We start from the raw sequence: 52,968 nt of genomic DNA, 5'->3' as shown, positions 1-52,968 counted from the left end.
CGCTTTGCGACGATGGTCATAGCGGTTGGAATAAGCGCGCCGCCCATGAACCCTTGACCGGTGCGACCGATGATCATCGTCGTCAGATCGGTGGCAATGCCGCACAACACCGAAAAGGCCGTGAAGGCAGAAACCGCGACGATGAGCAGCGTGCGAAGGCCGAGCAGTCTTTCCAGCCACGCGCTCAGAGGGATGATGATGATCTCGGCAACAAGGAAGGCTGTCGCGATCCAGGTGCCTTCGGTTCCGGTCGCGCCGATTTCCCCCTGGATCGTCGGCAGCGCCGAATTGACGATCGAGATGTCAAGCGTTGCCAGCATCGCCCCCAGCGCACCGGCGGCTACGGCGATCCAGGCCGTAGCATCGGCCTTTTCGACCGGCGGCGAAACCGCTGCAGCGGCGCCTGCCATCGGTCAGTCTCCGGCCGCGTTGCGGATCGAATCGAGTTGGTCTCTAGCGGCGCGCGTATCGACACTCGCGACAACAGACATGCCCGGCACCAGCAGACGCAGGATCTCGGGCGAAGCCTGAATGGATATGCGCACCGGGACGCGCTGAACGATCTTGGTGAAATTACCCGTCGCGTTTTGCGGAGGTAGGATCGAGAATTCTGCCCCGGTACCCGGCGCGATGCTCTGCACTCTTCCTGATAGCTCGAGGTCCGGCAGCGCGTCGATTTCCAAGGTGACGGGTTGCCCCGGGCGGACAAGTCCGAGCTGCGTTTCCTTGAAATTTGCTGTCACGTAGAGGCGGTCGGTCGGTACGAGGCTCATAAGGCGTTGGCCAGGCTGGACAAATTGTCCAGGTCGGACCGTGAGGTCACCCACCCGCCCGGAAATACTGGCCTGGAGCGTGGTCGATGACAGGTTCAGACGGGCGGCCTCGAGTTGCGCACGAGCGGCGTTGGCTTGCGAATTGGCCTGGTCTATCTGCTCGCTAAGCGTGTTCTGTCGGCGCTGTGCCGCCGTGAGCGCGGCGCGCGCTGCCGCGACTTGAGCCTGCGCTTCTCTGGCCTGGGCCTCCAGCTGATCGAGCCTCTCGCGCGGCTCCGCTCCCGAAGCGGCAAGGGGGCGGTACCGGACAACCTGCTCAGCAGCGAGACCAGCCTGTGCAGATGCTGCTGCGAGCTGTGCACGGGCCTGGGCAATTGCCGCGTCCTGCTCTTGTTGCTGGGCGCGTACCGTATCTGCTCCGGCGAGCGACGCGGCGATCTGGGCTTCGACCTGGTTCGTTTGGGCACGATAATCTCGCACGTCCAGCTGGACAAGCGCATCGCCCGACGCGACCGTTTGATTCTCCGTCACTAATACGCGCTCGACGTAGCCCGCAATTTTGGGGGAGATGATGACGCTGTCGGCGGCAATATAAGCGTTGTCGGTGGACTGCTGGAATCTGCCGTACGTCTGATGATTGTAATACCAGTAGCTCCCGGCGAGCAGGACCAGAATGCCGGCGATCAGCAGACCCAGCCGGACCCGCGGACTGGACAACCCCGTCGGACGTGCGCCTTCATCGCTAGCCCCTGCTGTCTCGTCCGCCATGATTATTTCGCTCCTCGCCATCGTTTGAGCCGCTGCGCGAGCGATATAGCGGCCAAAACAAAATGCGAAAGTCCTTTACTATTTTTCTCCGATCGATAGGAATGTCTCATGCCAGAAGATGAGGGCACTCTCGCACTCGACAATGTCATCACCCACGATGATCGAGCGATCTTCATGATGGACCAGATCAGCCGCGCCGCGCGCAAGGCATTCGATGACCGAGCACAGCCGCTGAGCCTCAATCGTACGCAGTGGCGTGTGTTGGCGCAGTTGATCAGAGCTCCTGCCCTGAACCAGACGGACATCGCCAGGAGACTTGAAATCACATCCTCCAGCAGCGGCCTGGAAGACATGACGCCTTCGCGCTTGAGTGACCGGACGCGGCTTGCGCAAGTCATAGCAATATTCGGTCGCCACGGGCGGGGCGGCATCACGCCCGTGTTGGGACTAGGCCGATCTCAAAACCAAAACACATTCGACGCGCCCGGATGCCCCGCTCGTGGCGATTGCGCCAGGGGACGAACCTCGGTCATGTTCTATAGCGGACAACCGAATGGAGCATGCGGGACGCGAACTTTCATTGCACCGGCCCTCTGCCGGACGAACAAACCGCTGGCGGCGTGCTAGATGGAAACTAACGCAAACTTCTCCCTAGTGGCGTGGATCGTTGGCATTCTGATGCTTACGACCATCGCTTTCGCGATGTGGCTAATCGATCCCAGACCAAATCAGGAAACATATCAGATCAAGTTTGATCGCTCCGTGGAAGGCCTTCAGTCGGGATCGACTGTAACACTATCGGGAGTCCCTGTGGGACAGGTAACATCGGTCCGTCTGGCGGAAAATGAACCGGAAAACGTGGTCGTTGTTCTGACTCTCGATCCTTCTGCGGCGAAAGTCCACGGCCTTGAAGCGACAATCAGCACGGATCTGATAACTGGAGAGGCTGCGCTCGTGCTCGAGGGCCGACGGGGTCGTCAGGGCATTTACACCGACAAGTCAGGAAAAAAGATCATTCCCGCCGCGGACGAAACCGGACTATTGGGGAGGGATGCGACCGCCACTGTAGAGACCGTGGCAAATAGCATTCGCGCTCTGAACGAAGGACTGGAGCCAGAAAAGCAACGGGTGATCACCTCCGATCTTGTCCGGCTTCGAGTCACGACGGCCGCACTCGCATCGGACGCCGAAGGTTGGGACGAACGATTGGCCTCAACAAAAGGAAGATTGTTAGACTTAGGGCACAGGGTTGGTGGATGGGGAAATAATCTTCGAGATGCAGATCGGCGGATCTCAGGGCGGAGCGCTTCTGCTATCGCGCAACGACGCCTTCGCCAATTCAGGGAGGGCGTGCAGAACGCTGAAAACAAACTTTCCCAGATAAGGAGTGGCATTCCGGCGGTCGAAGATTCTTTGGTTGAAGGTGAAACGGACCTTCGCGAGCTTAGTCGCGAACTTGCTCCTCTCAGTGAAAAAATCGAAGATATTCAGGTTGAGGGAATTACATCAAATCCTCCCCTCCCAGACTATCGGCCAAAAAGAAGAGAAGCTGGAACGAATATCGATGATTTAAAGTAAACCGAACGGATGACTGCTTCCGGGCAGAGCGCGCAGCCCGTAGAATAGCGGAGATTGGAGCGCAAAGCGGATAACGACCTACTCCGCGGTCAAGTTTGAAATTGAAATTCCGAGTCCTAAAAAAGGCATCGAACCAATACATTAGAGGGATTTTGCGGGCCTTTTGCGGGCTTTTCAGCTTGACCGAAATATCTAAACATCAGAAATTAAACGGAAAAGAAGTTCGAATGTGATGCCTCTTCTGGCACCACTGATTTTCCTTATGACAACCCCGCCCCGCCCCGCCCCGCCCCGCGCCATCGCCCTGTAAAGGCTCCACTGACGCGCCTCTCGCACACTCCAATACCGCACCCTTGTCGTTCTCATCCTTGCGCGACAAGATGGATGGGTTGCGAATCGATACTGGCGCGGCGGGGAGAGAGACATGGCTACGGCCCATAAGGACGGCACGATCGACAAGGAGGCGCTGCGGCGCCGGTATGCGGCGGAGCGCGACAAGCGGCTGCGCACCGACGGGGCCGCGCAGTACAAGCGGCTCGAGAGCGAGTTCACCGATCTTGCCGTCGATCCCTACACTCCGCGCGAGGAACGCGATCCGGTCAGCGATCATGTCACCTTTGCCTTTATCGGGGGCGGGTTTGCCGGGCTGGTCGTCGGCGCGCGGCTGAAGGAAGCGGGGATCACCGATTATCGCATCGTCGAGAAGGGCGGCGACTTCGGCGGGACCTGGTACTGGAACCGCTATCCCGGCGCACAATGCGACACCGCGAGCATGATCTACATGCCGCTGCTCGAGGAAACCGGGCACATGCCGAGCGAGAAATACGCGCATGCCCCCGAGATCCGCGACCATTGCAGCGCCATCGGCCGGCAATACGGTCTCTACGACAACGCGCTGTTCCACACGCAGGTGACCGATCTCGCATGGGACGAGACTCGCCGATTGTGGATCGTGCGCACCGATCGCGGCGATGAATTCACGGCCAAATATGTCGGCATGGGCACCGGTCCGCTGCATGTCGCCAAGCTGCCCGGCCTGCCCGGGATCGAGCTGTTCGAAGGCAAGAGCTTCCACACCAGCCGGTGGGACTACGGCTATACCGGCGGCACGCCCGAAGGCGAGCCGATGACCGGGCTGGCGGACAAGCGCGTGGCGGTGATCGGCACGGGTGCGACCGCGGTCCAGGTGGTGCCCAATGTCGCGCGCGATGCGAAGGAACTGCTGGTGTTCCAGCGCACGCCGTCGAGCGTGGACGAGCGCAACAACCGCCCGCTGACCCGCGATTGGTTCGACGAGGTTGCAGAGCCCGGCTGGCAGAAGAAATGGCAGGAGAACTTCGTCGCCAATCTCGGCATCGGCTTCCCTGCCGAGGACCTCGTCGACGATGGCTGGACCGATCTCGGCAAGCGCATCCGGGCGCAGGTGATCGACATGCCGCCCGAGCAGCGCACGCCCGAAGGCATCATGGCTGCTTTCGAGGATGCCGATAACCAGAAGATGAGCGAAATCCGTGCGCGCGCCGAGGACATCGTCGGCGGCGAGGCGGGCAAGAAGCTGCAGGCCTGGTATCGCCAGCTGTGCAAGCGTCCGTGCTTCCACGACGAATATCTCCAGGCCTTCACGCGTGAGAACACCCAGCTGGTCGACACCGACGGCCAGGGCGTCGAGCGGATCACCGCGAAGGGCGTGGTCGCCAATGGGCAGGAGTACGAGGTCGATTGCATCGTCTATGCCTCGGGATTCGAGGTCGGCACCGATTTCACCGAACGCGCGGGCTATGACGTGACCGGACGCGGCGGGCGGCTGCTGTCGGACTATTGGGCGGGCGGCATGCGCAGCTTTCACGGCCTGCATGTCCACGGCTTCCCCAACCTGTTCTTCGTCCAGCAGAACCAGGCGGCGGCCTTCATTGCCAATTACCCGCACAACCTCGTCGACCATGCCGAGACGGTGGCGGCGGTGGTCGCCCATGCCGAGGCGCAGGGGCATGCCAGCGTCGAACCCAGCGCGGAGGCCGAACAGCAATGGCTCGACTTCCTGCTGACGGGTCCCGCCGCGCGGCTGGGCAGCACCGAATGCACGCCCGGCTATTACAACAACGAAGGGCAGGGTTACGGCGAGCAGGAACGTTTCGCGCTGGGCCATCCGGCGGGCGCGCTGGGATTCTTCAACCATATCGACCAATGGCGGCGTTCGGGCGCGTTCGAAGGGCTCGAGTTTGCCTGAACACCGTTCGCGGGTCTGGGAAAACGCTTTGTCGAAGGGGCTTTGCGGCAATTGCCCGCACGGCTAGCGTCGCGCTACGATCTCAGGGGAGACTGCACATCATGACTACCACTTTCGCGCGCCTCGCATCGGCGCTCGCCATTGCCTGCGCCACCGTGTCCGCACCCGCCGTGCTGGCGCATTCGCACCAGGCCGAAGCGCATGCGGCGGAAGCCGCCAAGCTCGCCGCCCTGTTCGAACGCAGCGAAGCGGACATGCTCGACCGCAATCCGATCGCCGCATTCTTCCGCGGCGACTTTTCCGATGCCGACCAGCTGGGCGATTATTCGCCCGCCAGCTATGCCGCGGACCGCGCGGCGGCGCAGGCCAATCTGGCCGAATTGGCGACGATCGACCGCACCGCGCTGGGGGAGACCGACCGCATCGCCTACGATGTGTTCGAATACACGCAGCAGCGCACGCTGGCGCAGACCGCGCCCGATGTGCTGCCCACCGTGCTCGCTTTGCCGATCGACCATTTCCGCGGGCTGCATGTCTTCTACCCGCGCTTTTCCGCGCCCGGCGCGCTGATGCCCTATGATACGGTGGAGGATTACGAGAACAATTTCAGTCGCCACCGCGCGATGGCGGAGATCGTCGACCAGGCGATCGCGCGTTTCCGCACCGGTGCGGCGCAGGGCATCACGCTGCCGCGCATGTCGGTCGAACTGATGATCGAACAGCTCGATCTGCAGATTGGCGCACCGATCGAGCAGAGCCCCTATTGGGCGCCGGTCGCTAGTTTCCCCGACAGCTTCTCCGCCTCCGAGCGCGAGCGCCTGATCGGCGAGCATCGCGCGGTGCTGACCGGCACGCTGATGCCCGCGCTCGCCAAGCTGCGCAGCTTCCTCGCGGAGGAATATCTCGAGCAGGCACGGCCTAGCATCGCCGCGACCGACAATCCCGGCGGCGAGGCCTATTATGCCTACCGGATCGAAGAGAACACCACGCTGCCGCTGACTGCGCAGCAGGTCCATGAAACCGGGCTGGCCGAGGTTGCGCGGATCAATGCCGCGATCGACGCCGCCGAAGCGGAAGCCGGTGGCCGCACCGGCGCCACCTACACCAGCAAGGCCGACCTCCAGGCCGCGTGGTACGAAGTGGCCGAGCAGGTCGATCCGCTGATGGACGAGGTGTTCCTGCGCCAGCCCGAAACCGAACTGCGGATCGAGCCCTACGAACCCTATCGCGAGAAATTCAGCCTCGCCGCCAGCTACATGGCGGGCAAGGCCGACGGGTCGCGTCCGGGCACCTTCTACTTCAGCGGCTACAACGTCGCCGAACGCGAGCTGGGCACCTCGGTCTCGCTCTACATGCACGAAGGCAATCCGGGGCATCACTTCCAGTCGATGTTCGCGATCGAGAACGAGGACCTGCCCGAATTCATGCGCTACGGCGGGTTCACTGCCTTCAGCGAAGGCTGGGGTCTTTATGCCGAGAGCCTCGGCTACGAACTCGGCCTCTATGACGATCCGGTCGAACGGCTGAAAGCGCTCGAGGGCGGGGAAATGCTGCGCGCGGTGCGGCTGGTGGTCGACACCGGCATGCATGCGCTCGGCTGGTCCAGAGAGCAGGCGATCGAATATATGGTCGCCAATGGCGCGGCGCGCGACTTCGCGGAAAGCGAGAGCGCGCGGTATATCGTGATGCCCGCGCAGGCGCTGGCCTACAAGACCGGCGAATTGAAGATCAAGCAGCTGCGCGCGCGCGCCGAGGCCGCACTGGGCGAGGATTTCGATGTCCGCGCCTTCCACGAACAGGTGCTCAACACGGGCGATATCCCGCTGCCGGTGCTCGAAGCCAAGATCGACGCCTGGGTCGCGGGCGGGGGGCAGTAAGGGCATGGCCATGAAACACAGGGTCCTGCAGGTCGCCTCGGCGCTGGCGATGGCCGGCGCCGCGCTGGCGGCCCCCGCGGCGCAAGCCTGCGACCGGGTCGCGGCCGCGCAGAGCGACAGCCAGCGTCTGCGCACGCTGATGGCCGACAGCGATGCCGCCTTCCTCGACCGCAACCCGCGCGCGGCGTTCTATCGCGGCGACTTTTCCGATGCGGGGAGCCTCGGCGATTTCTCGCCCGCGGTCTATGAGACCGAACGCGCGGCGGCGATGTGCGATATTGCTGCGCTCGCGACGATCGACCGCGCGGCGCTCACCGCGAGCGAGCGGATCGCCTATGACACCTTCCGCTATTCGCAGGAACGCACGCTGGCCGCGACCGAGCCCGACGTGCTCAAGACCATCCTCGCGCTGCCGATCGACCATTTCCAGGGTATCCAGGGCTCCTATCCGGGCCTGTCGGCACCCGATGGCGTGATGCCGTTCGCGGCGGTTGAAGACTATGCCGACAATGTCGCACGGCATGCCGCCTATGCGCAGATGGTCGACGATGTCATAGCGCGCTTTGACACGGGGCTGGAGCAGGGCATCACCCTGCCGCGGCTGACGGTGGAGCTGATGATCGACCAGCTCGACACGCAGCTGGGCGCGCCGGAGGGTAGCAATCCCTATTACGCACCGCTGCGCCAGCTGCCCGAAAGCTTCACCGAAGCGCAGAAAGGGCAGGCGCGCGCCGCGCTGATATCGGCGGTCGAAGGCACGCTCTACCCGGCAATGCGCAAGCTGCGCGCCTATCTGGCGGACAGCTACCTGCCGCAGGCACGCACCAGCATCGGCGCCACCGCAACACCCGGCGGCGATGCCTATTACGCCTACCGGATCGCCGAGATGACCACGCTGCCGCTGACCGCGGAAGAGGTGCACCGGCTGGGCCTGTCCGAAGTCGCGCGGATCAACGAGGCGCGCCAGCAGGCGATCGCCGAGCGCGGCGACCGCCGCCCGCCGGTCTACAAGAACAAGGGATCGTTGCAGGAAGCATGGTACGAAGTCGGCCGGAAGGTCGATGCGAAGATCGGCCCGCTGTTCCTGCGCCAGCCCGAAACCGAGCTGCGGATCGAGCCCTACGAGCCCTATCGCGAGCAGTTCTTCCTCGCCGCGTCCTACCAGCCGGGCAAGGCCGATGGCTCGCGCCCCGGCACCTTCTATTTCAGCGGCTGGAACGCGGCCGAGCGCGAACTGAGCCCGTCCGTCCGGCTCTACATGCACGAAGGCAATCCCGGCCATCACTTCCAGGTGATGTTCGCGGTCGAGGACGAGAGCCTGCCCGATCTGCTGCGGCACGGTTGGTTCACTGCCTATGGCGAGGGCTGGGCGCTCTATGCCGAAAGCCTCGGTTACGAGCTCGGCCTGTATGACGATCCGGTCGACCGGTTGCAGGCGCTCGAGGATGGCGAATTGAAGCGCGCGGTGCGGCTGGTGGTCGATACCGGCATGCACGCGCTCGGCTGGACCCGCGAACAGGCGGTCGAATACATGGTCGAGAACGGCAATCCGCGCGATTATTCGGAAAACGAGGTCGCGCGCTACATCGCCATGCCGGGGCAGGCGCTGGGCTACAAGATCGGCGAATTGAAGATCAAGGAACTGCGCGCGCGCGCCGAAACCGCGCTGGGCGAGGATTTCGACATCCGCCACTTCCACGAACAGGTGCTCGACAGCGGCAATATCCCGCTCACCGTGCTCGAAGCCAAGATCGACGACTGGATCGCCGCCGGCGGCAAATAGTCCGGCGCAAAAAAAAGAGGGGCCGCGCGGTGGAATGCCGCGCGGCCCCTTTTTCATGCCCGCTCGGGGCGATCAGTCGTCGCTGGAAGCCCCGGTGGTGCCTGCCGGAAGCACAGGGCGCTCGGCCGGTAGCGGCGCATCGCGGTCACCCGTCTTCAGATAGGTGTCGAACCAGCGCATCATGCGCAAATTGTAGTCGTAGCGCGCGGCGGCCTTCTGGTTGCCGTGGCCTTCGCCGGGATAGAACACCAGACGCACCGGGACATCGGGCTTGCGGATCTTCATCGCCCGGTACAGCTCGAGGCTCTGGCCCGGATCGACGCGCGTGTCTTCCTCGCCATGCATGATCAGCAGCGGCGTGCTGGCCTTGTCGACATGGAAGATCGGCGAGACTTCGAGCATCGCCATCCAGTCGTCCCACGGCCACTTGCCGCTGTGCACATTGTACATCTCGTAAGGGATGTCGCCCGTGCCGAACTTGCTGACCTGGTTCGAAATGCCGACGAACATCACGCCCGCGGCGAATTCCTCGCTCCAGCGGGTGGAGGACCATGCCGTGGCATAGCCGCCATAGGAACCGCCGGTCACGCCGGTGCGGTCGGCATCGGCGATCCCGGCTGCGACCAGCGCGCGCTTGGCATCGACCAGATCGGTAAACTCGGGATCGGTGTAATTGCCCGTGTGCTGCTTGGAAAACGCGGTGCCATAGCCGGTCGAACCGCGATAGTTGGGCAGGAACACGGCATAGCCCTGGCCTGCGGCCACCTGGCCGGGCTTGGAATAGGCGGTCTGCCAGCCATTGCTGTCATGCGCTTCGGGGCCGCCGTGGACGTTGAGGATCAGCGGAGCGCCGCCGCGCGGTGCGCCGCCGACAGGTTCGATCAGCACGCCTTCGACTTCCTGCCCGTCGCGCGCGGTGTAGGTGAAGGCGCGCTGCTCGCCGAAGTCGATTTCGGACAGCCAGGCATTGTGCTGCGTCCAGCGCTGGAAGGCGCCGTCGTTCCAGACGAAAAGCTCGCCCGGGTGGCGCGGGCTGTTGGCCTCGACCGCCAGCGTGCCGCCCCCCGCCTCGACGCTGGTGAGGATCAGCGCGCCGCCGTCATGCTCTTCGGCCACCGAGCCATCACCATTGTAGATCCGCAGCGCGCTCTGCGCGCCCTTGTGGATCACCGCGGCGAGGCGTCCGTCGGCAAGCCATTCGGCATCGACCGCTGCCTCGGGCGCACCTGCATTGAGCGCGCGATAGGCACCGGTCGCGACATCGACCAGATGCAGCGTCGTCGCCGCCGGGTCGTTCATATCGACCCCTGCGATCATCGACAGCTGCGCACCATCGGGCGAGATCTCGATATCGCCCAGCTTGCCCGGCGTTTCGACAATGCGCACCACCTTGCCATTGGTCAGGTCGAGCACATGCGCGCGCTTGGCGGTATAGGCATCGTCGATCTGCGGGGTGGGCGCGCTGTCGACCACCGCGTGGCGGCCATCGGGCGCGACCTTGAAGGCGCTGACATAGCCGGGAATCGCGACCGGCTTGGGCTCGGCGTCGATCTCGGCACCGACCCGCGCGGAGAACAGCCGCGTCAGCTTTGCCTCTTCCTCGTAGACCACCGAATTGAACCCGGCCTTGGCCTGCTTCGTGCGCGCCTTGTCTTCCTCGGCCCCGGCCAGCATCCAGATCGTGCTGCCGTCGGGCGACCAGGCGTAGGAGCGCACCGCCGCGCCCTCGACCGCGGCCAGCTTGCGCTGCGCCCCGCCATCGACGGGGATGCCCCAGACCGCGGTCTTCTCGTCCTCGTCGGCCCAGGTGAAGCTAACCATGCGGCCATCGGGCGAGAAGGTGACGCCGGAGACACTGATGTCGTCGGGCAGGAAGTCGCGGGCGTTGCTCGGGCCATAGGCCAGCTTGAGCTGCTGCTGCGTGGTGCCGTTTTCCTCGCCGTCGGTCACGTCGGGCAGGCTGGCGGTGGTGTAGGCGATCCGGCTGCCATCGGGCGAAACCGCGATGGTGCCCACGCTTTCGAGCTGGGCGACGTCTTCCGGCGTCATCGGACGGGCCTGCGCCTGTGCGGCGAGCGAGGCGGTGGCGAGCAGGGCGGCGGCGGTAAGCGGCGCGCGAAGGGTCATGGTTGGCAATCCTCTCCTGGAAATGGTGAGGGCCGCTATACCGATGCTGCGCTAAGGGGCAAATCCGCGTGTGGGGGCGAGCGCCCCGCGCTGCCCCGCCTGGCGCGAACGCAGGATCGCCCCGCCCACCATGGCGAGCGTTACCAGCCAGAATATCGCGGCGAAGGGCGCCCCATTGCCAAGGGTCAGCCGGGCCAGCAGCGTGGCGAGGATCGCAACCGGCACACCGATCGTCACGCCCCACCAGCCCGCGCGGATCACGGGACGCGGGCGGCCCTTGCGCGCCTGCTTGTTGAGCCAGATGAAGGTCCCCGTCGTCACCACTACGCTGAGCGCGATGCCGAAGACGATATAGGCGATCTTCACCGGCAGGCCGCCGTAATTGCCGAAATGCAGCTTGTAGATCGACGCGGCGAATTGCTGGCCGGTTTCGCCGTCGGCAAGCCCGGCAGTGCCTTTGAAGCTGCCATCCGCCGCGAAGGCGTAATATTCGCCGAAGATCAGCCGCCGCTCGTGCTCGCCGACCACCTGGACATGCTGGCCGCGCGTCCCGGGATCGTGGAGGATCAGATAGGACACGCGCACCCCGGGATATTCGCGGTTCATATAGTCCAGCACGGGTGCGACACGGGGGAACGGGGCGGGGGCAGCGTCCCCCTCGGGTTCGGCACCGAACACCGGCGCCAGCGCTGCATCGCCGTCGCCGTCATAAGCGGTTTCGGCGAGGCTGGCGCCCGAGACATAGAACAGGCCGATCATCGCTCCGGTCAGCGCGATCACCAGCGCGAAGGGTAGCGTCCACACCGCCAGCCGGTTGTGCCAGTCGAGCGTGGCGACATCGTCCTTGCGGCGGGCGCGCAGGCGGAAGGCGTCGCGGAAGATCCGCGGATGCGCGACAATGCCCGACACGGCGAGCGCGACGATCATCGCGCCGAACATGCCGACCAGCGTCATCCCCAGCACCGGGGGCAGGTTGAGCGTGTAATGCAGCCCGAGCAGGAATTCGGCCCAGGCGTTTTCCTCGGGCGCGGCGATGGCGCCTTGCGCATCGACATGCACCGCCTGCGTATCGGTGGTGACCGTCGTGCGCGGCAGCGCCTCGGTGGGCATATGGACGTAGAGATGCGTGGTCGGCGTCTGTCCGGCTTCGGTGGCCGCCACATTGGCAATGGCGCGCTCGACCGCCTGCGGCGCGATGCTCTCCATCTCGGGCGCGCTTGGCTGTTCGAGCCGCTGCCATTCCTCGTACAGCACGATCGCCGTGCCGCTGACGCAGATGAGATAAAGCAGCGCGCAGCAGACCAGCCCGATCGCCGAATGCGCCGCGATCCCCCGGCGGACGGTATCTTTCGAAAACAGCGCGGTCATGGCCGGCTCCCCATGGCAAGCAGTGGCAGCGATGCAGCGATCAGTGGCACGACCAGCATCGCGATTTGCGGGCGGCGGCTTTCGGCCATCAGCATGGCAAAGGCGAGCAGCGGCCAGAACAGCGGGACCAGCGCCAGCACCATGACATTGGCATCCGCTTCCGCCACCGGCCAGTCGAGCGCGGCGGCACGTATTCCCAGCGCGAGCACGACCGCCACCGCCAGCGCGAGCGGTCCGGTCAGCGCAAAGGTGATCACACCCCGGTGCCAGTCGCCCGGCGCAGATGCGGCGGCCGCGCTTTCGGGTTCGGCGGCGCGGCGCGGCATGCGCGGCCGCTCGAATGCCGCATGGGTCAGCAACAGGCAGGCCACCGCGGTGGCGACCAGCGCGGCAATGGCCACACCCCAGGCGCCGCTCGCCATGCCCGCACCCACGCAGCCCGCGGCAAGCGCCGTCCAGCCGAGCGCGCTAAGCACGGGCGATTTGCCCTTGCGCCCCCAGGACAGGCGCAATCCGGCCACGCCCGCCGCAGCAAGCACGCAGCCGAGCCAGAGTGCGCCGTCCCCTCCCATCAGAAACTACCCCGCAGCGTCAGCGTGTAATTGCGCGGCGCGGCGTAATAGGCCTGCTCCCAATAGAGGCTGGTGAGGTATTTCTCGTCCGCGACATTGGCGATATTCGCCTGCAGCTCGAGATTGTCGGTCAGCTGGTAGCCGGCCTGCAATTGCAGCGTGGCATAGGCGTCCTGTTCGATCCGGCCCAGCGCGGTGTCGAGATAGACATCATCCTGCCAGCCCAGCACCGCGCCCAGCGACAGCCGCGTGGTCGGCTGCCAGCGCAGCGCGATATCGGCGGTGGTGCGCGGGACATAGGTGCGCACCTTGCCGTCATTGCCATCCTCGAGCGACAGATGCGTCAGGCCCGCCTGCAGCAGCAGCCCTTCGGCCAGACGTCCGGTGATTTCGAACTCGACGCCTTCGCTGACCACGTCGATGCCATTGTAGAGCGTCTGGCCGGTGGCCGGATCGAGCCCGGCGGATTCGGCGAGGTTCGACTGCTCTGCACGGAACAGCGCCACCGTGCCGAGCAGCGCCCCGTCGGCGGTCTGCGCCTTGAGGCCGATTTCCATGCTTTCGCCCTTGGCCGCGCCCAGCGGGGCATAGTCGGTCCCGGTTTCGTGCTGGGGCAGGAAGATGTCCGAATAGCTGGCGTAGAGATTGACCCCGTCGATCGCCTCGAACGTCACGCCCGCGAACGGGCTCAGCGCGCTTTCGCTGCGGCCGAAGTCAACTCCGTAACTGATGCCCTCGGATTCGACATCGATGTAATTGGCGCCGCCGACCACGCTCAGCCGGTCGGTGAGTTCGAGCCGCGTCGCGGCAAAGGCGCGCCACATGCGGTAATCGAAATCGGCATCGACCTGCGCCGCGCCATAGGCGGGACGGCCGACTTCCTCGCCGGTCCAGTCGGGCAGCGCGGGAAGCGGGCCCCAGGCGGGATCGGTGAAGGGGGCCTGGCGGCCGAGGTAGCCGAAGCTGGTGTCGCTATATTGCACGCCCACGGCCAAATCGTGTTCGCGCCCGAAGGCACCAAAGCGGCCGCTCAGCTCGGTATCCGAAACCCAGCCGCCGGTGTCGTACTGGTAGGCGCCGGGATAGCCGAGCAGCCCCAGCCCGGTGTCGCGATCGGGGGTGCCATAGACATAGAACAGTTCCGAATCGCTCGAGGTGTCCTGCCGTGTCAGCACCGTCCTGAGCGTCCAGTCCTGCGCGAGGTTCCACGCCACTTCGGCGAAGCCGCGAGTGTTGGTGGTGTCCCAATAGGTCCAGTCCTGCGTGGTCGAGGTGCCGACGGGATAGTCGGTCGGCGTGCCATCGGTGAACAGCAGCGGCAGCGCGCCCCACAGCACGTTGTCGGCATTGTTCTGCTGGTGCGAATAGCCCATCGCGAGCGACAGCGTCGGGGTAATCTCGCCCGCCAGGACCAGCTGCCCGGCATAGCGGTCGGAGGTGTAGTCGCGCAGGTGCGAATCGCCCGTTGTGATCGCCCCGGTGGCGCGCAGGCCCCAGCTGCCGGTTTCGTCCAGCGCGATGTCGAGATCGGCCTCGCCGCGGATCGTGTCCCACGACCCATAGCTGAGCGCGGCCGACCCGCCCGTTTCGCCGGTCGGGCGGCGGCGGACGAAATTGATCGTGCCCGCCGGATTGCCGATCCCCGACAGCAGCGCATTGGCGCCGCGCACCACTTCGACCCGCTGGTAGAACACCGTGTCGAGCGCGCCGCTGGTGGGGCCGTAGACATTGGGCGTGGCCAGCCCGTCGACCATCAGCCAGCTGATGTCGAAGCCGCGCGCGGTGTAATAGGTGCGGTCGGTTTCGACCTGCTCGACATTGATCCCCGGGACCACCGCCAGCGCATCGTTGATCTCGTCGAAGCCGAAGTCCTCGATCAGGTCCTGCCCGATGACCGAGACCGATTGCGGCGTGTCGATCACTTCCAGCGGCAGCTTGGTCGCGCTGCGCGGCGGGTCGTCATCGCGTTCGCCCAGCACCACGATGCCGGGTGCGGCAGCGGCGCTGTCCATGGCCTCGTCGGCGAGCGCGGGCGCGGCGGCGAACAGGCAGGGAGCAAGCGCGGTGCAGGCGAGCAGACGCGCGGCGGGGGAAGCGGTGGACATGAATGATTTCCTCATCTGAACTTTCCGCGCCGCTATTGCGAATTAGTCGCAGGAGTCAAGGCTAGTGATAATCATTTGCAAATAAAGTGTCGAATGCGGTGTTTTTCCCTCGCTGGACGCGGCGCGCGAACACGCCTACAACAGCGCCATCCCCGGGGAGCCTGCTCAGGCTGAGAGGGGCGCGTAGCACCGCCCGACCCGTCGAACCTGAACCGATTAGCATCGGCGGAGGGAGTGGGCGGTACCCGTGCAGGGCCCTGCTCTCCATCCGTCGCGAGGAGAGATTTCGCATGGCCGACGGTATCGATATTCCCGCGTGGATCGCCCTGTTCATCGGGCTCTATTCCGCCAGCGCCGCGATCGGCGAACTGCGCCATCCGGGCGGCTGGGTAGGGATGGTCGCGCATTTCGAACGCGATTTGGGCCTGCGCTTTCTCACCGGCATCGTCTGTCTCGGCCTCGGCGCCGCGATCTACCTCGTCTCGCCCTGGCGACCGGGCGATTGGCTCGCGGTGCTGGTCACCGTCATCGGCGGCGGGATGGTCGTCGAGGGCGCGCTGATCCTCGCCTTTGGCGACAATTTCCTCGCTTTCGCGCGGCGCCTGATGGGCGCTGCCAACCGGCTCTGGGCCGGTCTCTCGCTCCTGCTCGGCGCGGCGCTCATCGTCGTCGCGCTGCTGCGTCTCTAACACTTCCCGCTCTTTTCCAAGGAAGGTCCATTTCATGGCCGACATCAACAGCAAATTCGACATCGGCGTCACCACCGGCCCGATCCGCGGCAGCCGCAAGGTCCAGATCGGCGCGAAAAGCGGCAGCGGCGTGCGCGTCGCCATGCGCGAGATCGACCTCGAGGGCGGCGAGCCCAGCGTGCGCGTCTACGACACCTCCGGCCCCTATACCGACCCTGATGCCACGATCGACATCCGCGCCGGCCTCGAACAGAAACGCCGCGAATGGATCATGGCGCGCGGCGATGTCGAGGAATACACCGCGCGCGAGGTAAAGCCCGAGGATAACGGCCAGCTCGGCCCCGACCGTTCGGGCGGCGTCCCCGCCTTCCCCAATGTCGCCAAGAAAGTGCTGCGCGCCAAGCCCGGCATGAACGTCAGCCAGATGCATTACGCGAGGCAGGGCATCATCACGCCCGAGATGGAATATGTCGCCGAGCGCGAGAACCTGGGCCGCGAACAGGTGCGCCGCGAATTCGACGGCAATTCATGGGGCGCCGAGATCCCCGAATATGTCACGCCCGAATTCGTCCGCGACGAGATCGCCCGCGGCCGCGCGATCATCCCCAACAACATCAACCACCCCGAAACCGAACCCATGGCGATCGGGCGCAACTTCCTCGTCAAGATCAACGCCAATATCGGCAATTCCGCCGTCGCATCGGATGTCGCGGCGGAAGTCGACAAGATGGTCTGGTCGATCCGCTGGGGCGCCGACACCGTTATGGACCTCTCGACGGGGCGCAACATCCACGACACGCGCGAATGGATCATCCGCAACAGCCCCGTCCCCATCGGCACCGTGCCGATCTACCAGGCGCTCGAAAAGGTCGGCGGCATTGCCGAGGACCTCACCTGGGAAGTGTTCCGCGACACGCTGATCGAACAGGCCGAACAGGGCGTCGACTATTTCACCATCCACGCGGGCGTGCGCCTGCCCTATGTCCCGATGACCGCCAAGCGCGTCACCGGCATCGTGTCGCGCGGCGGCTCGATCATGGCGAAATGGTGCCTCGCGCATCACAAGGAGAGCTTCCTCTACGAGCGCTTCGACGAGATCACCGAGATCATGAAGGCCTACGACATCGCCTACAGCCTCGGCGACGGCCTGCGCCCCGGCTCGATCGCCGACGCGAACGACGAAGCCCAGTTTGCCGAGCTCTACACGCTGGGCGAACTCACCAAGCGCGCCTGGGAACAGGACGTGCAGGTGATGATCGAGGGCCCCGGCCATGTGCCGATGCACAAGATCAAGGAGAACATGGACAAGCAGCTCGAGGCCTGCGGCGAAGCGCCCTTCTACACATTGGGCCCGCTCGTTACCGATATCGCGCCCGGCTACGACCACATCACCAGCGGCATCGGCGCCGCGCAGATCGGCTGGTACGGCACCGCCATGCTCTGCTACGTCACGCCCAAGGAACACCTCGGCCTGCCCGACCGCGACGATGTGAAGGTCGGCGTGGTGACCTACAAGCTCGCCGCGCACGCCGCCGACCTTGCCAAGGGCCACCCCGCCGCCAAGGTCCGCGACGACGCGCTCTCCAAGGCGCGCTTCGACTTCCGCTGGCGCGACCAGTTCAACCTCAGCCTCGATCCCGACACGGCCGAGCAATACCACGACCAGACGCTCCCCGCAGAAGGCGCCAAGACCGCGCATTTCTGCTCGATGTGCGGTCCCAAGTTCTGCAGCATGAAGATCACGCAGGAAGTGCGCGAATTCGCAGCGAAGCAGAACTCGGACAGCTACCTTGCGAGCGAGAACATCAAGCGCGAGACAAGCGCTGAAGAGGCCGAGGAAGCGCGCGCGGGGATGGAGAAGATGAGCGAGGTTTACCGCGAGAAGGGGGAGAGGTTGTATCTGCCTAGCGAAAGCCCTTGAAGGCCGCGTTACGCTCCCCACATTGGCTGTCCACCAGCGAGAGCTGGAATCTGGAGGGTTGGCAGAGCGGCTTATTGCGCTGACCTGAAAAGTCGGTGGAGATCTTAGGGTCTCCCGTGGGTTCGAATCCCACACCCTATTTGAGGCCTACCCTTTCGCTCTAGGGTAGGCCTTTTCTTTTTGGTGAAGTCAGATGTACGCATTTGTAGATGAAACTGGTAATACTGGCGGCAATCTTTTTGATGAAGATCAGCCGCTTTTTTTAACAGCGGCACTCATCACGCGAAGTGACTTCGACAGGTCAAAGGCGCGCCAGTTTGATAAGATTCTAGCGGATGCAAACCTTTCTGGCATCCATGCAACAGAATTAGGGGTTGGTGGCATTGAGCCAATCGCCGGGCCGGTGCTGAAGCTTCTAAAGGCAGCGGATGCGCGATTTTTCATTTCACGGGTTGAAAAGCGGTACCTCCTAGCCACGAAATTTTTCGATACTTTCTTCGATAGCGGTGAGAATCCAGCGGTACCTTGGCACGCGTACAATGTGCGACCGTTGCGGCTCATTCTCGCATTCAAGGTTGCCTCTCTAGTCGATGAAACTGTCGCTCAGCTGTTTTGGAAAATGCTGATGGAAAGATCAGAGGCTCGCGCACGAGCGCTGATCCCGGAAATCTGTGCCGCTGTACTTGCTCGCATTGATCGCCTCCCCGATGCTCGTTCACGAGAAATTGTCACTGACGCTCTTCAATGGACGAGAGACCACCCGGAAGGCCTTGATTTCTACCAGACTGGTAGAGAGGCGAAGAATGGGCACATGCCAAACAGCGTGGCATTCACAAATTTGCTGGAGGGTTTGGAAGCTCTTTCCAAGAAATGGGATCGGCCTGTTCGACTGATCCGCCACGACCGACAATCGCAGTTCGAAAGAACCTTGGCCCATTGGCATCAGCTATTCTCGAACGCCCTTCCCGACCCTATTCATTTACCAGGTGAAACTCGCGTACTGCGCCAAGTTCCGGGTTCAGATTTTGAGATTTCTGCGTCTGAACACAGCCCCGGTATTCAAGTCGCAGACCTGATCCTCTGGCTGTTCAAGAGATTCTTAGAGGGCAAGGATATCCCGTATGAGTCTGGCAGACTTTTGTCGTTTGCCATGAAGAGAGGAATGCAGAACGATTTTTCATTCGATGGCGTTGAAAACGCTATGCTCGAGCAATTCGGCGATGCTTTGAATTCGGACCCCTCGCCTGAGCATCTTGAGAAAGCTCGCGAGATACAGGCTCACTACGAGCAACTGCGCCTCGATAATATTGCCGCATATGATCGCGACGGTCTGATGCCTTTTGAAAGGCAGGCGACGTCCTCTCGTCTAGCGAGTGATTAACCTGCCGGTACCAACCGGTCCACCAACGCCCTGAGTTCGCTCGGCGTCGTGTGCCCCGCGACCACCTCGTGATAGCCGATGCCTGCCTTGCGCAGCGCTTCCTTCTTCACCGCGTCGCGCGCGGCGGCGCTGGCGCCGGTGTGGTGGCCCGAGCCTTGGTATTCGAGCGCGTGGACCACCCGGCAGTGCTCGTCCATTAGCGCGAAATCGACGCGTTTGGAATTGACCGCGAAGAAGGCGTCCTTGTCGGGGCTGGCGAGGAATTCGCCGAGGCTCACCTGTGCCATCACCTGCCATTTCGGATTGCGCGCAATCACCGCCTTGTCGAGCGCCTCGAACACCTTGGCCTCCGATTTGTTGAGCAGCGAGCGCGAGGTGAACTTGGCCCGGCTGACGATCTTCAACTGGTCCGCCGCCATATCGGACCGGATCGCCTGTCCCCGCTCCGCCGCCTCGATCTTGCGCAGCCCTGCGCTCTTTTTACCGAACCGCTGCGCATTGCGCCCCTGCCAATACGCCTTGCGCTTTGCCGTATCGGCGCTGGCGACTGCCCGCTCGAAAGCGACGCCGATCAGCGCGCCGACAAGCAGCACGATCAGTAACGCAACGGGGCGATCCAGCAGGAAATTGACGGTTTCCATGACGCATATGACTAGCAGCTTTTGGTTGCGACATGGCTAACGGCGCATTGTAGCGCCCGTATGAACACACCGCGCAATATCCTGCGGGCGCTGGCGAAGTGGCCCATATCCGTCATCCAGCGAAAGCTGGGATCGCCGTCGTTTCGCGCGACCGAGCCAGATCCCAGCTTTCGCTGGGATGACGGGATGATCGACCTCCCCGGGGCCGAACTCGCCCACTGGTTCCGCCGGCACCTCACCTGAGGGCTTTCCTACTCCGCGCAAACCTGTCTTGCTGCGGGCCATGTACGCGCTCCGTCCCCTCGCGAACCACTTCCGCCAAGCCCCCGCGCGCACGCCCGGACTTTTTTCGCAATGGACTGTGGTCCATGCGGTCCATGTGATGGGAGTGGCAGGGGGCAAATCCTCCACATGTCCTACACGCCGCCTGGCCGCGCGCGCGCTTCACCGGCACGCGGGCCAGCGCCTGCAGCAGTTCCGCAATTGCGGGGTCGGTACACTTGGTCTCACGCCCCCTAGCCACCGGTCCCCAACACGCCCATATGCGCGGGCATGGCCGATCTCTATCTCAAGAACCTCGAATCCGAACGCCGCCAGCTGTGGGCGACCTGCCGTCTCAAGGGGCTGGCCAAGGGCACGCCTGAGCGGCAGCGGATCGTCGCGATCGACGAGGCGATTGCCGCGCATAAGGCGAAGAAGGCCTAGCGCGCGCCGCTTTGCGGCAGCGCCGCGGCGGACCGGCGGGGGGCAGGCTGCACCCGCCGCCCGCTCGCATCCGCTAGCTGTTCTTCATGTTCTCCAGGCCCCTGATCGCGCCGGGCTTTTGCGACGGCTGCGAGGCGTTGGTCTTGACCTTTTCCTTCTTGGGCTTGCGGGCTTCGCGGTTCGATTTCTGTCCCTTGGACATGCGTGGTTCCAATCGGGGCGGAATGCCCCGGCCATGGCCCTACGCCTGCGCGCCGGACAAAGCGCGTTTATTCGCGCGGGCAGCCGCCGCGCGCTAGCGGCGCAGTTCGACCATCACCCGGTCGAGCGCCTGGAGGAAGTTGGAGCGGTCGGACTTGCTGAAGGGCGGGGGGCCGCCGTGGGCACCGTCCATCCCGGCGCGCAGGTCTTCCATGATCGCGCGGGTGGCCACGGCGCTGCCGATGCTCGCGGCGTCGAAGGCGCGCCCGTCGTGCTTGAGCACGCGTGCGCCCGCTTTCAGGCAGCGTTCGGCGAGCAAGATGTCGGCGGTGATGACCACGCTGCGGGCGTCCGCATGCTCCGCGATCCAGTCGTCGGCGGCATCGAACCCGTCGCTTACCACCACGCGCTTGACCCGCGCGCTCACCGGCACGCGGAAGGGGCTGTTGCTGACCACGCGCACCTCGGCGCCGAAGCGTTCGGCGACGCGGTAGATCTCCTCCTTCACCGGGCAGGCGTCGGCATCGACCAGGATCGTGACGGGGGCGGCTGTGGGGCTGGGGCTGGACATCGCGCCTGCCTAGCCATCGGCGCGCGCGCGAACCAGCCCCGCGATCGGCGGGCGGATCAATAGGCCCAGCGCTCGGTGAGCATTTCGGCCTTGCCATCCGCGAGCTTCACCTCGGCGGCGGGTTCGCCCGGCTGGCCTTCGCGGAACAGCTCGTAGATCACCGCGCCGTCTTCCTGCACGCTTTCGATCACGCGGACGGGAGTGAACATGTCGGGCGCGGCTTCGGCCACGGCGCGCGCGGGCGCGGGGACATCGGCCCAGGCGAGATCGCGCTGGATCTCGACCACGCGGAACACGCCGTCCTCGACCAGCATGTCGAGTTCGACCTCGCTGCCATCGGCGCGCGTGCCCTCGACGTCGTAGAACACCATGCCGTCGCGCTCCTTGCGCTCGGCCCCGGCGAAGCTCATGCCCGGCACTGCCTCGAGCGCGGCGGCGCGTGCGCCCTCGGGGATATCGTCGGCACCAAGCTCGGTAACCACCGCTTCGGGCCCATCGGCGAGGATCGCGCTGTCGCTGGCCGCGGCCTCATCCGCCTCATCGGCGGGCGCGGGCGAACAGGCGGCGATGCCGACAGCGAATACCAGCGCGGCGGAAGTCTGACACCAAAGAGCGATACGCATGATCCTGTCCCCAAACAGCGCCCCAAGCGGGCTATGACACCGGTGTACCGTTTGCAGGGCGGATTGGCAATTGCGGGCCTGGCGGCGGCGCGCGCGGGCAGGGTGATCGCTTTGGGGGCCGGGTCCTCCAATCGCAGCACCGCGTTCCGCCCGTTCCATCAAACCGCTGGAAACACGCGCACGAATCCCCATCTCGAGGTTAGGCAAGACAACAATGAGAGGAGCCTTCCACTATGCAGGTCCAGTTCAATTCCGACTCTTCGGTCATGGGTACCGAGAACGTCGCCGAACGCATCGAGGCGAGCGTGCGCGAGAAGCTGGCGCGGTTCGAGGAACGGCTCACGCGGATCGAGATCCACGTGCGCGACGAAAACGGCGCGAAGGGCGGGGCGGACGACAAGGCCTGCACGATCGAGGCGCGCCCGCGCGGCGGCAAGGCAATCGGCGTGACCGAACACGCGGGCAAGGTCGACGATGCCGCGCGCAAGGCGGCGGCGACGCTCAGCCAGCGGCTCGAACGGCACTTCGGCAAGGAATCCAAGCACAGCCACGACCCGCGGCCCGATAAGGTGTTGTAAGCGGTAGCGCGGGCGCGCTCCGCCCGGGCTGCGCGTGTCAGCCGGGGACGGAGCGTTCCTCCGCCCCGTGGCGGTGCAGCATGACATCGAGCAGCGCGGGGCGGTCCTTTTGCTCCCACGCGCGTTCGTGGAAGAAGAACACCACCGCGTTGACCAGCGGTTCGACCAGCGCGATCCCGCCCGCAAGCATCACCGACCCGGTGAACAGGTAGGCGACCGTGAACCCGACCAGCAGGTGGAGGACGAGGAAGGTCAGCGTCTTGGACAGGTTGCGTTTCATTCATCGCAGATAGGAGTGCCGTTTGATCGATTGAAGCGATGAATGACGCACAGAGTAATCGATTTTCGCTTCCATCAAGGGCGCGCCAAGACGCATTCGTCGCGCTTCGACCCTCCATTGCTCGCGCAACCCAGCCGCTTTGCCTTATTTTTGCCCAAGTTCGAAACATCCGGACCGGTGCAGCGTTCGTATCTTGAAGCAGCGGCCGGAAACCGTCGGCTGTGACAATGCTCACGACTACCGAATAAAGGGAATGGATATGAACAAGCTTACCATCGCGCTCGCCTCGGCCGCATCGCTGGCTATCGCCGCCTGCGCCGAAGAACCGGCCGAAACCGCTGCCTATGAAGACACCGCCACCGCCGATCAGATGGCCAATGCAGAAGCCGAAGCCGGCACTGTGGTCGAAGTCGCACAGGACGACGAGACTTTCTCGACGCTCGTCAGCGCGGTGACCGCCGCCGGCCTGGGCGAAACGCTGTCGGGTGACGGCCCGTTCACCGTCTTCGCGCCGACCAACGATGCCTTCGCCAAGATCCCCGAGGCGACGCTGACCGAGCTCACCACCAATGACACCGAAACGCTCGGCAACATCCTCACCTACCACGTGGTCGAAGGCAATGTGGATGCCGCAACGCTGACGCAGGCGATCACCGATGCAGGCGATGCGGGCTACACCATCACCACCGTCAACGGCGGCACGCTGACCGCGACCGTGGTCGACGGCAATGTCGTGCTGACCGATGCCGCCGGCGGCACCGCCACCGTCACCGCAACCGACGTCGCCGCCTCGAACGGTGTGATCCACGTCATCGATACCGTGCTGATGCCGCAGTAAGGCGATCGCACTGTTACTCGCGAAAGGCGGCTCCTTTACGGGGCCGCCTTTTTCGTAGGCGCTTTTCTACAGCGCCGCCCACGCGCCATGCCAAGCGGCATATCGGCATATGCCTGCTTCGAAGCTTGCACCTGCGGCGCGGCGCGCTAGCGTCTTGCGCGGGCGAGAGGAGAACACCGATGGGCGTAGCCGCCGAGAAGCCGGTTTACAGCGTACCCTTTGTCGAGCGCACCGGGATGCGCCGGATCGAGGAGCGGCGTGGGTATTCGAAACTGCTGATGCCGCTCGATGGCAATGCCAACCATGTCGACGTGATGTATCTCGGCGCCTTCTGTGTGCTCGCCGAAGCGATCGCGGCAGGGCCGGGGATCTCGATCCTCGACACCGCGCGCCATTTCCCAATCATCAAGGACATCGCGGTGGACTTTCACCGCATGGCGGCCAGCGATGTCACCGGCGAATACGAACTCACCGAGAGCCATATTGCCGCGCTGGAGGCCGATCTCGAGCGCAAGGGCAGCGCGGGCTACACCGCCGAAGTCCCGATGCACGATGCCGATGGCGCGCTGGTCGCCACGGGCCGCGTCACGGTCAAGCTGCTGAGCCACGACTGGTCCGGTCGGGCCTGAAGGAAGATTGATATGACCAGTATTCGCGCCCGCCTCGTCAAACTCGCGCTGCCGCTGCTCGGCATCAAGCGGTTCTTCTCGCAGCCCGACAAGTTCGACGAACGGATCGCCAAGCTGCGTGCGGCCAAGCCGGTTCGCCCGCGTGCGAAATGGCACAAGCGCTTCGATATTCGCGAGTATGGCAGTCGCGGGTTTCCGGTGGTCACGCTCGAACCCAAGGGCGGGGCCCAGCCCGGCGCGCCGCATCTGCTGTATCTGCATGGCGGCGGCTATGTGATGGATATCGCCGCGGTGCATTGGGACGCGGTGGCGGATCTGTGCGAGCGGCTGGGCGCCTCGGCGACCGTACCGCTCTACCCGCTGGCGCCCGAACACAAGGCTGACGAGACGCTCGAGGCGATGCGCTCGCTCTATCTCGAACTGGCCGAGCGTTATGGCGCGGATCATGTCACCGTGATGGGCGACAGCGCGGGCGGCGGCATGACGTTGGCGCTGGCGCAGATGCTCAAGGCCGCGGATCAGCCGCTGCCCGGCAGCCTGGTGCTTTATTCGCCCTGGCTCGATGCGACGGCCACTGCCGAAGGGCAGCGCGAAATCGAACCGCGCGACGGGATGCTGGCGGTCAGCGGGCTCAAGGCCTGCGGCGACATGTATCGCGGCGATTTGGCAATCGACGATCCGCGCGTCAGCCCGTTATTCGGACCGCTGGAGGGATTGCCCCCGATGGCAATCTTCTCGGGCACCGCCGACATCCTGCTGGTCGACGGGCGCCGCCTTGCCGGCAAGCTCGCGCAAGTGGGCATGCCCGACCACATTTATCGCGAGTATGAGGATATGTTTCACGTCTGGATGCTGCTGCCTGTCCCCGAAGGCAAGCGCGCACGCGCCGAAACCGCGAATTTCATCCGCCAGCACGGGAAGACCACATGACCACCCGCATCCTGTTCGCCGCCTTGCCAGCATTGCTCCTGGCTGCCTGCAACACCGGCTCGGGCGATGTGCCCGAGGGCCTCGACACCGGCACTTTCGCGGGCATCGGTGCAGGCGAAGTGGTTCATTACATCGGCACCGAACCCTTCTGGAACGGCGCGGCGGGCGGCGGCCTCGCGCTCTATGCTACCCCCGAGAACCCGGACGGCAGCGAGTTCGCGGTCGAGCGGTTCGCGGGCAATAACGGGCTGGGTATCAGCGGGCGGCTCGACGGGGCGGCGTTCGACCTGATGATCACGCCGGGCGAATGTTCGGACGGGATGAGCGACCGGACTTATCCCTATACTGCGACCTTGCTTGTGGGCGACGAACAGCGCCAGGGATGCGCCTGGACCGACAGCCAGCCCTTTGGCGAACCGGAACTGCCCTGATGGACACTGTCCCTGCCTTGCCGCGCTGGCTAGGCCGCGCCGGGCTGCTGCCGCAACTGGCCTGCGTCGGGGTGCTTTATGCGGGTCCGGCGGAATGGCGCGAACCCGCGCAGGCGCTGGCCTTTGCATATGCCGCGCTGATCCTGTCGTTCCTCGGCGGGATGTGGTGGGGGATCGCGGCGGCGGCCCCCGCGGCGCAGCGGCGCAACACGCTTGGCTGGGTGTGGGTGGCGGCGGTGCTGCCAAGCCTCGTGGCGCTCGCCGGTTTCGTGCCATGGGCGCTAGGTTGGCAGTGGCCCGAACCTTCGCTGGCCATGCTCAGCGGGGCGCTGCTCGTCAGCCTGGGTGTCGATGCCAGACTGGGGCCGCTCGCCCCGCGCTGGTGGATGCCGCTGCGGGTGCCGCTGTCCTTCGGCCTCGGGCTGATGACCATGGCAGCAGCGGTCGCCTAGCGCTTGGTGACGCCTGCGTTCTCGAGTTCGGGGCCGAGCCTGCCGGTCAGCCACATCCACCACATGCGGAAATCGGCGCGCAGGCTCCACAGCGGATAGGAGAAGGTCGCCGGGCGGTTCTTCTCATGCCCGAAATGCGCGATCCAGGCGAAGAAGTACCCGGCCAGCGGCATGCCGAGCAATAGCAGCCACTTGCCCGTCGCCAGCGCTGCCACGCCCAGCGCGACGACCAGCGAGGTGCCGATGTAATGCAGTGCGCGGGTTCCGGGGCGCGCATGTTCGCGCAGGTAGAACGGCCAGAAGGCAGCGAAGGTGGTGTAGTGCCGCTCGGTCATTGCAGGCCCGGGATTTCGATCTGCGCGGGCGAGGGCGCCTGCGGCATGACCAGTTCGCGCTTGGCGGGCAATGCCCGGCTTTCGGCGAGACCTTCCGCCGCCGCGCCGATCGCGGTGCAACTGCGTCCGGCGAGGAAATCGAGCGCGGTGGCGATCGAGGCTTCGCCCGGGTCGCCCAACGGGGTGAGGATATCGTCGTTCGCGCGGCAGGTTTGCGGCATCACGCTGGCGAGGCCCGAATAGTAATCGCCCCCGTCATCGGCATTGACCGAGCGGAAGGCGACCACGCGCAGCCGGTCGTCGCAGGCCGACCGGTCGCGGGCGATCTGCCCAACCGGCTTGCCATAGGTATCGGTGCCGATCAGCGCGATGTTGTTGCCCAGGATGGGGATGAAGGCATTGGCCACCAACTCGCTGGCAGACGCGGTCCCCCCGGTGCCGATCACCGCGATCCTGGTTGCTGCAATAGCCTGAGGTGCGGCGGCGAAGCGGGCGATTTCGTTGAAGTCGCTTTTGGAATCGCGAAAGGTCGTCTTGCTGAAAACCTGTCCGGTCCGGTCCGCCGCGAGCAGGTCGCCAAGCAGTTCCGCGACCGATACCAGCCCGCCGCCATTGTAGCGGAAGTCGAGGATGATCTGCGTCACGCCTTCGGCACGGAAGACGGCGAAGGCATCGCGCAATTGGGCCTTGGCATCATCGATGATGAAGGTGCGCAGATTGATATAGCCGACCTTGGTCCCGCCATTGTCGAGGATCTTCGCACCATAGCGATCCGAGATCGGGTCGAGTGCATATTCGGTCTTGGTCACGCCGACCGTAACCTCGCCGCCAGCGGGCTGGCGGATACGCAATTGGCGGGTCACCCCCGGATCGCTTGGGCCGAGCGCATTGACCACCGCCTGCGCACCGCCGTCGGCCATGAGCGCGGCGACACTCTGTCCGCCGATGGCGATGATTTCGCTGCCGCGGTCGATGCCTTGCGCGAAGGCGGGGGCATTTTCGAAAGCCTCGACCACGAACACCCGGCGGGCGGCGGTATCATAGCCCAGGCGCACCCCGAAACCGGCGTTGGATCCGCTGCTGATCAGCGCGTTCTCTTCGGCGATCGAGGTGATGTAGGTGAAGTAGCGGTCGCGGTCCTGCGCCCGGGCAGGCGCGACCAGCGCATCGATATAACCCTGGACCGAACTGAAATTTCCCGCGTTCACGGTCCGGTCGAGCAGGTCGGGGAACAGATACCATTCCTCCATCTGCCCCAGCGTCCAGTCCTGCCGGCTGGCGAGCGTGCAATTGTCGGAGGAACCGCCACCACCGCCACCACCGCCGCCGACCGCGCCGCCTCCGGAGCCGCTGCCGCCTCCGCTCGAGCTTCCTCCACCGCCGCATGCGGCGAGCGAGAATGCCAGTGTTGCAGTGAAAATGGTGCGACCCAGACCCATGCGCTTCCTCTCCTGATCCCGTCCCTCGGTCCCCCCGAAGGCATCGGTCACGATCAATGACGGCTAAATCGGGGGCGGGCAAGGGCGCGAATGGTCTCTGGCAAGCCCCGGTTTCCCTCAAAAACGGTGCAAATTTCGGATCGCGGGATGGTTTGTCGCCCGCAGCTATGCCTTAAAGGTCGACCGGAATACGCCGCAGTGGCGCAAATACAGGAGTTTTCATGGCTAGCGGCGTTGCGCCCTGGGTTCAGAATGCGGTTGGCGGAGGTGCCATCGGGCATACGCTCACGCTGGAGAAGGTTGCCGACGAGCGCGTGCTCGGTCGGGGCGGCTTTACCCTGACCAGTGCAGCATTCCGTCACGAGGGCGAACTCGATCCTTCCTTTACTGCGGTCGAGGAAGATGCCGTCGCGCCGCCGCTCGAATGGACCGCGCCGCCGCCGGGCGCGCACGAGCTGGTGCTGGTCGTCGAGGATGCCGACAAGGGGCACATCCACTGGACCGTCTGGGGCCTGCCGCCGCAGAAGGGCAAGCTGATGGAAGGCGAAACCCCGCCGCGCACCGGCAAGAATTCCCACGGCAATTCGGAATGGCTGCTGCCCGATCCGCCGCTGGGCGAAGAGCATCGCTATATCTTTCAGCTTTTTGCAGTCGACCTCCCGCTCACGCTGATGCCGGGGGCGACGCTCGAAGAACTCGTCCGTAATCTTGACGGGCATGTAACCGCCGCCGCGGTCCTGACAGCCCGGTTCGAAGGCCATGAGGTCGAGGAACTGGATGTCGAGGATCTTGGCGACGTCGATTGAAGCATAGCCAAGGAAAGGAACTGTCATGGCTGGCAAGAACAACGCACTGCAGAAGCCGGTGAATCTTTCGCCGGAACTGGAAACCGTGGTTGGCAAGGGTCCGATGACCCGCGCCCAGGTCACCTCCAAGGTGTGGGATCACATCAAGGCGAACGACCTGCAGGATTCCAAGGATCGGCGCATGATCAACCCCGACGACAAGCTCGGCGCGGTGATCGGCAAGGAACAGATCTCCATGTTCAAGATGACGGGCGCCGTCTCGAAGCACATGAGCTAAGGTGTTACCGGCGGCGCAGCGGCCAGTCCGTTACGCCGCCGGTCCACAACGCCAGCCACACGACCAGCGGCTGCGCGATCATTCTCGGCCCATGATAGCCGAGCCCGAGCCCCCCACCCGGGCGCGCCAGATCGAGCGCGAAGTGATGGATGTTCGCAGGAAACACGCACACTGCGTAAAGCGCGAGGCCGATGGCGCCCGCGCGGCGTAGCGGCAGGCTGGCCCATTGCGCCAGCGCCGCCGCCCCGAGCAATTCGGCGATCCCGGTCCATAACACCACCGCCTCGGGCGCCGGCACCCATGTCGGCATGATCGACAGGAACGGGGCCGGGTTGGCGAGGTGCACATATCCGGCGAAGGCATAGAAGGCCGCGAGCAGCCAGCGCAGAGTGTGCCGGATCACGCGCGCGGACCTCCGGCAATCGCCCGAGGGATGGTCACAGGTCCATCACCTCGACGCCCTTCCAGAAGGCGATCCGGTCCCTGATCGCGGCGGCGGCTTCCAGCGGTTCGGGATAGTAGAAGGCCGCGTCGGTATTGATCGCGTCGCCCGCATTGATCGAATAATAGTTCGCCGTGCCCTTCCATCCGCAATGGCTGGTGGTCTCGCTCGGCACGAGCACGCCGCGCATGACATCGCCCGCGGGGAAATAGTGATTGCCTTCGACGACGAGCGTGTCGTCGCTGCGGGCCAGCGTTTCGCCGTTCCAGCGGGCGGTGATGGTCATGATTGGGGCCTTTCCTTGCCGCGCCTCTTTGCTAGGACGGGGCATACTACATCAAGGGGTTCCTGTTCATGCGCCATTTCCTGCTCGCTTCCGCCGCCGCCGCTCTCTCCTTCGGAACCCCGGCGCTGGCGCAGGACAAGGCCGAACGCACCGCCGCTGCCGCGCTCGAAGCGGCACCGGTCTGGGACGGGCACAACGACGTACCCATCCAGCTGCGTTCGCGGCTGGGCAACGTGATCAATAGCTTCGATTTCCGCGATACGCTCGATACCGCGCGTGATGGGCGCGAGGCGATGCATTCGGACCTCGCGCGGCTGCGCGTGGGCGAGGTCGGGGCGCAGTGGTGGTCGGTCTATGTCAGCGCCAACCTGCCCGAAGCCGAAGCGGTGCAGGCCACCGTCGAGCAGATCGACGTGACCAAGCGGCTGATTGCGCGTTATCCCGATGCGCTGCAACTCGCGCTGACCGCCGATGATGTCGAGGAAGCGATGGCGGCGGGGCGGATTGCCTCGCTGCTCGGCATGGAAGGCGGCCATTCGATCGGTTCGAGCCTCGCGGTCCTGCGCCAGATGTACGACATGGGCGCGCGCTACATGACGCTGACGCATGGCAAGACGCTGGGCTGGGCCGACAGCGCGACCGATGCGCCGCAACATGATGGGCTCAACGCCTTCGGCATGGATGTGGTGCGCGAAATGAACCGCATCGGCATGCTGGTCGATCTGAGCCATGTGAGCGATGCGGCAATGACCGATGCGCTCGACGCTGCGCAGGCCCCGGTGATTTTCAGCCATTCGGGTGCGCGCGCGATCAACGGTCACGCGCGCAATGTGCCCGACGGGGTGCTTGCCCGCCTACCCGAGAATGGCGGGATCGTGATGGTGGTGGCGCTGCCGTGGTATCTGACCGAGGAACTGCGCACCCATGCGGCCGATCGCGCTGGTGAAGAAGCGCGGCTGAAGGCGCTTTATCCTGGCCTGCCCGACACGGTCGAAGCGCAGCTGGCCAAATGGGACGCGCAGAACCGCGCGCCGGTTTCGACCATTTCGGACATGGCCGACCATATCGACCATATCCGCGCGGTGGCGGGGATCGACCATATCGGCATCGGCGGGGACTATGATGGCATGCCCACCGGCCCGATCGGGATGGAAGATGTTACCGGTTATCCGGCGCTGTTCGTCGAACTCGCGCGGCGCGGCTATACGCAGGACGAACTCGAAAAGATCGCCTCGCGCAATATGATGCGCGTCATGCGCGCGGCGGAAGCCTATGCGGCGAGTGCGGCGGACCTGCCGCCGTATGAATATCCGGCGGGCGAGCCGCGCGACGGGGCAGAATAGGCCCCCGCCAGCGCGCGGTTTACAATTTCTCCAGCGTCAGTGGATCGCGCTCGCCGCCGAAGAACTGGTCGAGCGCGTGCGCAAAGACCTGCCTATCCTCGTCGTCGCAGGCCGCTTCGAACAGCGTCATCGAACTGCGGAACTTCATCGCATCGACTGCGCCGAGGATATCCCTGGCGTCCATCGTGCCGGCCCAGTCGAGCATTGCTTCGGTCGCTTCGAACAGCCGCGGACCCAGCTCCTCGTGGCGGCAATAGGCGCGTGCTGCGTGGCGGTCGGCAAGCGCGAACTTGTGCGCGGCGGCGCTTTTGCCGAGCCCGGCAATCTGCGGGAAGACGAACCACATCCAGTGGCTGGTCTTCGCCCCGGCACGGATTTCATCGAGCGCCCGCTCGTAAACCCCGCCGTCCTGCGCGGTCAGGAAATGCGCAAAGCCCGCAGGCTCAATCGTCGTCGTCGTCGACATGCTCGGGCAGGCCGTCGAGATCGGTCGAGGCGTAATCCTCCAGTTCCTCTTCGGTCATGGAATCGTACATGTCCTTCGATGCGCCCCTGAGGTCGCCGACCTTGGTGTCACCGCGCTTGGCGGAAAGCGCGGCTCCGGCGGCACGTTGTTGGGCTTTAGATTGTGCAGGCATCAGTCTTGCTCCGACAGCTCGGAACCGCGTTTCAGCACTTCGTCGCCGTCTTCCTGTTTGATGAGATAGGCGGGGTTGTCCCCGTCGCCGTCCTTCGTGACTTCGGTCCCCTGCAGGGTGCGGGTGACCTCGCGTTCGAAACGCTCCTTCACCTGGCCCTTACCCTTGCCGTTACCCCAGTTCCATTCGACATATTGGTCGGTCCGGAAGCTGTTCGGATTGCTCATGCGACCTCTCTTTCGCCGGCGCTCAATTCTCGACGATTTCGAGGCCGTCTTCGGTGGTGGCCTGGTCATCGGGTGTGGCGATCTGGTCGTCGCCCAGATCGGTGATGATGCTGTCGGTGGTGTCGCCGTCATCTTCCGTGGAGGAAATCTGGCCGCTGACCGTGCCTTCCTCCTCGACATCGCCCGTGCTCAGCGCAGGCACGATCCAGGTGATCGAGAGCAACAGGATCGCCAGCAGCAGGCCGCCAGCCAGCACCCAGCGCACGACGCCTTCCTTGGAACCACCGCTTGCCTCGGTGTCGGTGACGTGGATTTCTTCGCCTTGCTTGTGCATGAAACTGTACTCCCTCGATGGACGCGATCCCGCGTGTGTCAGGGAGATTTACGTTTCTGCGCGGCGAATGTTCCGTATTGTCAGTCGCGCAGCAGCTCGTTGATGCCGGTCTTTTCGCGGGTTTGCGCGTCCACCGTCTTGACGATCACCGCGCAGGCGAGGCCGGGGCCGCCATCCTTGCCGGGCATGGTACCGGGCACGACCACCGAAAAGGGCGGGATATGGCCGCGGATAACTTCGCCGGTGTCGCGGTAGACGATCTTGGTCGACTGGGTGATGAAGACCCCCATCGCCACGACGCTTCCTTCGCCGACGATCACGCCCTCGACGATCTCGCTGCGCGCGCCGATGAAGCAATTGTCGCCGATGATAGTCGGGTTGGCCTGCATCGGTTCGAGCACGCCGCCAATGCCGGCGCCTGCGGAAATATGGCAGTTCTCACCGATCTGCGCGCAGCTGCCGATGCTGGCCCAGGTATCGACCATCGTGCCCTTGCCGACATAGGCGCCGATATTCACGAAGCTGGGCATCAGCACGCAGCCGGGCGCGATATAGGCGCCTTCGCGCGCCACCGCGCCGGGGACCACGCGGAAACCGGCTTTGCGAAAAGCGGCATCGTCCCAGCCGGCGAACTTGCTCGGCACCTTGTCGAAGGCCGGATGGCCGGCGCTGCCGCCATCCATCACGCGGTTGTCATTGAGCCGGAAGCTCAGCAGCACCGCCTTCTTGAGCCACTGGTTGACCGTCCAGCCACCCTTGCCGTCAGGCTCGGCGACGCGGCCGCTGCCGCTGTCGAGCATGTCCAGCGCCGCTTCGACCGCCTTGCGCACGTCCGCGCTTTGCGGCGTTACATTGGCGCGGTCTTCCCACGCAGCTTCGATGCGGCTTTCGAGGTCGGCGCTCATGCTGGTCTCCGTTTGCAATTCCGGAGCGTTCGTTAGCAGCGTCGGCGCGCTAGTCCATCCCCGCAGCCTGCGCGAACTGGTACGCACGCTCGACCAGCGGCGCGACGCGTTCGGACATCGACTTGGCATGCGCGCTCGAGGCGGTCCCATCGATCACACGCTTCTTGATGCCCTGCATGATCCCCGCCAGCCGGAAGAGGTTGTAGGCGAAGTACCAGTCCATCGGCGGCACAGGATAGCCGGTGCGCGCAACGTAGCGTGCGACCGCTTCATCCTTGGTGGGAATGCCCAGTGCCTCGAGGTCGAGCCCCTCCAGCCCGGCGCGCCCGTCATGCGGGTTGTGCCAGTTGAGCATGAGATAGCTGAAGTCGGCAATCGGATCGCCCAGCGTCGACAGTTCCCAGTCGAGCACCGCGATGACGCGGTTCTCGGTCTTGTGGAAGATCATGTTGTCGAGCCGGTAATCGCCGTGAACCACGCTGGATTCGTGCTGCGGCGGGATCGTCTGGGGGAGCCATTCGATCAGCCGTTCCATCTGCGGCATGTGCTCGGTCTCGGACAGCTTGTACTGTTTCGACCACCGGCTGATCTGCCGCGCGCAGTAATCGGTCGGCTTGCCGTAATCGCCCAGTCCGATCGCCTCGGGATCCTTCAGATGCAGATCGGCAAAGGTGTCGATCATCGCATTGTAGATCGCGCGGCGTTCCTCGGGCGTGTTGTTCGGCAGCGACCCGTTCCACAAGGACCGCCCGTCGGCGAGACCCATGACGAAGAACTTGCTACCGATAACCGCGGGATCCTCGCACAGGCCATAGGTCTTGGGCACGGGGAAGCCGGTCGGGCCGAGCGCGTGCATCGCCTTGTATTCGCGGTCGACTGCATGTGCGCTGGGCAGCAATTTGCCGAAGGGCTGGCGGCGCAGCACGTAGCTACGGTCCGGCGTGTCGATGCGATAGGTCGGGTTCGACTGGCCGCCCTTGAACTTGGTGTAGCTGATCGGGCCGGCGAACCCTTCGACATGTTCCTCGAACCACGCGGTCAGTGCGGCGAGGTCGAGCTGGTCGGCCTCGGGCACTGCGACCGTGCCGACCATCTCCTTGTCGAAATCGATGGGCTGGTTTTCGGCCATCAGTCGAACACCACCACACTGCGCGCCGAGGTGCCCTGTTTCATCTTCTCGAAGCCTTCGTTGATCTTTTCGAGCGGGATGCGTTCGGCGATGATCGTGTCGAGATCGAGCAGCCCGCGCATGTAGAAATCGACCAGCCGCGGCAGGTCGACGGGGAAGTGGTTCATCCCCATGATCGCGCCTTGCAGCTTCTTGCCCGACAGCAGATCCATCGCGCCCAGCCCGACCTTGCAGTCGAGCGGCATCATGCCGAGGATCGTCGCGGTACCGCCGCGGCGCAGCACCTTGACCGCGAGGTCGGCGGATGCCTGCCGGCCGACCGCCTCGATCGCGTGATGCACGCCGCCGCCGGTGATCTTCATCACCTGTTCGACCGCGTCGTCGGCCATGGCGTCGACCGTATGCGTCGCGCCCAGCACTTCGGCCAGCTGGCGCTTTTCCGCCAGTGGGTCGATCGCGATGACCTTGCCCGCACCCGCGATCTTGGCGGCATTGATCGTCGCCAGCCCCACGCCGCCGCAGCCGATGACTGCGACGGTTTCGCCGGGCACGACCGAACAGGCGTTGAAGATCGCGCCCGCCCCGGTGGTCACCGCGCAGCCGATAATGGCCGCGCGGTCGAGCGGCATGTCCTTGTCGATCGCGACGCAGGCATGTTCGTGGATCAGCATCTGCTCGGCAAACGCCGACAGGTTGAGCATTTGCGCAACGGGCTCGCCGCCATTGCGCGTGATGCGCGGCGCGGCGGTCTGCGCCCGGCGGGTATCTCCGCCGAGGCACAAGGCCATCCGCCCGGTCACGCAGAATTCGCAATGGCCGCAGAAGGCGGACAGGCAGGAGACCACATGGTCGCCCGGCTTGACCGTTTTCACTTCGCTGCCGACTGCGCGCACCACGCCCGCTGCCTCATGGCCCGGAATGGCCGGCAGCGGGTGCGGATAGGCGCCGTCGATGAAATGCAGGTCCGAATGACACAGGCCACAGGCCTTGGTGTCGATCAGCACTTCGTGCGGGGCGGGATCGGCCAGCTCGACCTCACCGATGGTGAGGCCGCCGACCTGCTCGAGGATTGCCGCCTTCGCCATCAGCGCGTCGCTCCCATGTCGCCCGAGCTGAAATTGGCATTGCCCGCATTGGGGATTTTGCCGTCACGCAGCGCATTGGCGCTGGGACCTTCCTCGGGCAGGTGCTTGGCAAACTCCATCCGTGCGATCGAGCGAGCGTGGACTTCGTCGGGGCCATCGGCCAGTCGCAGCGTACGCTGGTGCGCATAGGCATTGGCGAGACCGTAATCGTCACTCACGCCGCCGCCGCCATGCGCCTGGATCGCATTGTCGATGATCCGCAGCGCCATGTTCGGCGCCTGCACCTTGATCATGGCGATTTCCTGCTTGGCGGCCTTGTTGCCGACCGTATCCATCATGTCGGCGGCCTTGAGGCACAGCAGGCGGGTCATGTCGATATCGATGCGCGCCTGCGCCACGCGCTCTTCCCAGACCGAGTGCTTGTAGATCGGCTTGCCGAAGGCTTCACGCTCCTGGAGGCGCTTGCACATCTTGTGCAGCGCTTCCTCGGCCACGCCGATGGTGCGCATGCAGTGGTGGATACGGCCCGGCCCGAGGCGGCCCTGCGCGATCTCGAAGCCGCGACCTTCGCCCAGCAGCATGTTGCTGGCGGGGACGCGCACGTCCTTGAGCTCGACTTCCATATGGCCGTGCGGCGCATCGTCATAGCCGAACACGGGCAGGTGACGCAGCACGGTGACGCCCTCGGCATCGGTGGGCATCAGCAGCATCGACTGTGCGGCATGGCGGCCGGCCGAGAAATCGGTCTTGCCCATTACGATGGCGACCTTGCAGCGCGGATCGCCCAGGCCCGAAGACCACCACTTGCGGCCATTGATGACGTATTCGTCGCCGTCCCGCTCAATCCGGGTTTCGATGTTGGTCGCATCCGAAGACGCGGTGAAGGGCTCGGTCATGAGGAAAGCGGAACGGATCTCGCCATTCATGATCGGGGTAAGCCATTTGTCCTTCTGTTCGCGTGTGCCGTAGCGGTGGAACACTTCCATGTTCCCGGTATCGGGCGCAGAGCAGTTGAACACTTCCGACGCAAAACCGATGCGGCCCATTTCCTCCGCGCACAGCGCATATTCGAGATTGGTCAGGCCGGGGCCTTCGAATTCGAAGCTTTCCTCGACATGGTGGTGGCCCTCATTGCGGGGCGGCATGAAGAGGTTCCAGATACCTTCCTTCTTGGCCTTGGCTTTCAGTTCCTCGACCACGGGAATGACCTTCCAGCGATCGCCTTCGGCGTCCTGCTGCTTGTAGGTCGGCACGGCGGGGCGGACGTGATCTTCGATGAAGTTCTTCACCCGGTCGCGCCAGTATGCTTGCCGTTCTGTCGGTTGGAAATCCATCGTCTGATCCTCTTCTCTCTCAAATCGGTTGCGCCATGAAACTGGCAGAAGGTTGTGGCCAAGCCAAGTCCCGGCTCGGCGGTCAGGGGGTTATCGTATGTCCATCGGGGTCGGCGCGGGCTGCCTCGTCCAGCGGGTCACGCTCCGCCGCGTCGGGATCGCGCGACCGGCGCGCCGCCACCCGCGCTTCGTGCTGCTCGCGTGAAATCGGGAAGCGCGACAGCCAGAACGCCGCCACCAGCGCCAGCGCAGTGGCCACCAGCATGAACAGCCATACGAGCCGGGTCACGGTTTCGGGTGCAACCTCGGCCTGCGGCGTGCCGGGCGCCAGGTCGATCGACTGCACGATCAGGCTGGTCAGCAGGATGCCGCCGCCGGTCGCGCATTTCTGAACCAGCCAGTTGCCCGCGTAGAACGTGCCTTCGGCACGCTGCCCGGTGCGTTCCTCGAAGGCCTCGACGATTTCCGCGACCATCGAGGTGGCCGAGATGATCGAGACCACGCTGGCGGTATTGGCGCAGACCAGGAAGCCATAAAGTAGCGCGGTCGATGCGGTGGTGCCCGGCGTCGGCCAGGCCCCGGCGAGGTAAAGCGCATAGGGGCCGCAATAGAAGACCAGCCCGACCAGCGCGCCGATTGCCGCCGATTTGGGCTTGCCCCAGCGCCGGTGCAGCGGGCCGACGATGACGAACATCAGCACCACCGAAAGGAACAGGGCGACCGGGTAAAGCTGGAAGGCAAGTTCGGAAAACTGCCACACGTAGAGATTCACATATTGCGTGATCGAAAAGGTCATGCCCTGCAGCACATAGGCCGCCAGCCCGCCCAGCGCGAAGATGACGAACGCCTTTTCGCGAAAGGCATCGAAAATCTCGGCAAAGGCCCCGCGGATCGAGAAGGGCGGGGGGCGGCGCGCGGGGAGCTGCGCCACGATATGGTGCTGCGCCGCTGCCGAGCCGATCACCGCCAGTGCCATCAGCGCCGCGCCGAACATGCCGTAGCTGGCATAGCCTTCCGGCTGCAGCTGCGAAGCGGGCGTGGGCAGGAAGACGGTGAACGCCAGCACCATCATCAGCAGCCCGCCGAGCCAACCCGAGAGGAAGCGATAGCGGAACAGCGTGGTACGATCGTCATAGTCGTCGGTGATTTCGGGGACGAGGCTGACCGAGGGGACTTCGCAAGCCGACAGCAGCAGCCGTACGCCCACCGCCAGCGCCACGATCTCCCAGAAGCCCGGGGTTCCGGTAAAGGGCGGCGACCACAGCACTGTCCACAATAGCGCGAGCGGCCACGGCGCCAGATAAAGCCACGGCAGCCGCCTGCCCCAGCGGGTATAGGTGCGGTCGGACAAATTGCCGATCAGCGGATCGACGATCGCGTCGATCAGCAGCGCCGTCGCCAGCGCGGCGCCGACCGTGCTGGCATCGACCCCCAGCACGAGGTTGTAGAACGGCAGCAGGAAGAAGCTGAAACCGCTGTCCTTGACCCCGAAGGCCACCGCACCGAAGCCGTGGACCAGCTTGAGGCGCTGGGGGAGGGGGCCGGTAACGAAGGGCATCAGGCGGCGGGCTGCGCCGCCTTCTTCGCCTGTTCTTCCATGGCTTCCAGCGCCGCGAACAGCCGGGGTTCCTCCGGATCCCAGCTATGCCGGGGGCCAAGCGTGATCCCGCCGTCGACGATCAGCGATGCGCCGGTCATGAAACCGGCTTCCTCGCTGGCGAGGAAGGCCACCGCATTGGCGATATCGATCGCCTGGCCGCCGCGCGCCACTGGCTGCGCATTCGACGACATCTGCGCGATCGCCGCCTTGGCCATGGTCTTCATCTCGCCGGTCATCTCGAGGCTCGAGGTGAAGATATTGGTGTTGATGAAGCCGGGCTGGACCGCATTCACGCGGATGCCGTGCTGGGCCAGGTCGGTGGCGGCGCATTTGGTCAGGTGCAGCACGCCCGCCTTGGCCACTGCATAAGTGGTCGGTGAATAGCCCGGGCCGACTGCGGCCACGCTGGAAACATTGACGATGCTGGCGCCCTTGCGGTGTTTCATATGCGGCACCGCATAGCGGATGCCCATCGCCACCGAGCGCAGCAGCAGGTCCATCGTCCGGTCCCACGCGTCGGGCTCGACCTCGTCGATCCCCTCGCGCGCACCGCCTGCACCGGCATTGTTGAACAGCGTGTCGATCCCGCCGGTTTCTTCCGCGGCACGGTCCATCAGCGCCTTGATCGCCGCCGGATCGCACACGTCGCATTCGACGAAGCGGACATCGCCCTTGCTATCGGCGGCGAGCTGCTGGCCGCCCGCGACATCGATATCGCTGGCGAAAACCACCGCGCCTTCGCCCGCGAACAAGGCAGTTGCCGCCGCGCCGATACCCGATGCCGCGCCCGTCACGACGACGGTCTTTCCCGAGAATCGCATCCCTACTCTCTCCCCGAATTTCTCCGCGTGCAGCTTAGGGCAGCGGCGCATCGCGTCAACGAATTCCGGCTGACGTTACGGAAATGCAGGCGGCTGCGACTGGCCTTGCATAGGCGGGGCGAATCACCCTAACGTAAGCGTCAACATACCGCTGTTTTGAAAAGAGAGGATTCGGCCAATGTCCGACAGCGCCCTTGAAGCCTTCCGCGCGGAAACGCGCGCATGGCTCGAAGCGAATTGCCCGCCCGAAATGCGCGAACCCGTCCGCGACGAGGACGATGTCTATTGGGGTGGCCGCAACGCAACCTTCAAGAACGATGCGCAGAAAGCCTGGTTCGAGGTCTGCCGCGACAAGGGCTATACCGTCCCCGCCTGGCCCAAGGATTATGGCGGTGCCGGGTTGTCACCTGCCGAAGCCAAGGTGCTGCGCGAGGAAATGACCCGCATCGGCGCGCGTCCGCCATTGTCCAGCTTCGGCATCTGGATGCTCGGCCCCGCGCTGCTGCATTTCGGCACCGAAGGCCAGAAGCAGCGCTTCCTCAATGAAATCGCGCGCGGCGAAATCCGCTGGTGCCAGGGCTATTCGGAACCGGGTTCGGGCTCGGACCTCGTGTCGCTGCAGACCTATGGCGAAGACAAGGGCGATCACTGGGTGGTCAACGGCCAGAAGGTGTGGACCTCCTATGCCGACAAGGCCGACTGGATCTTCTGCCTCGTCCGCACCGACAAGGACAACAAGTACCAGGGCATCACCTTCATGCTCTACGACATGGCGAGCGAAGGCGTGGCGACCAAGCCGATCCTGCTGATCAGCGGCAACAGCCCGTTCTGCGAAACCTTCTTCGACGATGTGAAGGTGCCCAAGAGCTATGGTGAAGACGTGCCCGCCCAGGTCGGCGAGGTGAACCGCGGCTGGGACGTGGCGAAATATCTGCTCGGCCACGAACGTGAGATGATCTCGGGCGCCGATGGCGGCAACACCGGGACCATCGGCGCCGCACTGGCGCGCGCCAATGGCGACATCGACCCGGTACTGCGCGCCGAACTGGCGCAGTTCGACGTCGATGCGCTGGCCTATGGCGCGATGGGCGAGAAATTCCTCGACGAGATCAAGGTCGGCAAGGCGCACCCCGCGCAGCCGAACATGATGAAATACGCCGGGACCGAGCTGAACAAGCGCCGCCACGAACTGATGATGGCAGCGGGCGGTTCGACCGCGCTCGAATGGGACAGCGAGGAGACCGGCGGCGGCAAGCCATCGCGCAACTGGCTGCGCACCAAGGCGAACAGCATCGAGGGCGGCACGTCTGAAGTCATGCTCAACGTCATTTCCAAACGTATTCTCGACCTGCCGGGAGCCTGATCGATGCCTCTTTATTACGACGACGACCAGGCGATGCTGGCCGATTCCGCAAGCCAGTTCATGGCCGAGGAAGGATCGACCAAGAAGCAGCTGCGCCATTGGCGCGACCGCGACTGCAAGGATGGTTTCGGCCACGCGCTGTGGCAGCAATTCGCCGAAATGGGGTTCACCGGCATGCTGGTGGACGAAGATGACGGCGGGCTCGGCATGGGCCAGGTCGAAGCCAATATCGTGCTCGAGGAAATCGGTCGCAATCTGACCCCTTCGCCCTTCATGGCGTCCTCCGTGCTCGCGGCCACTGCACTGAAGCACGGCAGCAACGATATGAAGGGCCGCTGGCTGCCGCACCTCATCTCGGGCGAGAAAGTCTATTCGGTCGCCATCGACGAAGGCGCGAAGCACCGTCCCGAACGCATCGCCTGCAAGGCGGAAAAGTCGGGCAATGGCTTCAAGCTGTCGGGCAAGAAGGACTTCGTGGTCTATGGCGCCAGCAGCGAGATGATCGTCGTTGCCGCGCGCACCTCGGGCAGCGATAGCGACAAGGACGGCGTGACGCTGTTCGCCGTACCGCAGGATGCCGCCGGGATGAGCCACGACAGCGTCCGGTTGGTCGACAGTTCGATGGCCAGCCATGTCACCTTCGACAATGTCGAACTCGACGGCGATGCGGTGATCGGCGAGGTCGATGGCGGCCGCGCCGTGCTCGATGCCATGCTGGTCGCGGGCCGGGTCGGCTCGGCTGCGGAAGGCGTGGGCGTGGCCCGCGGCGCGATGGACATGACCGTCGACTACCTCAAGCAGCGCAAGCAGTTCGGCAAGGTAATCGGCGAATTCCAGGCGCTGCAGCACCGCGCCGCGCATCTCTATTCCGAAGTCGAGATCGCCCGCGCGGTCACCGTCAAGGCCGCGCAGCTGGTCGATGGCGGCAGCGAGAAGGCCGATCTGATGGCTTCGGTCGCCAAGGCCAAGGTCGCCAAGGTCGCCGGTCTGGCCGTGCGCGAAGGCGTGCAGATGCACGGCGGCATCGGCATGACCGACGAATACGACATCGGCCTCTATATGAAGCGCGACCGCGCGCTGCAGGAATTCCTCGGCGACCAGTATTACCATGCCGGCCGTGTCGCGGAGCTCAGCGGCTACTAGAACCAGGACCAGCACCAAACCCGGTCATTGCGAGCGGAGCGAAGCAATCCAGGGAGCGGCACGATGGATTACCGCGTCGCCTGCGGCTCCTCGCAATGACTGAAGTGGGAGAGAATTAAATGAACCTAGAAGACCTGTTCAGCCTCAAGGGGCGCGTTGCGCTGGTGACTGGCGGCAGCCGCGGCATCGGCAAGATGATTGTCGAGGGATTCCTCGCCGCGGGCATCGACCGCGTCTATATCAGCGCGCGCAAGATCAACGAGATCGAGGAAACCTGCGCCGAACTGGGCGACCGGGTGATCGGCATCCAGGGCGATCTGTCGACCATCGACGGGATCGAGGCTTTGGTCGAGGAACTGTCGGGCCGCGAAAGCAAGCTCGACATTCTCGTCAACAACGCCGGGGCTGCCTGGGGCGTCGACTATCTCGACTTCCCCGAAGCGGGCTGGGACAAGGTCATGGACCTCAACGTCAAGACGCCGTTCTTCCTCACGCAGAAGCTGCACAAGCTGCTGACGGCCGCGGCCAGCGCGGACAAGCCGGGCAAGGTGATCAACATCACCTCGATCGATGGCCAGCGCGTCAATCCGTGGGAAACCTACAGCTACCAGGCATCGAAGGCCGCGCTGATCCATCTGACGCGGCGCATGGCTGCGCGGCTGGTCAAGGATCACGTCTATGTCACCAGCCTCGCACCGGGGGCCTTCCCGTCGAACATGAACCGCGCGGCGCGCGACCACGAAGACGCGAGCGCGGCGGGCATTCCGTCGAAGCGCGTGGGCGACAAGTTCGATATGGGCGGCACCGCGGTCTATCTCGCCAGCCGCGCGGGCGATTATACGATCGGCGAAACGCTCACCGTCGATGGCGGGATCGTCAACGCCCTGCTGCCGACCCACTTCGCCGAACCCAGCTAAGGCCGGGTCGGCGGGGGCGACCCGTCAGGCGCACAGGATGCAATTGCGGCCCGCGGCCTTGGCGCGATAAAGCGCCTGGTCCGCCTGCCGCAGCGATGCCGCATTGGCCTCGGCCCCGCCGGTGGCCAGTGCGACGCCGCCCGAGAACGAGATCAGCCCCATCGGCTCGTCGGTCTCGCGTAGCTTGAATTCCTTGTCGGCCAATTCGCTGCGGGCGAAATCGAGCAGCTTGACCGCCGCGGCCGCTTCGCCGGACGGAATGACGACGATGAATTCCTCGCCGCCCCACCGGCCGACGAAATGCGGGCTGCAGGCGTCGTCCAGCGTATCCGCAACCAGCTTGATCACGCGGTCGCCGACATTGTGGCCATAGCGGTCGTTGACCGATTTGAAGTGATCGATGTCGCACAGCGCGATGATCCGCGGTTCGCCTTTCGCCGCGAGTTCGCCGAGATAGCCGTCGATCGCCCGGCGATTGGCTAGGCCGGTCAATTCGTCGCGCTGGGCATCGTGGCGCGCCGCCTCGAGCTCCTCGCGCAGCGCCTTGACCTCGTCCATCGCCGCGGTCAGCCGGGTCTGCGTGTCGAGCGATTGCTCGATCATCCGCGCGACGATGGACAGCGTATTGCTGCTGTCGCCCGAAAATGCGCCCGCCTCTTCGCTCAGTTCACGCGCGAAGGCGCCGGTGGCATCGGCTGCCGAGGACGCGAGTTCGCCCAGCTTGATCGCCTGGTGCCGCAGATGCGCGGTCAATTCGCCGTCATTGCGTTCCTGCGACCCGAATATCGCGATCCCGCCATGGCGATCGAAAATCTCGTCCGCCTCGTCCTGCTTGATGCGGTAGCCTTCGGCGATAATCGCCTCGACCGCGCGGCCCATGGGCGAGCCCGCGTCGTTCAGCGCGATATAGGCGAGCGTATAATTCTGCGGGGAGGGCGGCAGCCGGTGGCGTTCGAGGAACGCCATCACCTTCGCCGCATGATCGGACTGCATCGGGGACATATCTATCCGGCCGCCTCGAACTCTTGCCAAAACCCTGCCCGCCTAACGGTTGGCGGCGTGAAAAGGGCCCAAAGATTGAACATGCGCATATGCTGCGGGGTATCCCGGGCCCGAGTCAGGCCATCAGTTCGCGCACGAAGGGGATGAGCCCCGTCTGCCGCTGGCGCTTCATGCGTTCGGCGTCGAGGATTTCGCTGACCTTGTCGAAGCAGCTGTCGACATCCTCGTTGATCACTACGTAATCATAGGCGTCCCAGTGGCTGATCTCGGCGCGGGCGCGCTCCATGCGTGCGGCAATCACCTCTTCGGGATCGGTATTGCGGCTGCGCAAACGGCGTTCGAGTTCGGCGATGCTCGGCGGCAGGATGAACACGCGGACGACGTCCTGCTGGTCCTTCTGGAACAGCTGCTGCGTGCCCTGCCAGTCGATGTCGAACAGGAAGTCCTGCCCTTCCTTCAACGCATTGCGAATGCGGCCCTTGGGCGTGCCATAGCGATGACCGAAGACATGCGCCCATTCGTAGAAATCGTCTTCCTCGACCATGCGATCGAATTCGGCATCGTCGACGAAATAGTAATGCACCCCATCCACTTCGCCCGCGCGCGGCGGGCGCGTGGTGACGCTGACCGAGAGCTTGATCTCGTCGTCGCTGCCGAGCAGCATGCGCGAAATGGTGGTCTTCCCCGCCCCGCTGGGCGAGGAAAGGATGAACATCAGCCCCCGGCGGGCAAGCGTAGCGGATTGGAGGGTGGATTCGGCCATGCGCGCTGTTGCCGCATCGGACGCCGCCAAATCAACCCCTGCGCGCAGTATCCTGTCAGATCTTGCTGTCGGAGGACGCCTGTTTGTGCAGCATGCGGTCACCTTTGCGGCGCGCCTGGCGCTTCGACTGGCTGCGATCGAACAGAACCTTCAGCGCGAGTCCGGTGGTCACCACCAATGCGCCGGGCACCGATTTGGTCGCGACCTTGGTCACGCCGTAAGCCGCCAGCGTGTGCACGAGGCTGCGGCTTTCGACTGCATCCTTGGCAAACTGCTTGCCATATTGCCGGCCCAGCACTGCCTTTTCGACTGCCATGCGCGACAGCCGGCCCGCGCTGCGCAGCAGGATGTCGTGGATGATCAGATTGGTCGCCGGATTGGTGCTCGGGCCCGGCACCGGATCGTCATGCGACGGCGACCGGTCGGTCACGCGTTCGAGCCCATCGCCGACCACATCGGTCAGATGGTTGGGTTTGTCTTCGTCGGTCAATCCGAGTTTCGCCATGTCATGTCCCGCTCTACCGGGAAGACCCGGCGCTTACTTCTTACGGCCGAAATCGACCGTGACGACATTGGAGCCGTCATCTGCCCCTTCAACGGCTTCGCCTACCGCCTGTTCCGTCCCGTCGTTATCGGGATGTTCGGTTGGCGCAGGGGCCATGTCGGCGACGGTCGCCTGGAACTGCAGTCCGAAATCCACCGCCGGATCGACGAATTGCGTGATCGCGGCATAGGGAATGTCGAGTTCGGCGGGGACCTGGTTGAACGACAGGCCGACGGCGAAGCCGTCTTCGCGCACGTTCAAATTCCAGAACTTGTTCTGCAGCACGATGGTCATCTCGTCGGGGAATCGCTCGCGCAGGGCGGCCGGGATCGAGACGCCGGGGGCGTGGGTCTTGAAGGTAATGTAGAAATGATGCGCGCCGGGCAGTTCGCTGCCGCCCTGCTCGATTTCACCCAGCACGCGCCCGACCACGGCGCGCAGGGCTTCCTGCACGATGGAATCATAAGGGATCAGGCTGTCGGGCGTATCGTCGCTCATGCCGCGCTAGGTGGAGTGGCATGCGGTCGGGGTCAAGCGGTTTAAGAACGCCTTTACCGTGTAAGTGGTGCATTATCTTGCGCCTCGCCGCGTGCGGCTCTAGCGCGGCGGCATGCGTACAGGCCGGATCGAGCGAAACACTGCGGAAACCAAGATCCTCGTCGAGATCGATCTCGACGGGACGGGATCATATCAGGTCGAGACCGGGATCGGCTTTCTCGATCACATGGTCGAACAATTCGCCAAGCATTCGCTGATCGACGTCACGATGAAGGTCGATGGCGACCTCCATATCGACCAGCACCACACCACTGAAGACAGCGCGCTGGCGCTGGGCCAGGCGCTCGCCGCCGCGCTCGGCGACAAGGGCGGGATCGCGCGTTACGGCAGCGCCTATTCGCCGATGGACGAAACGCTGGCGCGCGTCGCGCTCGACATTTCGGGTCGTCCCTATCTCGTGTGGAAGGCCGGGTTCAGCCAGGAAAAGCTCGGTGAATGGGACACCGAGCTGATCGAACACTGGTTCCATTCGGTCGCGCAGACCTGCGGGCTGACGCTGCATGTCGAACTGCTCTACGGCAGCAACAACCACCATATCTGCGAAGCGATCTACAAGGGTTTCGCCCGCGCGATGCGCGCGGCGGTCGAAGTCGATCCGCGCAAGCGCGGCGCAATCCCCAGCACCAAGGGGCAGCTCGGTGGGTGAAATCGTCGCGCTTGTCGATTACGGCGCGGGCAATCTGCATTCGGTTGAAAACGCGCTGCGCCGGGTTGGGGCGACCGTCAAGGTAACCGCCGATCCCGATGTGCTGCGCGCCGCCGACCGGATCGTGCTGCCCGGCGTCGGCTCGTTCCGGGCCTGTGCCGAGGGACTGCGCGCCGAACATGGCGTGATCGAGGCCATGCGCGAGCGGGTATTCGTTGGCGGGGCGCCCTTCCTCGGCATTTGCGTGGGCATGCAATTGCTCGCCACGCGCGGCCTCGAACATGGCGAAACGCCGGGGCTGGGCTGGATCGACGGGGCGGTGCGCAAGATCGAACCGAGTGATATCAGCGTGAAGGTCCCGCATATGGGCTGGAACGATGTCGCCCCGATGCCGCATGCGCGCGGGCACGATGTGCTGGTTGGCGGCGAGGCCTATTTCCTGCATTCCTACCATTTCAAGGTGCGCCACCACGAAGACGTGCTGGCAATGACCGATCATGGCGGCGGGCTGGTTGCCGCGGTCGGGCGCGACAATGTCGTGGGCGTGCAATTCCATCCCGAAAAGAGCCAGGCCTACGGGCTCGACCTGCTGAGCAAATTCCTCGAATGGAAGCCTTGATTTTGATTGATGCCCTGCCAGCCCGCGCCCCCACCCGGCCACCCACGGCACGGTATTCTATGGGTGGCCGGGTGGGGGCGCGGGCCGGTGCCGCAATATGGATGTAAACGCATGATCGTATTTCCCGCTATCGACCTCAAGAACGGCCAGGTTGTCCGTCTTGCCGAAGGCGATATGGACCGCGCGACCGTCTATGGCGACGATCCTGCTGCGCAGGCCGCCCTCTTTGCCGAAGCCGGTGCGGACCATTTGCATGTGGTCGACCTCGATGGTTCTTTCGCAGGTTCGGCGCAGAACCGCGGCGCGGTCGAGGCGGTCGTTGCCGCGTTCCCCGGACGCGTCCAGCTGGGCGGCGGTATCCGCACGTCCGCCGATGTCGAAGGCTGGTTCGCGGCGGGCATTGCGCGGATCGTGATCGGCACTGCGGCGCTCAAACACCCGCAATTCGTCAAGGACATGGCACGCGACTATCCCGAGGCGATCGTGGTCGCGGTCGACGCACGCCACGGCATGGTCGCGACCGATGGCTGGGCCGAAGTATCCGACGTCCCGATCGCCGACATGGCGCGCCGCTTCGAGGATGCGGGCGTTGCCAGCCTGCTGTTCACCGACATCGGGCGCGACGGAATGCTCAAGGGCGTCAATATCGATGCCACGGTGGGGCTGGCGCGGCAGGTGGACATTCCGGTGATCGCCAGCGGCGGGGTCAAGGGCCTCACCGATATCGATACGCTCGCGCAATTCGCGAAGGATGGCATCGAGGGCGTGATCACCGGCCGGGCGCTCTATGACGGGCGGCTGGATCTGGCCGCTGCGCTACGCGTGGCAACGCGCGCATGACCGTCCGCATCCGAGTCATACCCTGTCTCGACGTCCGCGACGGGCGCGTCGTCAAGGGCGTGAACTTCGTCGACTTGCGCGATGCGGGCGACCCGGTCGAACAGGCGCAGGCCTATGATGCGGCGGGCGCGGACGAGCTCTGCTTCCTCGATATCTCCGCCAGCCACGAGGGGCGCGGGACGCTGCTCGACATGGTTCGCCGTACTGCCGAGGTCTGCTTCATGCCGCTGACCGTGGGCGGCGGCGTGCGCAGCGTCGAGGATGCGCGCGCGCTGCTGCTCGCCGGGGCGGACAAGGTCGCGGTCAACTCGGCGGCGGTGGCGCGCCCCGAACTGGTGCGCGAGATCGCCGAGAAATTCGGCAGCCAGTGCGTCGTCGCCAGCGTCGATGCGCGCGCGTCGACCAGCGGCGATGTGCGCGGCTGGGAAATCTACACGCATGGCGGGCGCAAGCCGACCGGGATCGACGCGGTCGAGCACGCGATCCGGCTGGCCGAGCTCGGGGCCGGCGAACTGCTGGTTACCTCGATGGACGGTGACGGCACCAAGAACGGATATGATGTCGATCTGACTCGCGCGATTGCCGATGCGGTGTCGGTGCCGGTCATCGCCAGCGGAGGCGTCGGCCAGCTCGACCATCTCGTCGAAGGCGTGACGCGCGGCCATGCGAGCGCGGTCCTTGCCGCCTCGATCTTCCATTTCGGCGAACACACCGTGGCCGAAGCGCATGCCGCGCTGCGCGCCGCGGGATTGCCCGCGCGCGGCTGACGCGGGCGTCCCTTCACGGGACAGGGCCAGCGCGGTTCATCCTGCGTAGCAGGGACCCGTGATATGGAGCATCCATGACCAGTCAATTCATTTCGCTGGCCGCGCAATTCGCGGAACTCGGCGGCCCCGCCGGTCTCTCCGCGCGGCTGGTCGAACCGAGCATGCTGACGCTGGTCGCCGTCGGGATTGCGGGCGTGCTGGTCGGTCGCTTCATGATCGGCCGCAACTGAGATTGACGCTGTGCGCAGGCGCCGTGCATAGCACGCGGCATGGACACGCTTTCCCGTCTCGCACAGACCATCGCGCAACGCCGCGCGGCCGATCCGTCGCATAGCTATGTCGCCAGCCTTCATGCTAAGGGCCTGCCGCAGATCGCGCGCAAGCTGGGCGAGGAAGGCGTCGAGGCTGCCATTGCGACCCTGTCGGGCGATGACGGAGAACTGGTCGGCGAGGCGGCGGACATCCTCTTCCACCTGCTTGTCGCGCTGGATGCGCGCGACATCGATTTTGCCGAGGTACTGGCCGAACTCGACCGGCGCGAGGGCGTGTCCGGGATCGACGAGAAAGCCAACAGGAGCGCATAATGCCGATCGACCCGACGCTGCCCTTCGATGACGACAATGTCTTCGCCAAGATCCTGCGCGGGGAAATCCCCTCGGCCAAGGTCTATGAAGACGAGTGGGCCTATGCCTTCGAGGACATCAACCCGCAGGCCGAAGTGCACACGCTGGTCATTCCCAAGGGGCGTTATGTCAGCTGGGACGATTTCAGCGCCACCGCGAGCGCGGAAGAGATCGCGGGCTTCGTCCGCGCAGTCGGCCAGGTCGCGCGCGACAAGGGGCTCGTCGAACCCGGTTATCGGATGATGGCCAATATCGGCGCGCACGGCGGGCAGGAAGTGCCGCACCTGCATGTCCATATCTTCGGTGGTGAGCCGCTGGGGCCGATGATCGCCCGGCGATAGGGCGCGCGGGGCGCGACCGGCGCGGTGGGTTCGATACCGTTTGCGCACCCGAATAAGGTTGACCGAATCCCCACCGCCGGTTAACGGCCCGCTTGATTTCGACGCGTCGGGACACCATTTCCGGCGCGCATTTATTTCCAGAGAGACATCATGAAGATCCGCAACAGCCTCAAGTCGCTCAAGGCCCGTCATCGCGATTGCCGCGTCATCCGTCGCCGCGGGCGCACCTATGTCATCAACAAGACCAACCGCCGCTTCAAGGCCCGCCAGGGCTAATTGGCGCGTCGCCCGCTGGGCGGCAGTCTTGCAGATCGGCCCGGCTCCGAGAGGAGTACGGGCCGTTCGCGTTTGAGGTGATGTGATGCAGGTTGAGGCCGTCGTATTCGATGTGGGCCGGGTGCTTTACCAATGGCAACTGGCGCATCTGTTCGAGAAGATCGTTTCCGATCCGGGCCGTCTCGCCAAGCTGCTCGACGAAGTGGTGACCGAGGAATGGCACTTCGAGGCCGATGCCGGGCGCGCGCTCGCCGACATGGTCCCCGAACGCATCGCACTCTACCCCGACTTCGAAGCCGAGATCCGCGCCTATGCGGCGCGCTTCAACGAAACCATTCCGGGTCCTGTCCCGGGCAGCCATGCGCTGGTCGAGCGACTCGACGCGCGCGGCATACCGCTATTCGCCATCACCAATTTCGGGGCCGAGTTCTGGGCGGGCTTTCGCCCCACAGCGCCGATCTTCGATCGCTTCGGCCAGATAGTCGTCTCGGGCGAGGAAAAGCTGGCCAAGCCCGACCCGGCGATCTTCGCGTTGGCGCAGGGCCGCTTTAGCAAGCCTGCTGAAGCCATGCTGTTCATCGACGACAACCGCGCCAATGTGGAGGCGGCCGCGGCCTGCGGCTGGCAGGTCCATCATTTCACGCAGGCTTCCGCACTCGAGGCGGATCTCGCGAGTCGCGGGCTGATATGAAAAAGGCCCCGGCGATCGAATCGCCAGGGCCCGCAAGGTAGCCACCCGAAGGAGAGGGGTGGGATCGGATACGGATCAGCCGTTGCACTGCGCCAGCTTGTCGGCCTCGAGAACCTTGTCGTCCGCGGTGAACGCGGCGATTTCGCCATGTTCGCGCTGGAGTTCGCGGCACATGCGCAGCGGCCGCGAGCGGCCCTTCTGGGCGACGCAGGTCGTGCCCTGGCAGATCCAGGCGACGCCGCCGGCCACGGTGGTGGTCCGTTCGGCAACCGGCTGCGCCAGTTCGACGGTGTAGAAAATGCCGTTGGAGCGGGCTTCGGCAGCGGTCGGTGCAAGCAGCGCGCCGAAGGTGAGCGAAGTGTAGGCAAAGGCGGCGGCGATAACGCCGACATTGATCGACCGGGGGAGGGGGGAGGTCATGGGGAAGTCCTTCCTGATTGCAATTATATCAACAGGGCTTGTGATCCACGCAATTGAGTTTCATTTAGCAACCTGTTGTGGGAAGGCTGTCTAGTCGTATAGGTTGCGTAATGCAACCCACATATCTAAAAATTTGGCAAAAGCCGATTATTCGCTAGATAGGTTGCTGGAAAAGGACTGAATTTATGGGTGACATCCGCGAACCGCTCCGTGAACTGACCGAATGCGGCCTGCCGCAAGCACTCGAAGTCATGGGCGAGCGATGGTCATTCATGATCCTGCGCGCCAGCTTCAACGGCCTCCACCACTTCGAGGAATTCCTCAGCGAACTCGGGATCGCGCGCAACATCCTGTCCAACCGGCTGGCCAAGCTGGTCGAGCACGGGATCCTCAAACGCGATCCCTGCGCCGATGACAAGCGCAAGATCGAATATCGCCTGACTGACAAGGGACTCGACCTGCTCCCCGCCATGGTCGCGCTGCGCCAATGGGGTCAGAAATACGGCGCCGAAGTGGTCGAGAACCCGGTGCTGGTCGACGAACGCGACCGCCTGCCGATCGGCCCAACCGCGATTCTCAGCCATGACGGCCGCATTCTCGGCCCGGCCGATCTCCATTTGGTGGAACGCGCCAATCTCGGCATTCGTGCCGATGGCAGCAAGGCCGAAGCCGGCGCGGCGCTGAAGCGTGGCGGCGTGGTCGACATCGCCAGCGCCCGCAAGGCCAAGAGCGCGGCCTGAACGACTCGGTCGAGCGTACCGGCGACGGACGCTATATCATCGTTCGCGGCCGGTTGTGGCGCGCCAGCAATCCCGCCTTGCCCGAGGCCGAACGCCAGCGTCTGGTCGACCGGCTAATGGATGCCCGCCGCGCAGTGGCGGCGGCCAAACGCGCGCAGGATGCCGCTGCCGAAAGCGCAGCCCGCGCCCAGGTCGACGCTGCAAAAATTGCGCTGGGTGAGCGCGGGCCGGTGTGGTGGGACGACGGCGCGCCCGACTACAACCGCCATCTGATCAAGAACACGCCCTATGCGGAGGCAGCACCCGAAGCGGATTAATTGCGCAGCCGCCGCCGCGCCGCTTCGCCCGGATCGATCTCGTAGGAGATCCTGATTCGCACCCATTCGCCGACCATCGGGCGGCCCCCGCGCTGGGGCGGGCGGACCTTAAACTGCCACGATGCCGCCAGCACCGCCTGGGCGATACCCAACCCCTGCGGCGATTCGCCCACCACGACGCAATCCTCGACGCGGAAATCGGCTACGGTACGGCAGTCGATCAGCCCCCAGCCGGGCCCCTGCGCGGTCGACAGATACCCGGCAAGCTCATCGTCATACGGCCTGCGATACCACCGCGCGGCATAAAGCGGTTCGCCGTTTGGCCCGCTCCCCGCGATCCGCGGCGTGTCGCCGGGCGAGGATGTGTCGGGCGGACCATAGGCTTGCGGCTTCTCGGCCGGCGCTGGCGGGGCCTGCCGGGGCACGCGTTCGAGCGAGAAGTCATTGCGCAGGACCGGGCGCGGTACCGGCAGCGGCGGGGCGACTTGCGGGCGGGGCTCCACTGCCGCGTCCTCCGGCTGCGTCTGCGAGACCTGTGGCTGTGCCGCTTCGGGGACCTCCGCAGGCATAGGTGCGTCGGCGACCGCCTCCTCCTCGTCTTGCGACGATGTGGTGAAGGCAACCAGCGTATCGGTCATGGCGACCACCTCGCGCTTCACGCTACCAAGCGAGAGCAGCACCAACACCAGCAGGATCTCGACCGCCAGCGCGAGAGCGAGCGCGGGGATCCGCTGACGCCATTCGGGCGGCAGGTCTTGGTACCGCTGCCGCAACCCGGCGATCGGGGAGGCGGGTTCGGTCACGGGAACAGGGTTTCTCGAAATCGCGGTGTCTCGCCGGTTACCGGCACGCGCCGGTCGCACATCTACGCCCCACATCTGCGCGCATGGGCGATTGCGCGCGCGCCTTCAAGCAAAGACTGCGGCTGGTAACGATTGCCGCGGCCCGCCCCGCCGAACGCCGCAGTGGCACCGTGACGTCATTGTTAAAACGATCTCAACAAGTCGCTGTCACAAAGCACCATTGTAACGAATCCACCCAGCAGAGCCGGACCTGCCTTGTGATCGAAATCGAAGTTCAAAACGAGACGCACCAGGATGTGCACCGCATCAAGGTGATGAACGTGCCACGCATTGGCGAAGGCATTCGTCTGCGCGAGCCCAGCGGCCAGTGGGCATCCTACGATATCCTCGACGTGTGGTACCAGCAGGCCGAATATGGCGAAGTCTGGGTGCCCTATATCCACGTCCGGATGACGCCCGACGAGATGAAAACCGCCGAAATGGCGCGCGTGAACCCCTTGGTCGACAAGGGGCAGCAGGTGCCGATCGAGGATTTCCTCAAGAAGT

64 protein-coding genes, 1 tRNA gene, 1 pseudogene and 1 riboswitch (2 of these 67 cut by a window edge) are annotated in these 52,968 nt (G+C 64.6%); of the genes and pseudogenes, 35 read left to right on the top strand and 31 right to left on the bottom strand.

Annotated features, from left to right (window positions below):
* Both VWN43_RS12045 and VWN43_RS12040 read right to left on the bottom strand, forming a co-directional pair.
* Positions 1-410: pseudogene (locus VWN43_RS12045) on the bottom strand (DHA2 family efflux MFS transporter permease subunit) (it extends 1,145 nt beyond the left edge of the window).
* 3 nt (positions 411-413) lie between these two features.
* Entirely contained in the window at positions 414-1,541 is a 1,128-nt protein-coding gene (locus tag VWN43_RS12040) for an HlyD family secretion protein (protein WP_050599652.1), read from the bottom strand.
* Between the two features lie 108 nt (positions 1,542-1,649).
* Between VWN43_RS12040 and VWN43_RS16355 the strand changes: the two genes are divergently transcribed.
* From VWN43_RS16355 to VWN43_RS12015, 5 genes are all read left to right on the top strand, one after another.
* Positions 1,650-2,168, top strand: coding sequence for a MarR family winged helix-turn-helix transcriptional regulator (locus VWN43_RS16355; protein WP_050599573.1), 519 nt, complete (start codon positions 1,650-1,652; stop codon positions 2,166-2,168).
* Positions 2,169-3,119 carry an MlaD family protein gene (locus VWN43_RS12030; protein WP_082737151.1) on the top strand — a complete coding sequence of 317 codons (951 nt, stop codon included), beginning with the start codon at positions 2,169-2,171 and terminating at the stop codon, positions 3,117-3,119.
* A gap of 424 nt (positions 3,120-3,543) precedes the next feature.
* Positions 3,544-5,346: a flavin-containing monooxygenase gene (locus VWN43_RS12025; RefSeq protein WP_320181561.1), complete on the top strand. Its 1,803-nt coding sequence runs from the start codon at positions 3,544-3,546 to the stop codon at positions 5,344-5,346.
* A gap of 101 nt (positions 5,347-5,447) precedes the next feature.
* Positions 5,448-7,223: a DUF885 domain-containing protein gene (locus tag VWN43_RS12020; RefSeq protein ID WP_320181562.1), complete on the top strand. Its 1,776-nt coding sequence runs from the start codon at positions 5,448-5,450 to the stop codon at positions 7,221-7,223.
* A gap of 10 nt (positions 7,224-7,233) precedes the next feature.
* Positions 7,234-9,006 carry a DUF885 domain-containing protein gene (locus VWN43_RS12015; RefSeq protein WP_320181563.1) on the top strand — a complete coding sequence of 591 codons (1,773 nt, stop codon included), beginning with the start codon at positions 7,234-7,236 and terminating at the stop codon, positions 9,004-9,006.
* A gap of 72 nt (positions 9,007-9,078) precedes the next feature.
* On the opposite strand, the gene VWN43_RS12010 is transcribed toward VWN43_RS12015, so the two are convergent.
* Genes VWN43_RS12010 through VWN43_RS11995 form a run of 4 tightly spaced genes read right to left on the bottom strand, consistent with a single transcriptional unit; the run spans position 9,079 to position 15,178 of the window.
* Positions 9,079-11,133, bottom strand: coding sequence for a S9 family peptidase (locus VWN43_RS12010; RefSeq protein WP_330767431.1), 2,055 nt, complete (start codon positions 11,131-11,133; stop codon positions 9,079-9,081).
* A 51-nt stretch (positions 11,134-11,184) separates the two neighbouring features.
* Positions 11,185-12,501: a PepSY-associated TM helix domain-containing protein gene (locus VWN43_RS12005; RefSeq protein ID WP_320181566.1), complete on the bottom strand. Its 1,317-nt coding sequence runs from the start codon at positions 12,499-12,501 to the stop codon at positions 11,185-11,187.
* Positions 12,498-13,073, bottom strand: a complete 576-nt coding sequence (locus tag VWN43_RS12000; RefSeq protein ID WP_320181567.1) for a hypothetical protein — start codon at positions 13,071-13,073, stop codon at positions 12,498-12,500. Before VWN43_RS12000 ends, VWN43_RS12005 begins: the two co-directional genes overlap by 4 nt.
* Positions 13,073-15,178 (bottom strand): TonB-dependent siderophore receptor, encoded by a 2,106-nt coding sequence (locus VWN43_RS11995; protein WP_320181568.1) that lies wholly within the window; start codon positions 15,176-15,178, stop codon positions 13,073-13,075. The genes VWN43_RS12000 and VWN43_RS11995 overlap by 1 nt, the downstream gene beginning before the upstream one ends.
* 143 nt (positions 15,179-15,321) lie before the next feature.
* Positions 15,322-15,430: riboswitch (TPP riboswitch) on the top strand.
* A gap of 38 nt (positions 15,431-15,468) precedes the next feature.
* Between VWN43_RS11995 and VWN43_RS11990 the strand changes: the two genes are divergently transcribed.
* The 4 genes from VWN43_RS11990 to VWN43_RS11975 all read left to right on the top strand — a co-directional run bounded on the left by VWN43_RS11990 (position 15,469) and on the right by VWN43_RS11975 (position 19,169).
* The gene (locus VWN43_RS11990; protein ID WP_320181569.1) at positions 15,469-15,867 is read left to right on the top strand and encodes a hypothetical protein; all 399 of its coding nucleotides are present in this window, start codon (positions 15,469-15,471) and stop codon (positions 15,865-15,867) included.
* Between the two features lie 34 nt (positions 15,868-15,901).
* Positions 15,902-17,788, top strand: coding sequence for a phosphomethylpyrimidine synthase ThiC (gene thiC / locus VWN43_RS11985; protein ID WP_320181570.1), 1,887 nt, complete (start codon positions 15,902-15,904; stop codon positions 17,786-17,788).
* Positions 17,789-17,840: 52 nt separating this feature from the next.
* Positions 17,841-17,929: transfer RNA gene (locus tag VWN43_RS11980), tRNA-Phe, on the top strand.
* Positions 17,930-17,981: 52 nt separating this feature from the next.
* A complete protein-coding gene (locus tag VWN43_RS11975) occupies positions 17,982-19,169 on the top strand; it encodes a DUF3800 domain-containing protein (RefSeq protein WP_320181571.1) in 1,188 nt (395 codons plus the stop codon).
* Here the strand turns inward: VWN43_RS11975 and VWN43_RS11970 are convergent.
* Positions 19,166-19,810 carry a DUF2726 domain-containing protein gene (locus VWN43_RS11970; protein ID WP_320181572.1) on the bottom strand — a complete coding sequence of 215 codons (645 nt, stop codon included), beginning with the start codon at positions 19,808-19,810 and terminating at the stop codon, positions 19,166-19,168. The genes VWN43_RS11975 and VWN43_RS11970 overlap by 4 nt on opposite strands.
* Before the next feature lie 60 nt (positions 19,811-19,870).
* On the opposite strand from VWN43_RS11970, the gene VWN43_RS11965 reads away from it, so the two are divergent.
* Positions 19,871-20,053: a hypothetical protein gene (locus VWN43_RS11965; RefSeq protein ID WP_253521951.1), complete on the top strand. Its 183-nt coding sequence runs from the start codon at positions 19,871-19,873 to the stop codon at positions 20,051-20,053.
* Positions 20,054-20,362: 309 nt separating this feature from the next.
* Positions 20,363-20,515, top strand: coding sequence for a hypothetical protein (locus VWN43_RS11960; protein ID WP_197458160.1), 153 nt, complete (start codon positions 20,363-20,365; stop codon positions 20,513-20,515).
* Between the two features lie 73 nt (positions 20,516-20,588).
* Here the strand turns inward: VWN43_RS11960 and VWN43_RS11955 are convergent, their stop codons facing one another.
* The 3 genes from VWN43_RS11955 to VWN43_RS11945 form a co-directional block, all read right to left on the bottom strand.
* Positions 20,589-20,717, bottom strand: coding sequence for a hypothetical protein (locus VWN43_RS11955; protein WP_255358288.1), 129 nt, complete (start codon positions 20,715-20,717; stop codon positions 20,589-20,591).
* 93 nt (positions 20,718-20,810) lie between these two features.
* Positions 20,811-21,287 (bottom strand): YaiI/YqxD family protein, encoded by a 477-nt coding sequence (locus tag VWN43_RS11950; RefSeq protein ID WP_320181573.1) that lies wholly within the window; start codon positions 21,285-21,287, stop codon positions 20,811-20,813.
* 56 nt (positions 21,288-21,343) lie between these two features.
* Entirely contained in the window at positions 21,344-21,910 is a 567-nt protein-coding gene (locus VWN43_RS11945; protein ID WP_320181574.1) for a hypothetical protein, read from the bottom strand.
* A 233-nt stretch (positions 21,911-22,143) separates the two neighbouring features.
* Here VWN43_RS11945 and VWN43_RS11940 point away from each other — a divergent pair, with 233 nt between their 5' ends.
* Entirely contained in the window at positions 22,144-22,488 is a 345-nt protein-coding gene (locus tag VWN43_RS11940) for an HPF/RaiA family ribosome-associated protein (RefSeq protein ID WP_320181575.1), read from the top strand.
* A 37-nt stretch (positions 22,489-22,525) separates the two neighbouring features.
* Here the strand turns inward: VWN43_RS11940 and VWN43_RS11935 are convergent, their stop codons facing one another.
* Entirely contained in the window at positions 22,526-22,768 is a 243-nt protein-coding gene (locus VWN43_RS11935; protein WP_320181576.1) for a DUF2061 domain-containing protein, read from the bottom strand.
* Positions 22,769-23,027: 259 nt separating this feature from the next.
* On the opposite strand from VWN43_RS11935, the gene VWN43_RS11930 reads away from it, so the two are divergent.
* The 5 genes from VWN43_RS11930 to VWN43_RS11910 all read left to right on the top strand — a co-directional run bounded on the left by VWN43_RS11930 (position 23,028) and on the right by VWN43_RS11910 (position 26,048).
* Complete coding sequence (locus VWN43_RS11930; RefSeq protein WP_253521962.1) at positions 23,028-23,606, top strand: fasciclin domain-containing protein; 579 nt, start codon at positions 23,028-23,030, stop codon at positions 23,604-23,606.
* 179 nt (positions 23,607-23,785) lie between these two features.
* On the top strand, positions 23,786-24,235 hold the full coding sequence (locus VWN43_RS11925) for a PaaI family thioesterase (protein ID WP_320181578.1): 450 nt from the start codon (positions 23,786-23,788) through the stop codon (positions 24,233-24,235).
* Positions 24,236-24,247: 12 nt separating this feature from the next.
* Entirely contained in the window at positions 24,248-25,165 is a 918-nt protein-coding gene (locus tag VWN43_RS11920) for an alpha/beta hydrolase (protein WP_320181579.1), read from the top strand.
* Entirely contained in the window at positions 25,162-25,596 is a 435-nt protein-coding gene (locus tag VWN43_RS11915; protein WP_320181580.1) for a COG3650 family protein, read from the top strand. Before VWN43_RS11920 ends, VWN43_RS11915 begins: the two co-directional genes overlap by 4 nt.
* Positions 25,596-26,048: a DUF3429 domain-containing protein gene (locus VWN43_RS11910; protein ID WP_320181581.1), complete on the top strand. Its 453-nt coding sequence runs from the start codon at positions 25,596-25,598 to the stop codon at positions 26,046-26,048. Before VWN43_RS11915 ends, VWN43_RS11910 begins: the two co-directional genes overlap by 1 nt.
* On the opposite strand, the gene VWN43_RS11905 is transcribed toward VWN43_RS11910, so the two are convergent.
* Together VWN43_RS11905 and VWN43_RS11900 are read right to left on the bottom strand one after the other, a co-directional pair.
* The gene (locus VWN43_RS11905; protein ID WP_320181582.1) at positions 26,045-26,383 is read right to left on the bottom strand and encodes an Mpo1-like protein; all 339 of its coding nucleotides are present in this window, start codon (positions 26,381-26,383) and stop codon (positions 26,045-26,047) included. The two genes, VWN43_RS11910 and VWN43_RS11905, sit on opposite strands and share 4 nt — an antisense overlap.
* Entirely contained in the window at positions 26,380-27,822 is a 1,443-nt protein-coding gene (locus VWN43_RS11900; RefSeq protein WP_320181583.1) for a S41 family peptidase, read from the bottom strand. The genes VWN43_RS11905 and VWN43_RS11900 overlap by 4 nt, the downstream gene beginning before the upstream one ends.
* A gap of 221 nt (positions 27,823-28,043) precedes the next feature.
* Here VWN43_RS11900 and VWN43_RS11895 point away from each other — a divergent pair, with 221 nt between their 5' ends.
* Both VWN43_RS11895 and VWN43_RS11890 read left to right on the top strand, forming a co-directional pair.
* A complete protein-coding gene (locus VWN43_RS11895; protein ID WP_320181584.1) occupies positions 28,044-28,628 on the top strand; it encodes a YbhB/YbcL family Raf kinase inhibitor-like protein in 585 nt (194 codons plus the stop codon).
* Positions 28,629-28,653: 25 nt separating this feature from the next.
* Positions 28,654-28,905 (top strand): SWIB/MDM2 domain-containing protein, encoded by a 252-nt coding sequence (locus VWN43_RS11890; RefSeq protein WP_253521981.1) that lies wholly within the window; start codon positions 28,654-28,656, stop codon positions 28,903-28,905.
* Between the two features lie 4 nt (positions 28,906-28,909).
* Here the strand turns inward: VWN43_RS11890 and VWN43_RS11885 are convergent, their stop codons facing one another.
* Together VWN43_RS11885 and VWN43_RS11880 are read right to left on the bottom strand one after the other, a co-directional pair.
* Positions 28,910-29,308: a DoxX family protein gene (locus VWN43_RS11885; protein WP_320181585.1), complete on the bottom strand. Its 399-nt coding sequence runs from the start codon at positions 29,306-29,308 to the stop codon at positions 28,910-28,912.
* A gap of 34 nt (positions 29,309-29,342) precedes the next feature.
* The gene (locus VWN43_RS11880) at positions 29,343-29,633 is read right to left on the bottom strand and encodes a DUF427 domain-containing protein (RefSeq protein ID WP_320181586.1); all 291 of its coding nucleotides are present in this window, start codon (positions 29,631-29,633) and stop codon (positions 29,343-29,345) included.
* A 68-nt stretch (positions 29,634-29,701) separates the two neighbouring features.
* On the opposite strand from VWN43_RS11880, the gene VWN43_RS11875 reads away from it, so the two are divergent.
* Positions 29,702-30,976, top strand: a complete 1,275-nt coding sequence (locus VWN43_RS11875) for a dipeptidase (protein ID WP_320181587.1) — start codon at positions 29,702-29,704, stop codon at positions 30,974-30,976.
* Positions 30,977-30,995: 19 nt separating this feature from the next.
* On the opposite strand, the gene VWN43_RS11870 is transcribed toward VWN43_RS11875, so the two are convergent.
* The 10 genes from VWN43_RS11870 to VWN43_RS11825 form a co-directional block, all read right to left on the bottom strand.
* Positions 30,996-31,442: a DUF1810 domain-containing protein gene (locus VWN43_RS11870; protein WP_320181588.1), complete on the bottom strand. Its 447-nt coding sequence runs from the start codon at positions 31,440-31,442 to the stop codon at positions 30,996-30,998.
* Positions 31,420-31,614, bottom strand: coding sequence for a DUF3008 family protein (locus VWN43_RS11865; RefSeq protein WP_253521995.1), 195 nt, complete (start codon positions 31,612-31,614; stop codon positions 31,420-31,422). The genes VWN43_RS11870 and VWN43_RS11865 overlap by 23 nt, the downstream gene beginning before the upstream one ends.
* Complete coding sequence (locus VWN43_RS11860; protein WP_320181589.1) at positions 31,614-31,841, bottom strand: hypervirulence associated TUDOR domain-containing protein; 228 nt, start codon at positions 31,839-31,841, stop codon at positions 31,614-31,616. The genes VWN43_RS11865 and VWN43_RS11860 overlap by 1 nt, the downstream gene beginning before the upstream one ends.
* A gap of 22 nt (positions 31,842-31,863) precedes the next feature.
* Entirely contained in the window at positions 31,864-32,175 is a 312-nt protein-coding gene (locus VWN43_RS11855) for a hypothetical protein (RefSeq protein WP_253522002.1), read from the bottom strand.
* Positions 32,176-32,255: 80 nt separating this feature from the next.
* Positions 32,256-33,080: a 2,3,4,5-tetrahydropyridine-2,6-dicarboxylate N-succinyltransferase gene (dapD, locus tag VWN43_RS11850; protein ID WP_320181590.1), complete on the bottom strand. Its 825-nt coding sequence runs from the start codon at positions 33,078-33,080 to the stop codon at positions 32,256-32,258.
* Positions 33,081-33,129: 49 nt separating this feature from the next.
* Positions 33,130-34,209, bottom strand: coding sequence for a phosphotransferase family protein (locus VWN43_RS11845; RefSeq protein WP_320181591.1), 1,080 nt, complete (start codon positions 34,207-34,209; stop codon positions 33,130-33,132).
* On the bottom strand, positions 34,209-35,294 hold the full coding sequence (locus VWN43_RS11840; protein WP_050599626.1) for a Zn-dependent alcohol dehydrogenase: 1,086 nt from the start codon (positions 35,292-35,294) through the stop codon (positions 34,209-34,211). Before VWN43_RS11840 ends, VWN43_RS11845 begins: the two co-directional genes overlap by 1 nt.
* The gene (locus VWN43_RS11835; RefSeq protein WP_320181592.1) at positions 35,294-36,628 is read right to left on the bottom strand and encodes an acyl-CoA dehydrogenase family protein; all 1,335 of its coding nucleotides are present in this window, start codon (positions 36,626-36,628) and stop codon (positions 35,294-35,296) included. Before VWN43_RS11835 ends, VWN43_RS11840 begins: the two co-directional genes overlap by 1 nt.
* An 82-nt stretch (positions 36,629-36,710) precedes the next feature.
* A complete protein-coding gene (locus VWN43_RS11830) occupies positions 36,711-38,186 on the bottom strand; it encodes an MFS transporter (RefSeq protein WP_253522013.1) in 1,476 nt (491 codons plus the stop codon).
* Positions 38,186-39,049: an SDR family NAD(P)-dependent oxidoreductase gene (locus VWN43_RS11825; protein ID WP_320181593.1), complete on the bottom strand. Its 864-nt coding sequence runs from the start codon at positions 39,047-39,049 to the stop codon at positions 38,186-38,188. Before VWN43_RS11825 ends, VWN43_RS11830 begins: the two co-directional genes overlap by 1 nt.
* A 178-nt stretch (positions 39,050-39,227) precedes the next feature.
* Between VWN43_RS11825 and VWN43_RS11820 the strand changes: the two genes are divergently transcribed.
* The 3 genes from VWN43_RS11820 to VWN43_RS11810 all read left to right on the top strand — a co-directional run bounded on the left by VWN43_RS11820 (position 39,228) and on the right by VWN43_RS11810 (position 42,472).
* Entirely contained in the window at positions 39,228-40,412 is a 1,185-nt protein-coding gene (locus VWN43_RS11820) for an acyl-CoA dehydrogenase family protein (RefSeq protein WP_320181594.1), read from the top strand.
* A gap of 3 nt (positions 40,413-40,415) precedes the next feature.
* Positions 40,416-41,555, top strand: coding sequence for an acyl-CoA dehydrogenase family protein (locus VWN43_RS11815; protein ID WP_320181595.1), 1,140 nt, complete (start codon positions 40,416-40,418; stop codon positions 41,553-41,555).
* Positions 41,556-41,674: 119 nt separating this feature from the next.
* The gene (locus VWN43_RS11810; protein ID WP_320181596.1) at positions 41,675-42,472 is read left to right on the top strand and encodes an SDR family NAD(P)-dependent oxidoreductase; all 798 of its coding nucleotides are present in this window, start codon (positions 41,675-41,677) and stop codon (positions 42,470-42,472) included.
* Between the two features lie 24 nt (positions 42,473-42,496).
* Here the strand turns inward: VWN43_RS11810 and VWN43_RS11805 are convergent, their stop codons facing one another.
* The 4 genes from VWN43_RS11805 to VWN43_RS11790 form a co-directional block, all read right to left on the bottom strand.
* The gene (locus VWN43_RS11805; RefSeq protein ID WP_320181597.1) at positions 42,497-43,465 is read right to left on the bottom strand and encodes a GGDEF domain-containing protein; all 969 of its coding nucleotides are present in this window, start codon (positions 43,463-43,465) and stop codon (positions 42,497-42,499) included.
* Positions 43,466-43,589: 124 nt separating this feature from the next.
* On the bottom strand, positions 43,590-44,237 hold the full coding sequence (gene gmk / locus VWN43_RS11800) for a guanylate kinase (protein WP_320181598.1): 648 nt from the start codon (positions 44,235-44,237) through the stop codon (positions 43,590-43,592).
* A 55-nt stretch (positions 44,238-44,292) separates the two neighbouring features.
* Complete coding sequence (locus VWN43_RS11795; protein ID WP_320181599.1) at positions 44,293-44,742, bottom strand: hypothetical protein; 450 nt, start codon at positions 44,740-44,742, stop codon at positions 44,293-44,295.
* 33 nt (positions 44,743-44,775) lie between these two features.
* Positions 44,776-45,279: an SspB family protein gene (locus VWN43_RS11790; RefSeq protein ID WP_253522039.1), complete on the bottom strand. Its 504-nt coding sequence runs from the start codon at positions 45,277-45,279 to the stop codon at positions 44,776-44,778.
* A 112-nt stretch (positions 45,280-45,391) separates the two neighbouring features.
* On the opposite strand from VWN43_RS11790, the gene hisB reads away from it, so the two are divergent.
* From hisB to VWN43_RS11745, 9 genes are all read left to right on the top strand, one after another.
* Positions 45,392-45,985: an imidazoleglycerol-phosphate dehydratase HisB gene (hisB, locus tag VWN43_RS11785; RefSeq protein WP_253522041.1), complete on the top strand. Its 594-nt coding sequence runs from the start codon at positions 45,392-45,394 to the stop codon at positions 45,983-45,985.
* Positions 45,978-46,604 (top strand): imidazole glycerol phosphate synthase subunit HisH, encoded by a 627-nt coding sequence (gene hisH / locus VWN43_RS11780; RefSeq protein WP_320181600.1) that lies wholly within the window; start codon positions 45,978-45,980, stop codon positions 46,602-46,604. The genes hisB and hisH overlap by 8 nt, the downstream gene beginning before the upstream one ends.
* Positions 46,605-46,715: 111 nt before the next feature.
* On the top strand, positions 46,716-47,444 hold the full coding sequence (gene hisA / locus VWN43_RS11775) for a 1-(5-phosphoribosyl)-5-[(5-phosphoribosylamino)methylideneamino]imidazole-4-carboxamide isomerase (RefSeq protein WP_320181601.1): 729 nt from the start codon (positions 46,716-46,718) through the stop codon (positions 47,442-47,444).
* Positions 47,441-48,211 (top strand): imidazole glycerol phosphate synthase subunit HisF, encoded by a 771-nt coding sequence (gene hisF / locus VWN43_RS11770; protein WP_320181602.1) that lies wholly within the window; start codon positions 47,441-47,443, stop codon positions 48,209-48,211. Before hisA ends, hisF begins: the two co-directional genes overlap by 4 nt.
* A gap of 74 nt (positions 48,212-48,285) precedes the next feature.
* On the top strand, positions 48,286-48,441 hold the full coding sequence (locus tag VWN43_RS11765) for a hypothetical protein (RefSeq protein WP_320181603.1): 156 nt from the start codon (positions 48,286-48,288) through the stop codon (positions 48,439-48,441).
* A 39-nt stretch (positions 48,442-48,480) separates the two neighbouring features.
* Entirely contained in the window at positions 48,481-48,795 is a 315-nt protein-coding gene (locus VWN43_RS11760) for a phosphoribosyl-ATP diphosphatase (RefSeq protein WP_253522052.1), read from the top strand.
* Entirely contained in the window at positions 48,795-49,175 is a 381-nt protein-coding gene (locus tag VWN43_RS11755; protein WP_320181604.1) for a histidine triad nucleotide-binding protein, read from the top strand. Before VWN43_RS11760 ends, VWN43_RS11755 begins: the two co-directional genes overlap by 1 nt.
* Positions 49,176-49,325: 150 nt before the next feature.
* Positions 49,326-49,451, top strand: a complete 126-nt coding sequence (gene ykgO / locus VWN43_RS11750) for a type B 50S ribosomal protein L36 (protein WP_118857849.1) — start codon at positions 49,326-49,328, stop codon at positions 49,449-49,451.
* Between the two features lie 85 nt (positions 49,452-49,536).
* Positions 49,537-50,142 (top strand): HAD family hydrolase, encoded by a 606-nt coding sequence (locus VWN43_RS11745; protein ID WP_320181605.1) that lies wholly within the window; start codon positions 49,537-49,539, stop codon positions 50,140-50,142.
* 75 nt (positions 50,143-50,217) lie between these two features.
* Here VWN43_RS11745 and VWN43_RS11740 read toward each other — a convergent pair whose 3' ends face one another.
* Positions 50,218-50,562, bottom strand: coding sequence for a DUF8200 family protein (locus VWN43_RS11740; RefSeq protein ID WP_253522056.1), 345 nt, complete (start codon positions 50,560-50,562; stop codon positions 50,218-50,220).
* A 185-nt stretch (positions 50,563-50,747) separates the two neighbouring features.
* On the opposite strand from VWN43_RS11740, the gene VWN43_RS11735 reads away from it, so the two are divergent.
* Together VWN43_RS11735 and VWN43_RS11730 are read left to right on the top strand one after the other, a co-directional pair.
* Positions 50,748-51,302, top strand: coding sequence for a winged helix-turn-helix transcriptional regulator (locus VWN43_RS11735; protein ID WP_253522057.1), 555 nt, complete (start codon positions 50,748-50,750; stop codon positions 51,300-51,302).
* Between the two features lie 77 nt (positions 51,303-51,379).
* On the top strand, positions 51,380-51,619 hold the full coding sequence (locus VWN43_RS11730; protein ID WP_330767395.1) for a hypothetical protein: 240 nt from the start codon (positions 51,380-51,382) through the stop codon (positions 51,617-51,619).
* Here the strand turns inward: VWN43_RS11730 and VWN43_RS11725 are convergent.
* Entirely contained in the window at positions 51,616-52,422 is an 807-nt protein-coding gene (locus tag VWN43_RS11725) for a hypothetical protein (protein WP_330767394.1), read from the bottom strand. The two genes, VWN43_RS11730 and VWN43_RS11725, sit on opposite strands and share 4 nt — an antisense overlap.
* A 257-nt stretch (positions 52,423-52,679) precedes the next feature.
* Here VWN43_RS11725 and VWN43_RS11720 point away from each other — a divergent pair, with 257 nt between their 5' ends.
* Positions 52,680-52,968 carry the 5' portion of a hypothetical protein gene (locus tag VWN43_RS11720; protein WP_253522059.1) on the top strand. Its footprint extends 62 nt past the window's final position, so only the first 289 of its 351 coding nucleotides appear in the window; the start codon lies at positions 52,680-52,682; its stop codon lies off the right edge, out of view.

This window comes from Qipengyuania sp. HL-TH1, from assembly GCF_036365825.1.
GTDB lineage: Bacteria > Pseudomonadota > Alphaproteobacteria > Sphingomonadales > Sphingomonadaceae > Qipengyuania > Qipengyuania profunda.
Note: the sequence above shows the minus strand (reverse complement) of the source record. Positions and strands in the feature narration are given on the sequence as shown.

Excerpts from the sequence above, each read along its gene's own strand:
- VWN43_RS11960 (WP_197458160.1), top strand. The coding sequence starts at position 20,363 with ATGGCCGATCTCTATCTCAAGAACCTCGAATCCGAACGCCGCCAGCTG.
- VWN43_RS11925 (WP_320181578.1), top strand. The coding sequence starts at position 23,786 with ATGGGCGTAGCCGCCGAGAAGCCGGTTTACAGCGTACCCTTTGTCGAG.
- ykgO (WP_118857849.1), top strand. The coding sequence starts at position 49,326 with ATGAAGATCCGCAACAGCCTCAAGTCGCTCAAGGCCCGTCATCGCGAT.
- VWN43_RS12020 (WP_320181562.1), top strand. The coding sequence starts at position 5,448 with ATGACTACCACTTTCGCGCGCCTCGCATCGGCGCTCGCCATTGCCTGC.
- hisA (WP_320181601.1), top strand. The coding sequence starts at position 46,716 with ATGATCGTATTTCCCGCTATCGACCTCAAGAACGGCCAGGTTGTCCGT.
- VWN43_RS11865 (WP_253521995.1), bottom strand. The coding sequence starts at position 31,614 with ATGCCTGCACAATCTAAAGCCCAACAACGTGCCGCCGGAGCCGCGCTT.
- VWN43_RS12005 (WP_320181566.1), bottom strand. The coding sequence starts at position 12,501 with ATGACCGCGCTGTTTTCGAAAGATACCGTCCGCCGGGGGATCGCGGCG.
- gmk (WP_320181598.1), bottom strand. The coding sequence starts at position 44,237 with ATGGCCGAATCCACCCTCCAATCCGCTACGCTTGCCCGCCGGGGGCTG.
- VWN43_RS11995 (WP_320181568.1), bottom strand. The coding sequence starts at position 15,178 with ATGTCCACCGCTTCCCCCGCCGCGCGTCTGCTCGCCTGCACCGCGCTT.
- VWN43_RS12015 (WP_320181563.1), top strand. The coding sequence starts at position 7,234 with ATGAAACACAGGGTCCTGCAGGTCGCCTCGGCGCTGGCGATGGCCGGC.
- VWN43_RS12010 (WP_330767431.1), bottom strand. The coding sequence starts at position 11,133 with ATGACCCTTCGCGCGCCGCTTACCGCCGCCGCCCTGCTCGCCACCGCC.
- thiC (WP_320181570.1), top strand. The coding sequence starts at position 15,902 with ATGGCCGACATCAACAGCAAATTCGACATCGGCGTCACCACCGGCCCG.
- dapD (WP_320181590.1), bottom strand. The coding sequence starts at position 33,080 with ATGAGCGCCGACCTCGAAAGCCGCATCGAAGCTGCGTGGGAAGACCGC.
- VWN43_RS11855 (WP_253522002.1), bottom strand. The coding sequence starts at position 32,175 with ATGCACAAGCAAGGCGAAGAAATCCACGTCACCGACACCGAGGCAAGC.
- VWN43_RS11760 (WP_253522052.1), top strand. The coding sequence starts at position 48,481 with ATGGACACGCTTTCCCGTCTCGCACAGACCATCGCGCAACGCCGCGCG.
- VWN43_RS11830 (WP_253522013.1), bottom strand. The coding sequence starts at position 38,186 with ATGCCCTTCGTTACCGGCCCCCTCCCCCAGCGCCTCAAGCTGGTCCAC.
- VWN43_RS11805 (WP_320181597.1), bottom strand. The coding sequence starts at position 43,465 with ATGCAGTCCGATCATGCGGCGAAGGTGATGGCGTTCCTCGAACGCCAC.
- VWN43_RS11825 (WP_320181593.1), bottom strand. The coding sequence starts at position 39,049 with ATGCGATTCTCGGGAAAGACCGTCGTCGTGACGGGCGCGGCATCGGGT.
- VWN43_RS11970 (WP_320181572.1), bottom strand. The coding sequence starts at position 19,810 with ATGGAAACCGTCAATTTCCTGCTGGATCGCCCCGTTGCGTTACTGATC.
- VWN43_RS11975 (WP_320181571.1), top strand. The coding sequence starts at position 17,982 with ATGTACGCATTTGTAGATGAAACTGGTAATACTGGCGGCAATCTTTTT.
- VWN43_RS11875 (WP_320181587.1), top strand. The coding sequence starts at position 29,702 with ATGCGCCATTTCCTGCTCGCTTCCGCCGCCGCCGCTCTCTCCTTCGGA.
- VWN43_RS11835 (WP_320181592.1), bottom strand. The coding sequence starts at position 36,628 with ATGGATTTCCAACCGACAGAACGGCAAGCATACTGGCGCGACCGGGTG.
- VWN43_RS11900 (WP_320181583.1), bottom strand. The coding sequence starts at position 27,822 with ATGGGTCTGGGTCGCACCATTTTCACTGCAACACTGGCATTCTCGCTC.
- VWN43_RS11765 (WP_320181603.1), top strand. The coding sequence starts at position 48,286 with ATGACCAGTCAATTCATTTCGCTGGCCGCGCAATTCGCGGAACTCGGC.
- VWN43_RS11910 (WP_320181581.1), top strand. The coding sequence starts at position 25,596 with ATGGACACTGTCCCTGCCTTGCCGCGCTGGCTAGGCCGCGCCGGGCTG.
- VWN43_RS11920 (WP_320181579.1), top strand. The coding sequence starts at position 24,248 with ATGACCAGTATTCGCGCCCGCCTCGTCAAACTCGCGCTGCCGCTGCTC.
- VWN43_RS11795 (WP_320181599.1), bottom strand. The coding sequence starts at position 44,742 with ATGGCGAAACTCGGATTGACCGACGAAGACAAACCCAACCATCTGACC.
- VWN43_RS11740 (WP_253522056.1), bottom strand. The coding sequence starts at position 50,562 with ATGACCTCCCCCCTCCCCCGGTCGATCAATGTCGGCGTTATCGCCGCC.
- VWN43_RS11915 (WP_320181580.1), top strand. The coding sequence starts at position 25,162 with ATGACCACCCGCATCCTGTTCGCCGCCTTGCCAGCATTGCTCCTGGCT.
- VWN43_RS11870 (WP_320181588.1), bottom strand. The coding sequence starts at position 31,442 with ATGTCGACGACGACGACGATTGAGCCTGCGGGCTTTGCGCATTTCCTG.
- VWN43_RS11820 (WP_320181594.1), top strand. The coding sequence starts at position 39,228 with ATGTCCGACAGCGCCCTTGAAGCCTTCCGCGCGGAAACGCGCGCATGG.
- VWN43_RS11755 (WP_320181604.1), top strand. The coding sequence starts at position 48,795 with ATGCCGATCGACCCGACGCTGCCCTTCGATGACGACAATGTCTTCGCC.
- VWN43_RS16355 (WP_050599573.1), top strand. The coding sequence starts at position 1,650 with ATGCCAGAAGATGAGGGCACTCTCGCACTCGACAATGTCATCACCCAC.
- VWN43_RS11815 (WP_320181595.1), top strand. The coding sequence starts at position 40,416 with ATGCCTCTTTATTACGACGACGACCAGGCGATGCTGGCCGATTCCGCA.
- VWN43_RS11810 (WP_320181596.1), top strand. The coding sequence starts at position 41,675 with ATGAACCTAGAAGACCTGTTCAGCCTCAAGGGGCGCGTTGCGCTGGTG.
- VWN43_RS11840 (WP_050599626.1), bottom strand. The coding sequence starts at position 35,294 with ATGGCGAAGGCGGCAATCCTCGAGCAGGTCGGCGGCCTCACCATCGGT.
- VWN43_RS11945 (WP_320181574.1), bottom strand. The coding sequence starts at position 21,910 with ATGCGTATCGCTCTTTGGTGTCAGACTTCCGCCGCGCTGGTATTCGCT.
- VWN43_RS11930 (WP_253521962.1), top strand. The coding sequence starts at position 23,028 with ATGAACAAGCTTACCATCGCGCTCGCCTCGGCCGCATCGCTGGCTATC.
- VWN43_RS11790 (WP_253522039.1), bottom strand. The coding sequence starts at position 45,279 with ATGAGCGACGATACGCCCGACAGCCTGATCCCTTATGATTCCATCGTG.
- VWN43_RS11955 (WP_255358288.1), bottom strand. The coding sequence starts at position 20,717 with ATGTCCAAGGGACAGAAATCGAACCGCGAAGCCCGCAAGCCCAAGAAG.
- hisF (WP_320181602.1), top strand. The coding sequence starts at position 47,441 with ATGACCGTCCGCATCCGAGTCATACCCTGTCTCGACGTCCGCGACGGG.
- VWN43_RS11735 (WP_253522057.1), top strand. The coding sequence starts at position 50,748 with ATGGGTGACATCCGCGAACCGCTCCGTGAACTGACCGAATGCGGCCTG.
- hisB (WP_253522041.1), top strand. The coding sequence starts at position 45,392 with ATGCGTACAGGCCGGATCGAGCGAAACACTGCGGAAACCAAGATCCTC.
- VWN43_RS11940 (WP_320181575.1), top strand. The coding sequence starts at position 22,144 with ATGCAGGTCCAGTTCAATTCCGACTCTTCGGTCATGGGTACCGAGAAC.
- VWN43_RS11895 (WP_320181584.1), top strand. The coding sequence starts at position 28,044 with ATGGCTAGCGGCGTTGCGCCCTGGGTTCAGAATGCGGTTGGCGGAGGT.
- VWN43_RS12030 (WP_082737151.1), top strand. The coding sequence starts at position 2,169 with ATGGAAACTAACGCAAACTTCTCCCTAGTGGCGTGGATCGTTGGCATT.
- VWN43_RS12040 (WP_050599652.1), bottom strand. The coding sequence starts at position 1,541 with ATGGCGGACGAGACAGCAGGGGCTAGCGATGAAGGCGCACGTCCGACG.
- VWN43_RS11950 (WP_320181573.1), bottom strand. The coding sequence starts at position 21,287 with ATGTCCAGCCCCAGCCCCACAGCCGCCCCCGTCACGATCCTGGTCGAT.
- VWN43_RS11880 (WP_320181586.1), bottom strand. The coding sequence starts at position 29,633 with ATGACCATCACCGCCCGCTGGAACGGCGAAACGCTGGCCCGCAGCGAC.
- VWN43_RS11860 (WP_320181589.1), bottom strand. The coding sequence starts at position 31,841 with ATGAGCAATCCGAACAGCTTCCGGACCGACCAATATGTCGAATGGAAC.
- VWN43_RS11845 (WP_320181591.1), bottom strand. The coding sequence starts at position 34,209 with ATGGCCGAAAACCAGCCCATCGATTTCGACAAGGAGATGGTCGGCACG.
- VWN43_RS12025 (WP_320181561.1), top strand. The coding sequence starts at position 3,544 with ATGGCTACGGCCCATAAGGACGGCACGATCGACAAGGAGGCGCTGCGG.
- VWN43_RS11905 (WP_320181582.1), bottom strand. The coding sequence starts at position 26,383 with ATGACCGAGCGGCACTACACCACCTTCGCTGCCTTCTGGCCGTTCTAC.
- VWN43_RS11745 (WP_320181605.1), top strand. The coding sequence starts at position 49,537 with ATGCAGGTTGAGGCCGTCGTATTCGATGTGGGCCGGGTGCTTTACCAA.
- VWN43_RS11890 (WP_253521981.1), top strand. The coding sequence starts at position 28,654 with ATGGCTGGCAAGAACAACGCACTGCAGAAGCCGGTGAATCTTTCGCCG.
- VWN43_RS12000 (WP_320181567.1), bottom strand. The coding sequence starts at position 13,073 with ATGGGAGGGGACGGCGCACTCTGGCTCGGCTGCGTGCTTGCTGCGGCG.
- VWN43_RS11990 (WP_320181569.1), top strand. The coding sequence starts at position 15,469 with ATGGCCGACGGTATCGATATTCCCGCGTGGATCGCCCTGTTCATCGGG.
- VWN43_RS11935 (WP_320181576.1), bottom strand. The coding sequence starts at position 22,768 with ATGAAACGCAACCTGTCCAAGACGCTGACCTTCCTCGTCCTCCACCTG.
- VWN43_RS11965 (WP_253521951.1), top strand. The coding sequence starts at position 19,871 with ATGAACACACCGCGCAATATCCTGCGGGCGCTGGCGAAGTGGCCCATA.